Origin of the sequence: Streptodolium elevatio (assembly GCF_040649515.1) — a bacterium.
GTDB lineage: Bacteria > Actinomycetota > Actinomycetes > Streptomycetales > Streptomycetaceae > Yinghuangia > Yinghuangia elevatio.
Genome location: NZ_JBEZFP010000007.1, coordinates 55,041 through 110,812, shown reverse-complemented (window position 1 = coordinate 110,812; position 55,772 = coordinate 55,041). Strand labels below are relative to the sequence as shown.

Annotated in this window: 57 protein-coding genes and 1 pseudogene (2 of these 58 cut by a window edge); 23 read left to right on the top strand and 35 right to left on the bottom strand. The window is 72.2% G+C overall.

The genetic code is table 11. The features are described 5' to 3' along the window. Positions 1–1,186, bottom strand: partial view of an APC family permease gene (locus AB0C36_RS04645; RefSeq protein ID WP_358349161.1) — the 5' portion only. The gene continues 470 nt to the left of window position 1, outside the view; 1,186 of the gene's 1,656 nt are visible here — the first part of the coding sequence; it begins with the start codon at positions 1,184–1,186; its stop codon lies off the left edge, out of view. Between the two features lie 264 nt (positions 1,187–1,450). Between AB0C36_RS04645 and AB0C36_RS04640 the strand changes: the two genes are divergently transcribed. The 5 genes from AB0C36_RS04640 (at position 1,451) to AB0C36_RS04620 (ending at position 6,957) form a co-directional block, all read left to right on the top strand. Then, positions 1,451–2,107, top strand: coding sequence for a TetR/AcrR family transcriptional regulator (locus AB0C36_RS04640; RefSeq protein WP_358349158.1), 657 nt, complete (start codon positions 1,451–1,453; stop codon positions 2,105–2,107). 693 nt (positions 2,108–2,800) lie between these two features. Next, the gene (locus AB0C36_RS04635) at positions 2,801–3,862 is read left to right on the top strand and encodes an agmatine deiminase family protein (protein WP_358349156.1); all 1,062 of its coding nucleotides are present in this window, start codon (positions 2,801–2,803) and stop codon (positions 3,860–3,862) included. 190 nt (positions 3,863–4,052) lie between these two features. Next, positions 4,053–4,667 (top strand): TetR/AcrR family transcriptional regulator, encoded by a 615-nt coding sequence (locus AB0C36_RS04630; protein WP_358349153.1) that lies wholly within the window; start codon positions 4,053–4,055, stop codon positions 4,665–4,667. A 254-nt stretch (positions 4,668–4,921) separates the two neighbouring features. Next, positions 4,922–5,668 carry a hypothetical protein gene (locus AB0C36_RS04625; RefSeq protein ID WP_358349150.1) on the top strand — a complete coding sequence of 249 codons (747 nt, stop codon included), beginning with the start codon at positions 4,922–4,924 and terminating at the stop codon, positions 5,666–5,668. 293 nt (positions 5,669–5,961) lie between these two features. Continuing rightward, positions 5,962–6,957, top strand: a complete 996-nt coding sequence (locus AB0C36_RS04620) for a LysR family transcriptional regulator (protein ID WP_358349148.1) — start codon at positions 5,962–5,964, stop codon at positions 6,955–6,957. A gap of 91 nt (positions 6,958–7,048) precedes the next feature. On the opposite strand, the gene AB0C36_RS04615 is transcribed toward AB0C36_RS04620, so the two are convergent. Further along, on the bottom strand, positions 7,049–7,624 hold the full coding sequence (locus AB0C36_RS04615) for a TetR/AcrR family transcriptional regulator (RefSeq protein ID WP_358349145.1): 576 nt from the start codon (positions 7,622–7,624) through the stop codon (positions 7,049–7,051). 122 nt (positions 7,625–7,746) lie between these two features. Between AB0C36_RS04615 and AB0C36_RS04610 the strand changes: the two genes are divergently transcribed. The 5 genes from AB0C36_RS04610 (at position 7,747) to AB0C36_RS04590 (ending at position 12,428) form a co-directional block, all read left to right on the top strand. After that, positions 7,747–8,319, top strand: a complete 573-nt coding sequence (locus tag AB0C36_RS04610) for a dihydrofolate reductase family protein (RefSeq protein WP_358349142.1) — start codon at positions 7,747–7,749, stop codon at positions 8,317–8,319. A gap of 90 nt (positions 8,320–8,409) precedes the next feature. Next, a complete protein-coding gene (locus AB0C36_RS04605) occupies positions 8,410–9,591 on the top strand; it encodes a hypothetical protein (protein ID WP_358349139.1) in 1,182 nt (393 codons plus the stop codon). A 293-nt stretch (positions 9,592–9,884) separates the two neighbouring features. Continuing rightward, a complete protein-coding gene (locus AB0C36_RS04600) occupies positions 9,885–10,475 on the top strand; it encodes a 1,2-dihydroxy-3-keto-5-methylthiopentene dioxygenase (protein WP_358349136.1) in 591 nt (196 codons plus the stop codon). Continuing rightward, positions 10,472–11,203 (top strand): acireductone synthase, encoded by a 732-nt coding sequence (gene mtnC, locus AB0C36_RS04595; RefSeq protein ID WP_358349134.1) that lies wholly within the window; start codon positions 10,472–10,474, stop codon positions 11,201–11,203. Before AB0C36_RS04600 ends, mtnC begins: the two co-directional genes overlap by 4 nt. Positions 11,204–11,732: 529 nt before the next feature. Then, on the top strand, positions 11,733–12,428 hold the full coding sequence (locus AB0C36_RS04590) for a hypothetical protein (protein WP_358349131.1): 696 nt from the start codon (positions 11,733–11,735) through the stop codon (positions 12,426–12,428). 133 nt (positions 12,429–12,561) lie between these two features. Here AB0C36_RS04590 and AB0C36_RS04585 read toward each other — a convergent pair whose 3' ends face one another. The 12 genes from AB0C36_RS04585 to AB0C36_RS04530 all read right to left on the bottom strand — a co-directional run bounded on the left by AB0C36_RS04585 (position 12,562) and on the right by AB0C36_RS04530 (position 23,526). Further along, positions 12,562–13,149 carry a hypothetical protein gene (locus tag AB0C36_RS04585; protein ID WP_358349128.1) on the bottom strand — a complete coding sequence of 196 codons (588 nt, stop codon included), beginning with the start codon at positions 13,147–13,149 and terminating at the stop codon, positions 12,562–12,564. Further along, positions 13,146–13,469: an Ada metal-binding domain-containing protein gene (locus AB0C36_RS04580; protein WP_358349125.1), complete on the bottom strand. Its 324-nt coding sequence runs from the start codon at positions 13,467–13,469 to the stop codon at positions 13,146–13,148. The genes AB0C36_RS04585 and AB0C36_RS04580 overlap by 4 nt, the downstream gene beginning before the upstream one ends. After that, the gene (locus tag AB0C36_RS04575; protein WP_358349121.1) at positions 13,466–13,969 is read right to left on the bottom strand and encodes a methylated-DNA--[protein]-cysteine S-methyltransferase; all 504 of its coding nucleotides are present in this window, start codon (positions 13,967–13,969) and stop codon (positions 13,466–13,468) included. The genes AB0C36_RS04580 and AB0C36_RS04575 overlap by 4 nt, the downstream gene beginning before the upstream one ends. A gap of 179 nt (positions 13,970–14,148) precedes the next feature. After that, positions 14,149–14,775 carry a DJ-1/PfpI family protein gene (locus tag AB0C36_RS04570; RefSeq protein WP_358349119.1) on the bottom strand — a complete coding sequence of 209 codons (627 nt, stop codon included), beginning with the start codon at positions 14,773–14,775 and terminating at the stop codon, positions 14,149–14,151. 124 nt (positions 14,776–14,899) lie between these two features. Beyond that, positions 14,900–15,778 carry a hypothetical protein gene (locus tag AB0C36_RS04565; protein ID WP_358349116.1) on the bottom strand — a complete coding sequence of 293 codons (879 nt, stop codon included), beginning with the start codon at positions 15,776–15,778 and terminating at the stop codon, positions 14,900–14,902. A 216-nt stretch (positions 15,779–15,994) separates the two neighbouring features. Continuing rightward, entirely contained in the window at positions 15,995–16,819 is an 825-nt protein-coding gene (locus tag AB0C36_RS04560; RefSeq protein ID WP_358349113.1) for an FAD-binding oxidoreductase, read from the bottom strand. Between the two features lie 61 nt (positions 16,820–16,880). Further along, positions 16,881–17,435: a sulfite oxidase-like oxidoreductase gene (locus AB0C36_RS04555; RefSeq protein WP_358349210.1), complete on the bottom strand. Its 555-nt coding sequence runs from the start codon at positions 17,433–17,435 to the stop codon at positions 16,881–16,883. A 134-nt stretch (positions 17,436–17,569) separates the two neighbouring features. After that, complete coding sequence (locus AB0C36_RS04550; RefSeq protein ID WP_358349110.1) at positions 17,570–18,334, bottom strand: nucleoside phosphorylase; 765 nt, start codon at positions 18,332–18,334, stop codon at positions 17,570–17,572. After that, positions 18,331–19,344, bottom strand: a complete 1,014-nt coding sequence (locus AB0C36_RS04545; protein ID WP_358349107.1) for an ABC transporter permease — start codon at positions 19,342–19,344, stop codon at positions 18,331–18,333. The genes AB0C36_RS04550 and AB0C36_RS04545 overlap by 4 nt, the downstream gene beginning before the upstream one ends. A 1-nt stretch (position 19,345) precedes the next feature. After that, a complete protein-coding gene (locus tag AB0C36_RS04540) occupies positions 19,346–20,551 on the bottom strand; it encodes an ABC transporter permease (protein WP_358349105.1) in 1,206 nt (401 codons plus the stop codon). Next, the gene (locus AB0C36_RS04535; protein ID WP_358349103.1) at positions 20,544–22,289 is read right to left on the bottom strand and encodes an ABC transporter ATP-binding protein; all 1,746 of its coding nucleotides are present in this window, start codon (positions 22,287–22,289) and stop codon (positions 20,544–20,546) included. The genes AB0C36_RS04540 and AB0C36_RS04535 overlap by 8 nt, the downstream gene beginning before the upstream one ends. Positions 22,290–22,467: 178 nt before the next feature. Further along, entirely contained in the window at positions 22,468–23,526 is a 1,059-nt protein-coding gene (locus AB0C36_RS04530) for a BMP family ABC transporter substrate-binding protein (RefSeq protein ID WP_358349100.1), read from the bottom strand. A 527-nt stretch (positions 23,527–24,053) separates the two neighbouring features. On the opposite strand from AB0C36_RS04530, the gene mtnA reads away from it, so the two are divergent. Beyond that, positions 24,054–25,055 carry an S-methyl-5-thioribose-1-phosphate isomerase gene (mtnA, locus tag AB0C36_RS04525; RefSeq protein ID WP_358349097.1) on the top strand — a complete coding sequence of 334 codons (1,002 nt, stop codon included), beginning with the start codon at positions 24,054–24,056 and terminating at the stop codon, positions 25,053–25,055. Positions 25,056–25,091: 36 nt separating this feature from the next. On the opposite strand, the gene mtnB is transcribed toward mtnA, so the two are convergent. The 3 genes from mtnB to AB0C36_RS04510 all read right to left on the bottom strand — a co-directional run bounded on the left by mtnB (position 25,092) and on the right by AB0C36_RS04510 (position 28,716). Further along, on the bottom strand, positions 25,092–25,748 hold the full coding sequence (mtnB, locus tag AB0C36_RS04520; RefSeq protein WP_358349094.1) for a methylthioribulose 1-phosphate dehydratase: 657 nt from the start codon (positions 25,746–25,748) through the stop codon (positions 25,092–25,094). Between the two features lie 497 nt (positions 25,749–26,245). Further along, positions 26,246–27,457, bottom strand: a complete 1,212-nt coding sequence (locus tag AB0C36_RS04515) for a hypothetical protein (protein ID WP_358349091.1) — start codon at positions 27,455–27,457, stop codon at positions 26,246–26,248. Beyond that, on the bottom strand, positions 27,454–28,716 hold the full coding sequence (locus AB0C36_RS04510; RefSeq protein WP_358349089.1) for a sulfotransferase family protein: 1,263 nt from the start codon (positions 28,714–28,716) through the stop codon (positions 27,454–27,456). The genes AB0C36_RS04515 and AB0C36_RS04510 overlap by 4 nt, the downstream gene beginning before the upstream one ends. Before the next feature lie 160 nt (positions 28,717–28,876). Between AB0C36_RS04510 and AB0C36_RS04505 the strand changes: the two genes are divergently transcribed. Then, complete coding sequence (locus AB0C36_RS04505; RefSeq protein ID WP_358349086.1) at positions 28,877–30,484, top strand: alpha/beta hydrolase; 1,608 nt, start codon at positions 28,877–28,879, stop codon at positions 30,482–30,484. 19 nt (positions 30,485–30,503) lie between these two features. On the opposite strand, the gene AB0C36_RS04500 is transcribed toward AB0C36_RS04505, so the two are convergent. After that, a complete protein-coding gene (locus tag AB0C36_RS04500) occupies positions 30,504–32,018 on the bottom strand; it encodes an MDR family MFS transporter (protein ID WP_435838982.1) in 1,515 nt (504 codons plus the stop codon). A gap of 126 nt (positions 32,019–32,144) precedes the next feature. Between AB0C36_RS04500 and AB0C36_RS04495 the strand changes: the two genes are divergently transcribed. After that, positions 32,145–32,747: a TetR/AcrR family transcriptional regulator gene (locus tag AB0C36_RS04495; RefSeq protein WP_358349083.1), complete on the top strand. Its 603-nt coding sequence runs from the start codon at positions 32,145–32,147 to the stop codon at positions 32,745–32,747. A 33-nt stretch (positions 32,748–32,780) separates the two neighbouring features. On the opposite strand, the gene AB0C36_RS04490 is transcribed toward AB0C36_RS04495, so the two are convergent. The 3 genes from AB0C36_RS04490 to AB0C36_RS04480 form a co-directional block, all read right to left on the bottom strand. Further along, positions 32,781–33,227: a VOC family protein gene (locus tag AB0C36_RS04490; RefSeq protein WP_358349080.1), complete on the bottom strand. Its 447-nt coding sequence runs from the start codon at positions 33,225–33,227 to the stop codon at positions 32,781–32,783. Between the two features lie 137 nt (positions 33,228–33,364). Then, positions 33,365–34,171, bottom strand: coding sequence for an enoyl-CoA hydratase/isomerase family protein (locus AB0C36_RS04485; protein WP_358349078.1), 807 nt, complete (start codon positions 34,169–34,171; stop codon positions 33,365–33,367). A 103-nt stretch (positions 34,172–34,274) separates the two neighbouring features. Then, a complete protein-coding gene (locus AB0C36_RS04480) occupies positions 34,275–35,303 on the bottom strand; it encodes an LLM class flavin-dependent oxidoreductase (protein WP_435838981.1) in 1,029 nt (342 codons plus the stop codon). A gap of 190 nt (positions 35,304–35,493) precedes the next feature. On the opposite strand from AB0C36_RS04480, the gene AB0C36_RS04475 reads away from it, so the two are divergent. Continuing rightward, positions 35,494–36,276, top strand: a complete 783-nt coding sequence (locus AB0C36_RS04475) for a nuclear transport factor 2 family protein (RefSeq protein ID WP_358349073.1) — start codon at positions 35,494–35,496, stop codon at positions 36,274–36,276. Between the two features lie 4 nt (positions 36,277–36,280). Here the strand turns inward: AB0C36_RS04475 and AB0C36_RS04470 are convergent, their stop codons facing one another. After that, on the bottom strand, positions 36,281–36,751 hold the full coding sequence (locus tag AB0C36_RS04470; RefSeq protein WP_358349070.1) for a methylglyoxal synthase: 471 nt from the start codon (positions 36,749–36,751) through the stop codon (positions 36,281–36,283). Between the two features lie 110 nt (positions 36,752–36,861). Here AB0C36_RS04470 and AB0C36_RS04465 point away from each other — a divergent pair, with 110 nt between their 5' ends. Then, the gene (locus AB0C36_RS04465; protein ID WP_358349067.1) at positions 36,862–37,260 is read left to right on the top strand and encodes a DUF488 domain-containing protein; all 399 of its coding nucleotides are present in this window, start codon (positions 36,862–36,864) and stop codon (positions 37,258–37,260) included. Between the two features lie 21 nt (positions 37,261–37,281). Here the strand turns inward: AB0C36_RS04465 and AB0C36_RS04460 are convergent, their stop codons facing one another. After that, positions 37,282–37,830: a GNAT family N-acetyltransferase gene (locus AB0C36_RS04460; protein ID WP_358349064.1), complete on the bottom strand. Its 549-nt coding sequence runs from the start codon at positions 37,828–37,830 to the stop codon at positions 37,282–37,284. Between the two features lie 241 nt (positions 37,831–38,071). Between AB0C36_RS04460 and AB0C36_RS04455 the strand changes: the two genes are divergently transcribed. Both AB0C36_RS04455 and AB0C36_RS04450 read left to right on the top strand, forming a co-directional pair. Next, on the top strand, positions 38,072–39,217 hold the full coding sequence (locus tag AB0C36_RS04455; RefSeq protein ID WP_358349061.1) for a Dyp-type peroxidase: 1,146 nt from the start codon (positions 38,072–38,074) through the stop codon (positions 39,215–39,217). Beyond that, positions 39,214–40,017: a family 1 encapsulin nanocompartment shell protein gene (locus AB0C36_RS04450; RefSeq protein ID WP_358349058.1), complete on the top strand. Its 804-nt coding sequence runs from the start codon at positions 39,214–39,216 to the stop codon at positions 40,015–40,017. Before AB0C36_RS04455 ends, AB0C36_RS04450 begins: the two co-directional genes overlap by 4 nt. A gap of 162 nt (positions 40,018–40,179) precedes the next feature. Here the strand turns inward: AB0C36_RS04450 and AB0C36_RS04445 are convergent, their stop codons facing one another. The 5 genes and pseudogenes from AB0C36_RS04445 to AB0C36_RS43185 form a co-directional block, all read right to left on the bottom strand. Next, positions 40,180–41,265: a hypothetical protein gene (locus AB0C36_RS04445; protein WP_358349055.1), complete on the bottom strand. Its 1,086-nt coding sequence runs from the start codon at positions 41,263–41,265 to the stop codon at positions 40,180–40,182. Next, positions 41,262–41,840 carry an RNA polymerase sigma factor gene (locus tag AB0C36_RS04440; RefSeq protein WP_358349205.1) on the bottom strand — a complete coding sequence of 193 codons (579 nt, stop codon included), beginning with the start codon at positions 41,838–41,840 and terminating at the stop codon, positions 41,262–41,264. Before AB0C36_RS04440 ends, AB0C36_RS04445 begins: the two co-directional genes overlap by 4 nt. Before the next feature lie 106 nt (positions 41,841–41,946). Next, entirely contained in the window at positions 41,947–42,915 is a 969-nt protein-coding gene (locus AB0C36_RS04435; protein WP_358349052.1) for a LysR family transcriptional regulator, read from the bottom strand. A 106-nt stretch (positions 42,916–43,021) separates the two neighbouring features. Further along, a complete protein-coding gene (locus AB0C36_RS04430) occupies positions 43,022–43,201 on the bottom strand; it encodes a hypothetical protein (protein WP_358349049.1) in 180 nt (59 codons plus the stop codon). A gap of 9 nt (positions 43,202–43,210) precedes the next feature. After that, positions 43,211–43,396: pseudogene (locus tag AB0C36_RS43185) on the bottom strand (sugar phosphate nucleotidyltransferase); the annotation flags it as partial. 124 nt (positions 43,397–43,520) lie between these two features. Between AB0C36_RS43185 and AB0C36_RS04420 the strand changes: the two are divergent. Beyond that, entirely contained in the window at positions 43,521–43,943 is a 423-nt protein-coding gene (locus AB0C36_RS04420) for an ATP-binding protein (RefSeq protein ID WP_358349046.1), read from the top strand. 27 nt (positions 43,944–43,970) lie between these two features. On the opposite strand, the gene AB0C36_RS04415 is transcribed toward AB0C36_RS04420, so the two are convergent. The 3 genes from AB0C36_RS04415 to AB0C36_RS04405 form a co-directional block, all read right to left on the bottom strand. After that, the gene (locus AB0C36_RS04415; protein WP_358349043.1) at positions 43,971–45,803 is read right to left on the bottom strand and encodes a SpoIIE family protein phosphatase; all 1,833 of its coding nucleotides are present in this window, start codon (positions 45,801–45,803) and stop codon (positions 43,971–43,973) included. 504 nt (positions 45,804–46,307) lie between these two features. After that, on the bottom strand, positions 46,308–47,387 hold the full coding sequence (locus tag AB0C36_RS04410) for a DUF2510 domain-containing protein (RefSeq protein WP_358349040.1): 1,080 nt from the start codon (positions 47,385–47,387) through the stop codon (positions 46,308–46,310). 394 nt (positions 47,388–47,781) lie between these two features. Then, positions 47,782–48,324, bottom strand: a complete 543-nt coding sequence (locus tag AB0C36_RS04405; RefSeq protein WP_358349037.1) for a TetR/AcrR family transcriptional regulator — start codon at positions 48,322–48,324, stop codon at positions 47,782–47,784. Positions 48,325–48,528: 204 nt separating this feature from the next. Here AB0C36_RS04405 and AB0C36_RS04400 point away from each other — a divergent pair, with 204 nt between their 5' ends. Both AB0C36_RS04400 and AB0C36_RS04395 read left to right on the top strand, forming a co-directional pair. Further along, complete coding sequence (locus AB0C36_RS04400; RefSeq protein WP_358349034.1) at positions 48,529–48,993, top strand: nuclear transport factor 2 family protein; 465 nt, start codon at positions 48,529–48,531, stop codon at positions 48,991–48,993. Between the two features lie 97 nt (positions 48,994–49,090). Continuing rightward, on the top strand, positions 49,091–49,906 hold the full coding sequence (locus AB0C36_RS04395) for a TIGR03619 family F420-dependent LLM class oxidoreductase (RefSeq protein WP_358349032.1): 816 nt from the start codon (positions 49,091–49,093) through the stop codon (positions 49,904–49,906). A 7-nt stretch (positions 49,907–49,913) separates the two neighbouring features. Here the strand turns inward: AB0C36_RS04395 and AB0C36_RS04390 are convergent, their stop codons facing one another. Next, complete coding sequence (locus tag AB0C36_RS04390; RefSeq protein ID WP_358349029.1) at positions 49,914–50,354, bottom strand: hypothetical protein; 441 nt, start codon at positions 50,352–50,354, stop codon at positions 49,914–49,916. Between the two features lie 312 nt (positions 50,355–50,666). Between AB0C36_RS04390 and AB0C36_RS04385 the strand changes: the two genes are divergently transcribed. Then, the gene (locus tag AB0C36_RS04385; protein WP_358349027.1) at positions 50,667–51,524 is read left to right on the top strand and encodes a helix-turn-helix domain-containing protein; all 858 of its coding nucleotides are present in this window, start codon (positions 50,667–50,669) and stop codon (positions 51,522–51,524) included. Continuing rightward, entirely contained in the window at positions 51,521–51,706 is a 186-nt protein-coding gene (locus tag AB0C36_RS04380; RefSeq protein ID WP_358349024.1) for a DUF397 domain-containing protein, read from the top strand. Before AB0C36_RS04385 ends, AB0C36_RS04380 begins: the two co-directional genes overlap by 4 nt. A 66-nt stretch (positions 51,707–51,772) precedes the next feature. Here AB0C36_RS04380 and AB0C36_RS04375 read toward each other — a convergent pair whose 3' ends face one another. Next, on the bottom strand, positions 51,773–53,221 hold the full coding sequence (locus tag AB0C36_RS04375) for an acyl-CoA synthetase (protein ID WP_358349021.1): 1,449 nt from the start codon (positions 53,219–53,221) through the stop codon (positions 51,773–51,775). A gap of 161 nt (positions 53,222–53,382) precedes the next feature. Beyond that, positions 53,383–54,366, bottom strand: coding sequence for an Lrp/AsnC family transcriptional regulator (locus AB0C36_RS04370; protein WP_358349019.1), 984 nt, complete (start codon positions 54,364–54,366; stop codon positions 53,383–53,385). A gap of 163 nt (positions 54,367–54,529) precedes the next feature. Between AB0C36_RS04370 and AB0C36_RS04365 the strand changes: the two genes are divergently transcribed. Next, on the top strand, positions 54,530–55,537 hold the full coding sequence (locus AB0C36_RS04365) for a PfkB family carbohydrate kinase (RefSeq protein WP_358349016.1): 1,008 nt from the start codon (positions 54,530–54,532) through the stop codon (positions 55,535–55,537). 114 nt (positions 55,538–55,651) lie between these two features. Here AB0C36_RS04365 and AB0C36_RS04360 read toward each other — a convergent pair whose 3' ends face one another. Further along, positions 55,652–55,772, bottom strand: the 3' portion of a protein-coding gene (locus AB0C36_RS04360; RefSeq protein ID WP_358349013.1) for an amidase. It continues 1,325 nt past the right edge of the window; only the last 121 of its 1,446 coding nucleotides appear in the window; its start codon lies beyond the right edge, outside the window; it ends in the stop codon at positions 55,652–55,654.

Sequence of the window (55,772 nt, the reverse complement as noted above, 5' to 3'; positions counted from 1 at the left end):
CCAGACCGAGCAGCAGCGCACAGCAGCTGATCACCAGGTCGACGGCGAGCGCGCCGAGCGGCACCTGCCGCTTGTTGATGCGGCGCAGCGTCTTCGACGCCGGGAGCACACCGTCGCGGGCCATCGAGAACATCGCCCGCGCGCCGCCGCCCTGCGACGCGAGAGCGCACGCGACGAAGGCGACGATGACCACGACGATGAACGGCTTGGACGACCAGTCGCCGAACGCCGCCACGACGGCCGTCGTCACCGGGTCGAGGTCCTCGCCCAGCATGATCCTGGCCGGATCCGGGTGCGCGAGGTCGACGGCGACCGCGTTGAGGATCACGATCAGCCCGACGCTGATGAACGCCCACCACAACGCGCGGGGCACCTGCTTCGCCGCGCCGACGGTCTCCTCGGCCATCGCCACGCAGGCGTCGAAGCCGACGAACGCCCAGCCCGCGACGGCGAGTGCGGCCAGGAAGGCCATCGGCTTCGAGCCGTCCGACAGCGCCTCGGCGCCGAACGTGTCGGTCAGGATCGAGAAGCCGTGCTCGCGGAAGAGCAGCAGCAGGCCGAAGCCGACAAGCACCGAGGCCACCGCCTCGGCCGCGATCCCCAGATCGACGACGCGCTTGAGCACGTCGATGCCGTACGCGTTGATCAGCGCGCACAGCACCAGGAACAGCGCGGCCACCGCGACGACTCTGCCCGGTGTCGGGGTCCAGCCGAAGAGGGCGAAGAACCACGGCGACGCGAGGTAGGCGATGGTCGTGTGGGCGAAGATCAGCGCGCACACGGTGATCCAGCCGACGATCCAGGCGTACTTGGGGCCGATCAGGCGCCGCGTCCACTGGTAGGCGCCGCCCGAGATGGGGAAGTCGGCGGCCAGTTCGGCGTACACGCAGACCACGAGCGCCTGGAGCAGGAACACGACCGGCAGCGCCCACACCCACGCGGGGCCGGCGACCACGACGCCGAGCTGCACCACGGCGTAGAGGCCCACCACCGGGGACACCGTCGCGAAGCCCATCGCGATGTTGCCGAACACGCTCAGGCTGCGCTTGAGCTCCTGCTTGTAGCCGAGGCTCTCGAGGTGCGCGGCGTCGGCGTCGTACGCGCCGGGGGCGCCGGGCGCGCGGTCCGCCGGACCGGACGCCGGGCCGGGCAGGGGTGCCGGGCGGCGGGGAGGCTGCTGCGTCATGGGCCCTCATCAGGGGGAGGTCGACCGGCCGGGCCGTGAACGACAGTGGTCGCGTCGTCGTCCGGTCGAAAAACTTACGTTGTTAGTTTTGGAGACTGTAGGCGAGCGACCCGGTCTCCGGGAAGACCCCAATTCCGGGATACGCTCGCAACGCCGGGTGACCGGCCGGATGCCCGCCGCCGGGTGCCGGCCCGCGAATTTCGGCGCAAGGACCGGCTGGATCCGCGCACGGGTGCGGTCGGGGAGCGAATCGGGGTGCATGGGATGGGCCGGCCGACGAACCCGCTGCTGAGCCGGGACGCCATCGCGGCGACCGCGCTCGACATCTCGGCCGAGGAGGGGCCCGATGCGCTGACGATGCGGGCCATCGCGGCCCGGATGGGCGTGCGCGGCCCGTCGCTCTACAACCACGTCAGTTCCAAGGACGACCTGCTCGACGCGATGACCGCACTCATCAGCAAGGAGCTCGACAGCTCGGCGCTGGCGACGGCGGACTGGCGGGCCGGCATCACGGCGTACGCCCGCAGCTACCGCCGCGTCTTCCTGCGGCACCACGGCATCCTGCCGATCGTCGCCCGGCGGCCCGTGCAGACCGCGGAGGCCCTGGGCGGGTACGACGCCATCTCGGCCGCCCTGCTGCGGCACGGGCTCCCGCCCGCCGAGGCCGCCGAGACGGCGGCCGCGATCGACTACCTCGTGCTCGGGTCCGTCCTGGAGACCTACACGGCCGGGTTCATCCGGGCGCCGCGGGACTACCGGCCGGAGTATCCCGCTCTCGCCGAGACCCTGGAGGCGGCGGACGCGGTCCCCGCGGCGGGGCCCGCACCGGCCGGCCTGGCCGGTTTGGACGAACGCGGCTTCGAACGCGGCCTGGCCCTGCTCCTGGACGGGCTGGGCGTCCGCCTGGACCGGCTTCGCTAAGCGGCCGCGGGGAACTGGGGCACACGTCCGTGCTGCCCGGGACGCACTCTCGCGGCATTGCGGAACCTCGCGAGTACGAGACCGAGTACGAGCTTCGGTCCCGCGCCTTGCGCCAGTCGCAGGGTCAAGCGGACTCGGGGACCTGGGGTGCGCTTCCGCGTTGCCCACCGCCGGGCCACTACCGGGCCGGGACGGCGCCGCTGCCGTGCCGCCACTGTGTCGCCGTCGAGCCGCCACGGCCGTGCCTGCACGGCCGTGCCGCAGCTCGCCCCCGCCACCGAACCCCGCCCCCGCCACCTCCCGCCGCTGCGCTTCAGCTCCCGCGCTCCCGCGCTCCCGCGCTCCCGCGCTCCCGCGCTCCCGCTGTTCGGGGGTGTTGGCCGGACACTCGGGCGGAACCCTTTGACAGCCGGTTTAGAACGCTGTTCAATCCCGTATTGAACGCCGTACAAACCGGAGGCTCCGTGCGACCCACCCCCACCGAGCGCGACCGGCTGCTGATCTTCACCGCCGCCGAGTTGGCCCGGGCGCGCCGTGCCCGCGGCGAACGATCCACGCGCAAAACGTCGAGGGTTGCGCGGGCGGTCACATGCCGAACGTGATGCGCACGGTCGGCGCCGCCAACGTCATCACCTCGTCCGACGCCCAGGGCATGGACACCCCCGTCGTCACCACCCGTAAGGAACAACCGACATGACCATCACCCCGGCCGCCGACGGCTTCTCGATGCCCGCCGAATGGGTCGAACACGAGCAGACCTGGATGGCTTGGCCCACGTCCAACGAGACCTTCGGCGACGGCGAGGCCGGGGAGGACGGCGACGGCGACCTGCACGCCGCGCGCGTCGCGTGGGGCCGGGTCGCCGACACCATCGCCCGGTACGAGCCGGTCACCATGGTGGCCAACATGGGTGAGTCGCAGACCGTCGCCCGCTACGTCGAGCGCCCGCTCACCGTCGTCGAACGCCCGCTCGACGACGCCTGGATGCGCGACATCGGCCCCACCTTCCTGACCGACGGCCAGGGCGGACTGGCGGCCGCCGACTGGGTGTTCAACGGCTGGGGTGCCCAGGAGTGGGCCTCCTGGGACCGCGACCAGGACATCGCCGAGCACGTGATCGAACTGTCCGGGGCCAAGCGGTACGCCTCCCGCATGGTCAACGAGGGCGGCGGCATCCACGTCGACGGCGAGGGCACCGTCATGATCACCGAGACCGTGCAGCTCGACAAGGGCCGCAACCCCGGCTGGACCAAGGAGCAGGTCGAAGAGGAACTGCGCGCGTACCTCGGCATCGAGAAGGTCATCTGGCTGCCGCGCGGCCTCACCCGCGACTACGAGCGCTACGGGACGCGCGGCCACATCGACATCGTGGCGTCGTTCGCCCGCCCCGGCGTCGTTCTGTGCCACACGCAGCCCGACCCCGCGCACCCCGACCACGAGGTCGGCAAGGACAATGCCGCGCTGCTGCGCACTGCGACCGACGCGCGCGGCCGCCGCCTGGAGGTCGTCGAGATCCCGGCGCCGACCGTCCTCACCGAGGGGGACCACGGCTGGGTCGACTACAGCTACATCAACCACTACGTCGCCAACGGCGCCGTGGTGCTGTGCGGCTTCGACGACCCCCGCGACGAGGAGAACGCCGGGACGTTCGCGAAGCTCTTCCCCGGCCGCACGATCGAACTGGTGGACGCCCGCGAGATCTTCGCCAACGGCGGCGGCATCCACTGCATCACGCAACAGCAGCCGCGCGTCTGACCCCGCGTACGGCGGCGCGGCCCCGTGGAGGAAGTGGGGCCGCGCCGGACGAGACTGGTCTCGTACGCGACGGCCGGGCCCGATCCGTGCGTGCCGTGGCGGGACCGGACGAGCCGGATGAGCCAGACGAGCCGGACGACCCGGATGAGCCGGACGAGAGCGAACGAGACGCAACCGGAGGGGAGCGACCATGCCGGCGACCGGCCGCCGCAAGCGCCTCGAACAGCCGCGCGAGGTCGTCCTCGAGGCGGCACTCGCGGCGATCGCCGAGGGTGGCCTCGACGCGATGACCATGGCCGCGCTCGGCAAGCGCCTCGGCATCAGCGGCGGCCACATCCTCTACTACTTCGGGTCCAAGGACCGCCTCCTCGTCGAGACCCTGCGCTGGAGCGAGGAGCGCCTCGGCGAGCGCCGCCGCGAACTCCTCGCCCGCCGGGTGCCCGCCGCCGAACGCCTGGCCGACTACATCGGCATCTACCTCCCCGTGGGCCGTGCCGACCCGCGCTGGACGATCTGGGTGGCGGTGTACGGGCGCTCGCTCGGCGATCCCGAAGTCCTGCACGCCGGACACGACATCGAGCGCGTCTGGGCGGCCGAACTGTCGGAGTTGCTCATGGCAGGCGCGGCCACGGGGGAATGGGAGCCGATGGACGCCGCCGCGCGCGCCGCCTTCACGGTGTGCCTGCACGGCATGCTCGACGGCTTCGCGCTGCAAATCGTGATCGGTGCTCCTGGCGTCGAGCGCGAGGAGCGGGTCGCGCACGCGTTGGCGTACGCCCGTTCCGAACTCGGCCTGCAGACCTGACAATTACGGTCGATATCAGGGAAATACCGGAGGAAACATATCAATTACGCCTCTGTGTCCCGCCTTGCGCCACACTAATCGGCGCATGTGGTGCACGGGGCGCATAGCGCGCGCCGTACCGAGCATGCTCTGAGACAGGGACAGAACGTCGTTCGGGGTGATGCACCATCAGTCGGCTGATCAGCGCCGGGTCCGGGAAGGGCCGGTCGCGCACCGCACCGGAGTGGTGGCGCGACCCGAAACGGCGTACCGGCGTGATCGCGCTCGCCGTCGTGCTCCTGATCCTCGCCGCGCTGATCGACCGCGGGAGCTGCTCCAACGGCAACGGCGCCGCGCCGGCGGGGGCCTCCGTCCCGGCGGACGGCTCCTCGTCCGCCGCACCCGGCACCGGGCCGCCCGGGGCCGCGGGGCCGCAGGACCCGGGCCAGGCCCCGGCGCCGTCCGCGAAGACCGGGGCCAGGACCACGCCTCCGGCCGCCGCGCCCGCGCCGACCCCGACTCCGGCGCCGCCCGCGACGTCGTCGGGCGGCGTGCCCCAGGTCGTCGGACTCGACCTCCAGAAGGCGCGGGACGCGGTCTGGTACTCGGGCTACCACTTCATCAAGTCCCACGACGCGCTCGGCCGCGGGCGCATGCAGATCCTGCTGAGCAACTGGCAGGTGTGCGACCAGAATCCGGGCCCCGGCAAGATCGACAAGGACACCACCGTGCGGCTCGGCGTGGTCCGCAAGGACGAGGACTGCCCCTCCGTCCCGCTGCCCACCGCGAAGCCCTCCGCGCCCGAGGGCATCATGCCGAACGTCGTCGGCCGCAGCGTCAACGTCGTACGCGAGGCTCTGCGCGACGAGGTCAAGGTCGACGCCGACGACCTCAAGAGCGGTCGGGCGATCATCGTCGAGAACCACTGGCAGGTCTGCACCCAGGACCCGGCCCCGGGCGCGGCGTTGCCCGAGGACAAAATCAGGCTCGGCGCGGTGAAATTCGGCGAGAAGTGCCCCTGACCCAATAGCGCCCCACTCCTGATCCGGCCCTGACTCAGCCGTGCGCCGACCCTGATCCGGCCCTGACTCAGCCGTGCGCCGACCCTGATCCGGCCCTGATCTGGCTCTGATCCAGTTGTGCGCGCCGACCGCGACCCGACCCCGACCCGACCGCGACCCGGCCGCGGGTCGGCCATGATCGGCTCACTCTGGCGTCCGGCGTCCCGGCGCGCGACGATGGCGACCGACGAGCACCGGAGCGACGCCCTGACGCCCGACATGACCGCACGACCACCGCACGACGGAGTACGCGCATGGCCCAAGACGGAGGCACCACACCGCGCCTGACCGTGCATCAGCTTCGCCGCCTGGTCGCGGTCGCGGAGCACGGCTCGATCTCGGCCGCCGCCGCGGCGCTGTTCCTCGCCCAGCCCGCACTGTCCAAGTCGCTGCTGGAGCTCGAACGCAGCGTCGGTATGCGCCTGCTGGCGCGTACCAACCGGGGGACCGTGCTGTCGCCGGACGGGGAGCGGGCGGTCCGGCTGGCCCGCGCGATCCTGGCGGACGTCCGCGCGTTGGAGGGGCTGGCGCAGGCGGATCCGCCGGAGGTGTCGGGTGCGGCAGAGCCCCAACCGCTGCGCATCGCCGCGACGCCGACGCTGGCCAACGACCTCGGCACGCATCTGATCCCGACGTTCGCGACGCGCCATCCGCACCTGCGGCTCCGGCTGATCCGCTCGGCCTCGCGCGAGGCACTGTTCGACGCGCTGCGCCGCGGGGAGGCCGACGCCGGCGTTGCCGCGCTGCCTGCCCCTGACGATCTGATCGCCGATCAGTTCGCGGTACGCGAGGTCGTGTTGGTCTCACCCGCCGGCCTGGATCTGCCCGACACGCTGTCCGAGCGGCACCTGGACGGGCTCCCGCTCGTACTCCCGCCACCGGGGTCAGGACGTCGCGACGACATCGACCGCGGGTTCCGGCGGATGGGGTTCAAGCCGGTCGTGGCGATGGAGGCCGAGGAGCGGTCGGCGTGGGTGGCGTGCGTACTCGCGGGGCTCGGCTCGGTGTTCCTGTACCGCGACCTCGTGGAGCACCTGGGCTACGAGGGCACGGACGTACGCGCGTTCGACCCCCCGGTGCGCGGCGCCGTGGGGCTGATCCGCCGCCGGCGGCAGCCCGGTGACCCGGCACACCCGGGTGACCCGGGCGGCCCCGGTTGCCCCGGTGATCCCGGAGTACCGGGCGACGGTGTGGCCGCATTCCTGGCGCACGCCCGCGCGAACGGCCTGCGCCCGACCCGCGACGCCTGACCCGCGACCCTCACCCCCCGCGACGCCTGTCCGCGGCCCGGCCGCGGCCACCTGACCGCCGCGTCCGCGCACACGTACCGGGCGGCGCCGCTCACGCCTCCGGCACCACGCGGTCCACGATCCCGTCGACGAGCGCGTCCAGCGAGTCGGCCGCGATGGCGTCCGGAGTCGTCAGGTGCTCCACGATCAGGCCGAGCATCGCGAAGTACAGGACGCTGACCGTCGTCCGGTCGCCGGGCAGGCCGCTGTCGAGGTGGAAGCGGATGGCCTCCTCGTACTCGGGGCGCAGCATCGCGCTCAGCGCCGCGCGCATCTCGGGCCTGCGGGTCGCCTCCAGGCGGAGTTCGAGGAGGGCGATGTACCCGGTGCGGTCGGCGCCGACCCGGGCCATCAGTTCGTGCATGAACCGGACGACGATCGCCTTCGAGGGCGGCGCCTCCAGCGTCCGCGAGACGGCGTCCGGATCCGGCCCGAGCCGCGCGTAGATGCGCGGGGCGATCTGGTTGAGCAGGTCGTCGCGCTTGCCGAAGTAGTTCGACGCCGTCCCGGTCGGGACGCCCGCCTGTACGTCGACCGCACGAAAGGTGAGTCCGCGGGCGCCCTCGCGCGCCAGCACCTCGATCGCGGCGTCCAGCAGTGCCGCGCGTCGTTCCGGGTTCTGAGCCATCGGTCGCTTCTCCCTCTCGGGTGTTCCTGATCTTCCGGCGCGCATCCCCTTGCCAACCACTACACATGAAGTACTATAAGCGTCGTGGTCAATCGGCCGCAGCGTAGTTCCCGAGGAGACACATGCGAAAGCTCACGTACTACATCAGCCAGTCGATCGACGGCTTCATCGCCGCGCCGGACGGCGGGTTCGAGCACTTGATGCCCTTCGTGGACGTGCACAAGTGGATCGTCGCCGAATACCCGGAGACCCTGCCGGCCTTCATCCACGAGGCCATGGGCGTCGACGGCCCGCCCCGGGTCTTCGACACCGTGATCATGGGCCGCGCGACCTACGAGCCGGGGGTCGAGGCCGGGCACGTCAGCCCGTACCCGCACCTGCGGCAGTACGTCGTGACCAGCACCATCACCGAGAGCCTGTCCCCGGACGTCACCCTGGTCGCGGGCGACCCGCTGGAGACCGTCCGCGCGCTCAAGGCGGAGGACGGCGACATGGGCATCTGGCTGGCCGGCGGCGCGACCCTCGCGGGCGCGCTCTTCGACGAGATCGACGAACTGGTCCTCAAGACCTACCCGATCATCTCGCGTTCCGGGATCCCGCTCTTTTACGGCGACTTCGAACCGCGTCGGTTCACCCCGAAGGAGACCCTGCGCTTCGACGACGGAGGATCCGTGACGCGCTACGTCCGGACGTGACGCCCGGGAACCGTACGCCCCCTCGCCGCGTCGAACCGCCGCGTGCCGAAAGGCCGACGGCCGCACGACGACGGCGAAGGGGGCGTACGGATGCACGCGCAGCAGGACGGGTCCGACCAGGAAGCCGCGTCCGCGCCCGCAACGCGAGTTCGTCTCGGCCTCCGCCGCCGTCGGTATCTGGCGTCTGCCGCGGCGGCGTCGGTCCTCGCGCTGCTGGGAACCGCGCTCGCGTTCGCGGCATTCGACGACGGCCGAGCCAGCGGCGAATCCACCAGCGGGCCCACCATGCCGAGCCCGGACCCCCGCCGGGGCCCGGCCCTTGATCCCGTCTTCGACCCCGCCGTGGGCCCGATCGGGCCTCGCGTCGAACTCGACTGCCCCATAACGCTCACGGGCGATCCCGTCCCGGCGCCGCTCGACCCGCGCGCAACCGCGGGGAACGCCCACACTCTCGCGACCGGCGCGGTAGCGGCCCGGCTCTGCGAACCCCCGGAGCCGTTCCGGACGGGCGGTCCGCCCGTCGCGACCCGGGTCGGCCCCATGCCGACCACCCTCTACCACGACGTCGACCGCGTCGTCCGGAAGGTGAACAGCTACGCCGAGGCGGACCGGTACAGCCTGCCTCCACATACGTTCTGCCCGCTGGACGCCCGCGCGTGGCTCACGCTCGAACTGCTCTACCCCGGCGGCATACGCGTCTCCGTCCCGATGAACCTCGGCGGCTGCGGCGAAGCCCGCTTCTCGGACACAACCCGGCAGGGCGCGCGGGGCTTCGACACCCACATGACCGCGCTCCTGGAGGAGCAGCGCATGGCCGATCCGCCCACGCCCGCGCCGGCCGCACCCGTGTGCGAGGAGTCCCGCCCGGCCGGGCGCGTGCCGTTGCGCCGCGAGTCGCTGGGACTCCACCGCGACGTCGTCCCTTACGCCGCCGCGCATCTCGTGGCGTGCCGGTACTCCGCCGGTCCCGACGGCGACTGGACCCTGCGCGGCACCGACGATCTCGGGCCGCAGCGGGAGGAGATCCGGGCACTGGTCAACGCCGCGGTCCCCGAGCAGGACATACAACCGTGGCCCGACTCGGTTCCCTGCGACTACCCGAGAGAGGGTTTCACGCTGCTCGGATTCGCCGACGCGGCCGGCGCCCGGTACGAAGTCCTGGTCGTGGGAGGGCCGTGCGCGCACATGTACCTCGAGCTGCGCTCCGCGACGTACGGCGGCGAGCAGGGGGCACCGGTGCCGGCGGACCTGCTGCGCCGGCTCGGCCTCTGAGGGGCGGAGGTCCTGACGCTTGCGCCGCGGAGGACCGAAGGCCTCGGTGGCGGCATCGGACCGGGCCGGGCGGGCCGGACCCCCGCCCGGCCCACCTCTTTGCCCCGTACTCCACCGCCCTGTCGCATCGCTGTCCGAAATGTGAACGGATCCGTCCGCGAGCTGGGTGTCCCCGATCGCCGGAGGTAGATTTGCGGAGGGGTCCCGGCCTTTTGGGCGAGTTGTACGACGGGTGCCCCTCCACGACGGGCGCCACAGGTGTGCCGAGCTGTTGCGAGCAAGGAGTTGTCCCGATGTCCCTGCTGACCGTGTGGCCCGAGGCCGATGCCACGGCTCCACTGCTGCGTACCGCGGAACCCGCCGCGATCGCCGACGCGCTCGCCCCGATCGGGGTGCGCTACGAGCGGTGGACCGCGGACCAGGAGCTGGCGCCCGGGGCCTCGCAGGACCAGGTGATCGACGCGTACCGCACCGAGGTCGACCGCATCAGCGCCGCCGAGGGCTACATCCTCGTCGACGTGATCCGGCTCCAGCCGTCGGACGACCCCGAGTGGCCGGCCAAGGCCGCCGCGGCCCGCCAGAAGTTCCTGTCCGAGCACACCCACGCCGACGACGAGGTCCGCTTCTTCGTCGAGGGCGCCGGCATCTTCTACCTGCACGTCGACGGCCGGGTGTTCGCGGTCCTGTGCGAGGCGGGCGACCTGCTGTCCGTCCCCAAGGGCATCACGCACTGGTTCGACATGGGCGCGGAGCCCTCCGTCGCGGCAATCCGCTTCTTCCACGACGAGGACGGCTGGGTGGGCGACTTCACCGGCGACCCGATCTCGTCGCGCTTCCCCGACTTCGACGCCATCTGGGGTGGGTACACGGAGTCCGCCGCGTGAGCGACCGGCACCTTCCGCACCACGTTGTCGTCGACATCGAAGGCACCACCAGCGCCACCGGGTTCATCACCGAGCAGCTGTACCCCTACTCGCGCAAGCACTTCGCGCGCGTGCTGGACACCCGGGGCGACGACCCCGACGTCGCGCGTGCCGCAGCCGCGGTCCGCGAGCTGATCGGCGAACCGGACGCCGGGACCGAGCGCATCGTCGAGGCCCTCAACACGTGGCTGGACCGCGACGAGAAGGCCACCCCGCTCAAGACCCTCCAGGGCGTCATCTGGGCCGAGGGCTTCGAGTCCGGCGAACTGACCTCGCACTTCTACCCCGACGTGATCCCCGTCCTCCGCGCCTGGCACGCGGCCGGGCACACGCTGTACGTCTACTCCTCCGGCTCGGTGTCCGCCCAACTCGCGTGGTTCGGCCACTCCGCCGAGGGCTCGCTGCTGCCGTTGTTCTCCGGACACTTCGACACGGAGAACGCGGGGCCGAAGAAGGTCGCCCCGTCGTACCAGGCCATCGCCGCCGCGGTCGGCGAACCGGAGGCCGGGCGCTTCGTGTTCCTCTCCGACCTCGTCGACGAACTCGACGCCGCCCGCGAGGCCGGCTGGCGGACCGTCGGCGTACGCCGTCCCGGAGAGCCGTACTACGACCGGGGCGTCGACGGTCACCTGGAGACGGACTCGTTCGCCCGCGTCGACCTGAGCGGCGAACAGCCCGCCGTACGCTGACCCGACCGCACCTGCACCCCAACGCACCCGCACCGCCCGTCGGCGCCGCACGGCGACGGCGGGCGTTGTGCTGTCCGACGCGCCCGCGCTCGTGCCCGCCATCGACCCCGAGACGCCCAACTGCCGGGTAGGGCCCGGCACCTGCGGCGCGGCGGTGGTATCGGGAGTACTACCAGGGGCCGTTCGTACTCTTCCCTGAGTACGAGTAGGGGCTCTCCCGGAGGAGTAGCCGGGGTCGGATATCGACCTTGAGGGATGACGATTCGACGACTTTTCCACGGCAGACTTCTCGTGTGGAAGCGACCGGGGCGGCGGTGGGGCGGGGCACGTGGCTCGCGTCACACGCGCGGATGTCACATCCGCGACGTCGATTCAGTCATATGTGCAGGAGCGGCGATCGGAGGCGGGCAGAACCGCCGAGGGACCCGCACCCGGAAGGTTCCACCACAAGCGTGAAGAGTTGGTTGCTGCATAAGTAGAGTCGCGCACGGCGCCTCTACATATGTAGTGAACCGGGGAGGGGATACCGATGGATCGCAACGCTGTCGCCGCGTTCGTCCGCTTCGTCATCTGTGGCGGCGGTGTCGGTCTCCTCTCCAGCGCCGCGCTGATGCTCCTCACCGGCTCGATGTCGATCGCCGTCGCCAACGCGATCGTGACCGTCGTGTCGACCCTGCTCTGCAACGAACTGCACAGCCGGATCACCTTCCGCAAGGGCGCCGCGAGCATCCGCGTGCACGTGGAGTCCACCGGGACGGCGGTCATCGCCTACCTGTTCACCACCACCGCGATGGTGGTCCTGGACGCGGTCGCACCGCATGCCGGGGCGCTCACCCAGCAGGCCGTCTACCTGTCCGCCTCCGGCCTCGCCGGGCTCGGCCGCTTCGTGGTCCTGCGCCTGGTGGTCTTCGCCCGCAAGACGGACAAGACGGCGGTCGCCGACAAGGCAGCCGTCGCCGGCACGGTGGCGGTGGCGAGGAAGGCGGCTGTGGCAGTGGCCAACACGGCACGCCCGGCGAGCGCGGCGGTGGCGGGCAAGGTGGCCTCGGTGGGCAGCTTTGCCGCCGTGGGCAGCCTGGCCGTGGCGAACGCGGCCCGTCCGGCGGGCAGGCTCGCGGCCGTCAAGAAGAACGGCAAACGTCTTCCGGTCGCAGTGGGGACCCTCATGTCGGGCGGCACCCATGCGACCCTGCCGGCCCGGGAGCAGTTGGTGGTGGCGGCCTGACCCGCACCGACGCTCCACGGGCCACAAGGAAGCCGGTGGCCACCCCTGGACCGCAGGGGTGGCCACCGGCTTCGTTGCGTCGAGGGGCGCGTCCGCGGCCGCGGAGGTGCCGGGGTGGCGGACTGACGCGACGTCAGAGGACCTGGCCGGTCAGCCAGTTGCCGTCTACGGACCAGGTGGTGCCGTCGGCCGCCGCGCCGCGTAGGCCGTTGAGGGTGCCTTGGCCGGCGTACGCGATGGTGCGCGGGTCGGCGAGGGAGGCGAAGCCGTAGGTGCGGTCCGGGGCCCATTCCGTGTCCCGCCGCAGCCGACGGCTCAGTTCCGCCCAACCCCGGCCGGCCGCGGCGACGACCCAGGCGTCGGGCGGGCCCGCGGCGAAGCGCCGGGCGGGCCGCAGCCAGGAGGCCGCCTGCTCGGGCCAGTCCACGACGGTGCGCACGGTCTTGCGGTCGAGGCCTTCCCAGGCGCGGATCAGCGCATCGGCGGCGTTCCGTGAGGCGGGGTCGCGGCTGTGCCCGACGGCGATGATCTCGATGCGGGCCTGAGGGCGTGTCAGCAACCGTAGGAGGGCGTCGAGTTCGGCGGGGGTGTGGGGCCGCGGGGCGGCGGGCTCGCCGTATGCGGACCATTCGGCGGCGGAGGTGAGAGGGGACGGGCGGTCCGGCGGTGTTCGGCCGACGGGAGGCCAGGCCGACCGGGCGGGGCGGTTCAAGCCGGTCATGACGGGGCCGGTCCTTCCGGGTGGCTCTTCCAGCGCGCGTACTCGTCCGGCAGGCAGACCGCGCACGGGCGGTATCCGGCGGCGCGGGCGGTCGCCGCGTCGGCGAAGAACACGCGCTGACGGACGTATCCGCCGCGGGCGATGGCCCGGAGCGCCGAGGGGCAGTCGAGCCGCCCGTACAGCCGCCCGCGCCGGTGCCCGCCGAGGGCACCGGGTTCCGCGCTGCGGTACGCGGCTCCGTCGGTGCCGACCAGCGTGTACGTGCGCGCGGGGGCTGCCCGTCCTATCGTCGGGTCGGGCGCAGTACGCGGGGCCGTCACAGCAGCGTGGGCTGGAGCGCGCCTTCGTGGACCAGCAGTTGGTGCTTGCGCTCCACGCCGCCCGCGTAGCCGCGCATCGACCCGTCCGTGCCGATGACGCGGTGGCACGGGCGCACGATCAGCAGCGGGTTCGCGCCGATCGCGGTGCCGAGGGCCTGGATCCGCTCGCGCGGCAGGCCGAGTTCGGCGGCGAGCGCGCCGTACGTCGTCGTGGTGCCGTACGGAATCGTGTCCAGCTTGCGCCACACGCGGTGCTGGAAGTCGGTGCCCCGCGGGGCGAACTCCAAGTCGAAGGAGATTGCTTCGCCTGCGAAGTAGGCACCGAACCGGTCGGCCGCGGCCGTGAAGGCGGCCGGGTCGTGCCGCCAGTCGCCGTGCGGCACCGGGGCGTTCTTGGCGCCGGGCGTCGACACCGATGTCAGCGCCACGCCGGCGGAGGCGCGTTCGCCGACCAGCAGCAGTTCGCCGACCGGGCTGGGGATCGTGGTGTAGACGGTCATGCCGCCACCTCTTCCTTGCACCTTCCGTGCAGTCACGTAGCTTCTGCTTCGTTCCCCCTGCCTACGATCATGCGCGCCCGGAAACGGAGATGCTGGCGGAAATCGGACGGCGCGTCGGACCCGACTGATCCGACGCGCCGGAATGCCGCGGTCGCTTCGGCCTCGCGACTGGCTACTGCCTACGTGCCGATGAGGGCGAGTGCCGCGGCGTGCAGGTCGGCGGGCACCTTGTGCGGCGATCCCGCGTCGAACGGCGGCTCCGGATCGTACTCGATGGCCAATTGCACGGTCTGGGCGGTGCGTTCGCCCGTCTCGCGAGCAACCAGGGCGATCGCCATGTCGATTCCCGACGAGACACCTGCGGCGGTGACGTACTTGCCGTCGAACACCACGCGCTCCGAGACCGGTTCGGCGCCGAAGCCCGCCAGCTGTTCCACCCAGCCCCAATGGGAGGTGGCCTTGCGTCCGGTCAGGAGTCCGGCGGCGGCGAGCAGGAACGAGCCGGAGCAGACGGAGGTCGTCCACTTCGTGTGCGCGTCGGCGGCCATCAGCCAGTCGAGCAGGGCGCGGTCGCCCAGCGCCGCGGTCGTCCCGGGCCCGCCGGGCACGACGACGATGTCCGGGGCTGGCAGGTCGGCGTACGACGTGGTGGCCACCAGGGTCGGCTTGCCCTGGTCGTCGGTGACCGGGCCCGTCCCCCCGGCCACGAACGAGACCTCGCAGCCGGGGGTCAACGCCAGGACGGTGTACGGCCCCACCGCGTCCAGCGCGGTGAACCCCGGGTAGAGCGGAATGGCGACGTGCACGGGCTTACCTCCGGAGGAAACGGCGGGGGAGCGGTTTCATGCTGCCCCGCACGCCTCATGGCGTCCACGCCGCAGACCGCACACATCGCGCCATCCGCTTCCCGGACCCGCACAACACCGCGGGCTAGAGGAGCAGTTCGTGGACCCCGCGCCATTCCATGTAGAGCAGGAACCGGATGTGGTTGTACGCGGCGTGCAGGTCTTCGCTCCTGTTGGGGGACAGCGCGATGAGCTTGCCCTTCGTGGCCATGAACGTCTTGCCGCTCATGCCCTCCAGGTCGATGAGCCCGAGGTTCTGCAGTTGGGTGAGCCCGTTGTCGGCCTTGAACATGTCGGCCGCGACGATGCGGTTCATCTCCTGGTTCTGCGGGTTCTTCGAGGGCGGCCCGCTGATCATCGGCGTCGGCGGCACGGCCTTGAGCGCCTTGACGACCGCGTCACGGCCGCCGGCCAGCACGTTGTTCCAATTGAGCCGGTATGTCGCCGACTTCTCCGTCTTCTCGCGGCCCAGGTCGGTCGTCACGGTCACCTCGGGCACGTTCAGCTTGTTCATCTGGCGGCGGCGTGCCTCGATCGTGGAGCGCATCGCCAGCAGGTGGAGCGCCAGGTGGCACACCTCGCCGAGCGGGCCGTTGTTGGGCTTGACGGTGAAGGTCTGATGCACGCTCTTGTCGGGACACCACTCCCAGCCGGGCGCCAGGTCGACCACCAGGCCGATGATCGGGTCCAGCGGGCACTCGTTCTTGGTGAGCGCCGGCACCACGACCGTCGAGATGTTGGTCCGGAACGCGGTCAGGCCCGCGGTCTTGAACACCGTCGCGGCGGCGAGGCTGTTGGTCCACTGTCCGTCGAGCTTGTAGTCGGCGGTCGTGCCGGGCGCGGCCGGATAGGCATAGCTGACGTGGTGCACCGCGCCGTGCAGGAATTCGCTGCCCGGGAGCTTTCCGGTCTCGCCCGGGGCGACGTTCCAGGTCCCGGTGGCAACCGGAAGTGGCAGAGCCATTTCGTTCCCCCTCCCCGGCGGGCAGCACCGCCCGCCCAGCCGAATGGTCCGGCACGGGCTGTTCCGGGGCAAGGGGTACACACCAGTAACCGTGGCGAACTTCCTTGCATGACAAGGTATTTCGAGATATCGACCCGTCAGGCGACCATTGACGGCGGCATTCGACCGGCATTTGTCATGTCCTGCCACCCGTGGCAGCGGCGTGGGTTCACCGGTTCACCGATCCGTCGGGACCGCGTCGCCGAAGCGCTCCAGGCGTATGCGGGCCGGGGGGACGCCGGCACGCGTGAGCATGCGGCCGACCGCCTCGGCGAAGCCGGTAGACCCGCAGACGTACACCTCGCGGTCCTCGGCGACGGCGCGGGCGGCGTACGGCGCCACCATCTCGGGGGTGAGCCGTCCCACCGGCAGCCCGGGAGGAGCCACCCGACTGTGCACGACGGTGACCTGATCACCCGTCAATTCCTCGCGGTAGGGCAGGTCTTCCGGCGTACGCACGCACGCCAGCAACTCCACGCCGACGTCCGCGGCGGCAGAACCCGGCACGGCCGCGCGGTGGTGGCGCAGCATGGCGACCAGCGGGACGAGCCCGGAGCCGCCACCGATCAGCAGCGCCGGGCGGTCGCCCGCCCAGGCGAAGAACCCGCCCAGGGGGCCCCGTACTTCGATGCGGTCGCCGACACGCGCCGCGCCGTGGAAGTAGCCCGACACCTCGCCGCCGTCCACCCGGTCGACGGTCAGCTCGATGTGCCCGGTATCTCCCGGCGCCGACGCGACCGAATAGTGGCGCTGCGCGGTGTACCCGTCGGCCGCGGTGAGCCGCACCATGTAGTGCTGGCCGGCGACGTGCGCGTTCCACACCGGCAACGCCAGCCGCACGGTGAGCATGCGCGGTGTCTCCGCCCGGAGTTCGACGATCTCGCCGTCCTGCCAGTCGACCTTGCCGCGCAGGCTTGGCGCGACCCGGCCCGGCGCCGCGAACTCGGGGATCTCCGGCAGCACCGACCCCGCCCCGGTCGCAGCCGGTGCGTCGGTCGGCACGTCGGACGGAGTGCCAGGCGCAGTGCCAGGTGGCGCGCCGATCGGAGTGTCTGTCGGTGTGTCAGTCGCCCGCATAGCGTTCCTCCGCCCACGGATCGCCCCGGTGGTGGTAGCCGTTCCGTTCCCAGAACCCGGGTTCGTCGCGGTCCACCAGCCGCAGTCCGGCGATCCACTTCGCGCTCTTCCAGAAGTACAGGTGCGGCACGAGCAGCCGGGCCGGACCGCCGTGCGCGGCGGTGAGCGGTTCGCCCTCGTAGTCGAACGCGATCCACGCCTTGCCGTCCACCAGATCGTCGAGCGCGAGATTGGTGGTGTATCCCGTGTGCGCATACGCCACCACATGCGTCGCCGCGGGCAGCGGCCCCACCGCGCGGAGGAAGTCGTCGACCGACACCCCGGTGAACCGGGTCGACAGCTTCGACCACGATGTGACGCAGTGGATGGGCCCCTCGTAGGTGCTCGCGGGCAGTGCGTGCGCGTCGTCCCATGTCCAGGCGCGCGGCGAGGCCACGAGCCCGTCGATGCGGAACGTCCAGTCCGCGGCGGCGAGTTCGGGGGTGACCTCGGCCGACAGCACCGGGAAGGAGTTGTGGGCGTCGTACTGGCCGGGAGGCAGGCGCGGGTCGCGGGCGTCGGCCGACGTACGCCCGACGAACCCGCGCGTCGCGGACGCGGGCGCCGCCTCGGAACGGGGTGTCGAAGGGGATGCCGAAGGCGCTGTCGGCGGCCTCCCCGAAGAAGTCCCCGCCGTCACGCGTCGTCCTGGGCCAGCCGCCACACTGCGTCCAGCGCGACGAGCGCGGCCTTCTCCACACCCTCGGCGACGACCTTGCGGTGCGGGTCGTAGTTGCTGTTGCCGTCGTCGTCCACCAGGTCGTCGGCGGCGATGCCGTCGATCACCAGCGCGCCGCCCGCCCGCAGGCCGTTGAGCGCCGCGAACACCAGCAGCGCCGACAACTCCATCTCGATCGCGAGCACGCCGGCCCGCTGATACGGCTTCATCGGCAGTTCCAGCACACCCGGCAGGAACGCGGCCCGCGTCCACACCGTGCCGCGGTGGTACGCCGCCTCGTGCTCGCGTGCCGCACCTTGCAGCGCGAGCACGACCTCGGGGGTCGCCGCCGCCGGGAACTCGGCCGGCACGAGCTGCTGCGTCACGCCGTCGTCGCGCACCGCCGCCTCGGCCACGATCAGGTCGCCGTCGCCGATCCCGCGGGCGATCGCCCCGGCCGTGCCGAGCCGGACGATGGTCGTCACGCCTGCCTCGGCGAGTTCGCCGAACAGGCAAACCGCGCCCGGGCCGCCGACCCCGTGCGACGACACGACGACGGGGACGCCGCGCCAGGTGCCGGCGTACGTGACGTACTCGCGGTTCGCGCCTAGCTGCTCGGCACCGTCGAGGAGCTTCGCCACCAGCCCGGCGCGCGCCGGGTCGCCGACGACGACCGCGTACGCGGGCAGACCCGAGCTGGGGATCTTGGTGATCGGGAGGACGGTGGGACGGGCGGAGGTCATGACTTCGGCTCCAAGCTGGGGACGGGGGACACCGGGGCGGACGTGTCGCGGTCGCCTCCGCCGCCGCCCCGGGCGGCGTCGGCTCCGTCGGTCGGCGCGCCCCGCGGTCTGCGGCGCACCATGCCGCCGCGGAACCTCGGCCTCGTCGCGAGGAACAGCGCGACCAGCGTCATCACGTACGGCGCGGCGTCGGCGGCCTGCTGCGGCATGCCCTCGCCCTGGAGCCGGAAGCCGATCGCCTCGACGAGCCCGAACAGCAGGCCGGCGAGCAGGACGCCGACCGGCAGCGCGCGGCCGAGCATGACCGCGACGACCGCGATCCAGCCGCGTCCCGCCGTCATGTTCTCGGAGAACAGCGTCACGTTGCCGAGCGCCAGCTGCGCGCCGGCCAGGCCGCACAGCGCGCCGGAGGTGAGGACGGCGGCGTACCGGTACTTGGCGACGCTGACCCCGAGGCTCTGCGCGGCCTCGGGCGCCTCGCCGACGCCGCGCAGCCGCACACCCCACGGGTGGCGCGACAGCATGACGGCGATGACCGCGACCGCGACCCACGACAGGTAGACCAGCGGCGAGTGCCCGGAGACGGCGTCGCCGAGGAAGGGGACGGACTCCACCCCGGGGATGTCGACCGGTTCGAGGCCCTTGAGGTCGGGGTCGCTGAACGTGCCCTGCGTGCCGAACACGGTCCGCAGCAGGAAGCCGGTCAGGCCGACCGCGAGCAGGTTGAGCGCGATGCCCACCACGACGGCGTCCGCGCCCAGGCTGACCGCGCCGATCGCGAGGATCGCCGAGAACGCCATGCCCGCGAGCATCGCGGCGAGCACGCCGCCCCACGCGCTGCCGGTGTACCAGCTGCCGGTGACGGCCGCGAAGCAGCCGGTGAGCATGGTCCCTTCGAGGGACACGTTGAAGACGCCCGCGCGCTCGCACAGGGCGCCGCCGAGGGCCGCGAACAGCACGGGCGTCAGCGCGCGCAGCGCGGAGAAGATCAGTTCGGCATCGAAGGACATGTCACCGGCCTCCGGTCTCGGCGGGCACGGGAGACTCGGTGCTCGGCGGCTCGATGTGCGGTGGTCCGGCGACGGAGGGTTCCGCGCCCGGCGGTATTCGTCCCGGGCGGCGGCCGCGCAGCCACGCGCCCTTCGCGAACACCCCGGTGCGCACCGCCAGGAACAGGATGATGACCGCCTGGAGCACCGAGGTCAGCTGCTGCGGCACGGCCGTCTCCTGCTCCATGCCGAAGCCGCCCACGGTCAGCGCCGCGAAGAAGAAGCCGGCGACGATGGTGCCGATCGGGGACGCGGCCGCGAGCAGTGCCGCGAGCAGTCCGGTCCAGGTGTACGCGGGAGTGGTCAGCGCGCCGTCCGTCAGCCGGTACGGGAACCCGAGCACCATGATCGCCCCGACCAGCCCGGCGAGGCCACCGGACGCGAACATCAGACGGATCGTCAGGCGCGGTCGGTCGACACCGGCATACGCCGAGAACCGCGCGCCGCGGCCCGTCATGCGCAGCTCGAACCCGGCGGACGTGCGGGACTCGACGAACGCGAACACCAGCGCGGCGGCCAGGACCAGGAAGATGCCGATGCTGATGCCGGTGCCCAGCCCGCCGTCGGTGGCGAACTCGGGCAGCCGTACGCCGTCCGGCAGCCGCTCGGACTGCGGGATGCCCGAGCCCTTCTCCAGCAGGTGGAAGCGGATCAGGTAGGACACCAGCGAGATCGCCGGGTAGCTCATCAGCAGGCTGCTGACCAGCAGCGGCACGCCGCACGTGATTTCCAGCAGTGCGGCAAGCGAGGCCCACAGGCCGCCGGCCAGGATCCCGGCCAGCAGCGCGAGCACGACGGTGACCGGCGCCGGGAACGGCGAGTAAAGGCCCACCACGGCCGCGGCCAGCGCGCCGAGGACCAACTGCCCGTCGCCGCCCAGGTTCACGAGCCCCGCGCGCAGCGGAATCGCGAGCGCGACCGCCATGCCGACGATCGGGATCGACTTGGTGGCGGTGTCGCTGATGCCCTCGCCGCCGAGCGAGGTCTCGAAGATCGCCTGGTAGGCGGCGAACGGATCGGCACCCGTCGACGCCAGGATGATCGCCCCGACCACGAACGCGGCCACGATCGCGGCGGTGACGGGGGAGAACACGGCGCGGCGCGCGAACCCGAGGACGACTCCGGCGCCTTGGGACGCACCGGGGGAGGGACGCTTGTGGTCAGTCATGGTCGGCATCGCGCTCTGTCGGGCGGCGGGTCTCGGCGTCGGAGGAGGCCGAGACGGGGAAGTCGGGGGACGCGGGCGAGTCGGGGGAGTCGGGGAACACCCCGGCGGCTGCGGAGTTGTCGGAGGCATCGGACGCGTCGGGGGCATCGGACGCGTCGGGGGTACCCGGGGTGCCGCCGGCCATCGCGAGGCCGACGGTGGCCAAGTCGGCCTCGGCGCGCGGCAGGTCGGCGACGACGCGGCCCTCGTACATCACGAGGACGCGGTCCGAGAGCGTGAGGATCTCGCTCAGCTCGGCCGACACCAGCAGGATGCCGTGGCCGGCGTCGCGGTACTCGACCAGCCGGGCGTGGATGTTCTCGATCGAGCCGATGTCCACGCCGCGCGTGGGCTGTTCGACGATCAGCAGTGGCGCGTCGTGGGTGATCTCGCGGCCCAAAATCGCCTTCTGCTGGTTGCCGCCGGACAACGTGCCGATCGGCACCGCCCCGGACGCGGCCTTCACGCCGAAGCGTTCGACGACCCGGGCGGCGTGCGCGCGGATCGCGGCGCGCCGCAGCAGCCCGCCGCGTCCGGCTATCGGGGCGCGGCGGTGGAAGCCCATCGCGAGGTTGTCGGCGAGCGGCGCGGTACGGGCGGCGCCGACCTCGCCGCGGTCCTCGGGGACGTACGCGAGCCCCGCGGCCCGGCGGCGCGCGACACTCACGCCCTTGCCGCCGGACGCGACCTCCGTGCCGGCGACCACCACGCGTCCCTCGCGGGCCGGGCGCAACCCGGCCAGCGCCTCGACGAGTTCGCTCTGCCCGTTGCCGGCCACCCCCGCGATGCCGACGATCTCCCCCGCGCGCACCCGCAGCGACACCCCGTCGACGAGCGGCTGCGCGTCGCGCTGCGCGGCGGCGACGGTCAGGTCCTCGACGGCGAGCACCTCGTCGGCGGGACGGCCCGCCGGATGCCGCTTGTCGAGGTCGATCTCGCGCCCGGTCATCGCCGCGGCGATCGCGGCCGGGTCGGTGTCGGCGGTGGTCAGGCGGGCCGTGACGCGGCCGTCGCGCAGCACCGTGACGTGGTCGCTGACCGCCATGACCTCGTGGAGCTTGTGGGTGACCAGGAGCACGGTGCGGTCGGCGGCGGCGAGGCCGCGTACGACGTCGAGCAGCCGGTCGGCCTCGGCCGGGGTCAGGACCGCGGTGGGCTCGTCGAGGATCAGGACGCGGGCGTCGCGGTAGAGCAGCTTGAGGATCTCGACGCGCTGCTGCACACCCACCGGAAGGTCGCCGACGCGGGCGTCCGGCGGCACCTGGAGCCCGTGGCGCTCGACGAGTTCGGCGACGCGCGCCCGGGCGGCCGCGCGGTCCACGAAGCCGCGGCGCAGCGGCTCCGAGCCGTAGACGACGTTCTCGGTGACGGACAGCGACGGGAACAGCTTGAAGCCCTGGTGGACCATGCCGAGTCCGGCGTCGATGGCCTGGAGCGGCGAGGTGAAGCGGTGTGCGGTGCCGCGCAGGAGGACCTGTCCGTCGTCCGGGCGCTGGAGGCCGTACAGCACGGACATCAGGGTGGACTTGCCGGCGCCGTTCTCCCCCATGAGCGCGTGCACCTCGCCGGTCGCGACGGCGAGGTCGACGCGGTCGCAGGCCAGCACCCCGGGGAACCGCTTGACGATGCCGCGCAGTTCCACCTCGGGCACCGCGGAGGCGTCCGAGGACGCGCCGGGACGAGTGGACGTATCGGTCATCTGTCGACTTCCGTTCGGAACCTGGGTACCGCGCCGCGATGCGCCGCCGGTGCCGCGGCCGGAGGGGGACGCCTCCGGCCGCGGCACCGGGTCGGCACCGCTTGCACCGCCTGTACTGCTGAAACCGCGTGAACTGCCTGTACTGCCTGTACTGCTTGTGCTGCCGGAACCGCCGGGGCTACTTCGCCGCGACCGGGTCGGCGACGGTGAGCTTGCCCGAGACGATCTGGTCGCGCAGGTCGGTGACGGCCTTGATGACGTCCGGGTGCTCGGCGATGGTGCACTGCGACGACGCGACGTTCGGCTCCAGGCTGGTCAGCGTGATGCCGCCCTCCTGCACGCCGTACGAGGAGATGCCGCCCGGCTTGCCGCCGTCGATCTGCTCGACGGCCTTCTCGATCGCGACGTCCGTGTGCTTGATCACGTTGTCGACGACCGTGCCGACGGCCTTGCCGCACTGGTTGACGTCGACGCCGAACGCCTGCTGGCCGTTGGCCTTCGCGGCGTCGAAGACCCCGAGGTTGCCCGCGGCGGACGCGGCGCCCATGACGATGTCGACGTCCTTCGTCTTGAGCGAGGTGGTCTGCTCCTTGGCGCGCGCCGGGTCGTTGAACGGGTTCTGGCCGCCCACGAAGACCTGGGTGAACTCGGAGGTCGCCTTGGTGTGCTTGGCGCCCGCGCCGAACGGGTCGGAGAAGCGGCGGATCTGCGGCGAGTCGACCGCGACGACCGCGCCGACCTTGCCCGTCTTGGTCAGCAGGCCCGCCTCGGCGCCGGCCAGGAAGGCGCCCTCGTGCTCGCGGAACACCGCGCAGGTCACGTTCGGGTAGGACTTCTTGGTGCAGGAGTCGACCAGCAGGAACTGCTGCTGCGGGTTGGCCTCGGCCTGCTGCGCGATGACGTCGTCGAACTCGAAGCCGACCGCGACGACGACGGCGGGCTTCTTGCGTACCGCGCTCTCCACGTTCTGCTGGATCGCCGTCGGGTCCTTGCTCTCCAGGGTGGAGGCCGAGCCGCCGAGCTTCTTGGCGGCCGACTCGGTGCCCTGCTTCGCGAGCTTGAGGAAGTCGTTGAGGCCGACGGGCTCGGGCGTCACCAGGACGAGCGACTTGTCACCGGACCCGCCGGTGCCGGAGGCCTTGTCGTCGTCGCTCGAGGCGTTGCACGCGGTCGCGGCCAGGGCGGTGGTGACGGCGACGGCGGTGAACGCCAGGCGGCGGGAGGTCTTGCTGTACATGGGGGTCCTCAGCTGTTCGGGAACGTTGCGCGCGGGAGCGGGCCGCGCCATGGAGGTACTTGACTTCGGGGGATCCGCTGATGACGACCGGCTCTGCGTTGGCGCGCGCACGATGCTTCAGCGGCAGGAACAGCGGCGGCGGGGCGACGCGGCGGCGACGGAGCGGCCGGGGGCGAGGGGCGGGAGTACGCACGCCATCGGGCAGCCGTGGGAATGCATGAGTGCGTCGCTGACGTCGTATACGACGTACGCGTTTCCGACCTGCGCGTTCGCGCGGATGCGGGGCGACTCGGCCACGGCTGACCCCCTCTCTGAGGACGACGGGACGCCGATGTGATGATCACATCAGGCGGATTTCCGGGAACCTATCACCCCGTCTCGCCAGGTGGTCAATATGTCCAGCATGCGGGCAGCGTGACGGCGAATACGGTTACGTCCCGTTAACAACCTGGTCATACGATCGATGTAATGCCGGACCCCACCCCGCCGGCCGACCGCCGCCCGACCGCACCGCAGGGGAATCGCCCGTGGCCATCGAAGTACGCTCGCTTGCCTGGCACGGCAAGGGACTTCACCTCATCGACCAGACCGCGCTGCCGCGCGAGATCGTGCGCCTGGACGTCACCGACGTCGACACGCTGATCGACGCGATCCGGCGGCTCGCGGTACGCGGCGCCCCCGCGCTCGGCGCCTCGGGTGCGTTCGGTGTGGCGATCGCCATGCTCCAGGCCGAGCGCGAAGGGTGGAGCGAGGACACTTTGCGCGACGCCGTTTCGCGCATTCGGGATGCCCGGCCGACCGCGGTCAACCTGGCCGGCGGAGTCGACCGCGTGCTGCCGCTGGTACCGCAGGGCGTCGCGGCCGTCGTCGCGGAGGCCGAGGCGGTCGTACGCGAGGACGTCGCGGCCAACAAGGCGATCGGTGCCAACGGCGCCGACTGGATCCTGGCGCACGTCGAGCGCCGACCGCTGCGGGTCCTGACGCACTGCAACACCGGGTCGCTCGCGACCGCCGGGTGGGGCACCGCCCTGGGCATCATCCGCGAACTGCACGAGCGCGGGGTCCTGGAAGTCGTCTACGCCGACGAGACCCGCCCGCTCCTGCAAGGGTCGCGGCTGACGGCCTGGGAGCTGGACCAGGAGGGCATCCCGCACTTCGTCCAGCCGGACGGCGCCGCGGCCAGTACGATCCTGCGCGGCCTCGTCGACGTCGCCGTCATAGGCGCGGACCGAATAGCGGCCAACGGCGACACCGCGAACAAGATCGGCTCGGTCGGCGTCGCGCTGGCCTGCGCCGACGCGGGCATCCCCTTCGTCGTGGCCGCGCCGCAGACCACCTTCGACCCCGCGACGCCGCACGGCGACGCGATCGAGATCGAGGAGCGCCCGGAGAGCGAGGTCCTGGAGTGGGGCGGCGTCCGCGTGGCCCCCGAGGGCTCGCGCGCCTTCAACCCCGCCTTCGACGTCACGCCGGCCCGGCTCATCAGTGCCATCGTCAGCGAGCGGGGAGTCACCGAGCCGCGCACCTGACGAGCAGGTCGGCCGTGGTTCGTTGTTCGGGGCAGGTCAGCCCGTGGCGACCTTGTACTCCAGGAGCCACTGCACGATCTCGACGTGGTGCCGCGCCTGCATGGGGTCCTTGCCCCAGACGTACATGCCGTGCGACGCGACGATCACCGCCGGGACACCCTCGACCATCGCGGCCTCCAGGCGGTCGCCTAGCACCGCCATGTCCTGGCTGTTGGCGATGACCGGGATCACGACCTTCTCGTCGTGCGCGGAGCGTCCGATGCCCTTCAGCATCTCCAAGTCGGACAACTCGACGCCGCCCGGCCAGCGCGCGCCCGCCTGCACGCCCTGCAGCGTGTGCACGTGGAAGACCGCCCGGGCGTCCGTGAGGGCCACGACGCGCGCGTGCAGGGCCGCCTCCGCGGACGGCTTGCGCGGCGTGCCGGGCCCCTGGTCGGCGGCGACCGGGACGCCGGCGCCGTCCACCACGACCAGGTCGTCCGGGCCGAGTTCGCCCTTGTCGAGGCCGCTCGCGGTGACCGCGAGGCGCACCGGGTCGTGCGATATGACGACGGACAGGTTGCCCGACGTACCGCGCATCCACCCGAGTCCGGCGAACCGTGCGGCCTCGCGCGCGAGCACCGTGCCGGCGGCGGCACGATCGGCGGCGGTGACGGCGGGGGATCCGGCGGGCGCGGGGGTGGGGGAGGTCATGGTGGGGGTCCTTCGCAGACGACGTACGCAATACCGGGCAGCGGGGGCACCGGTCGGCCATCATCGCATCCCGGTGAGGCCGCACGGCCCCTCCGGGTACCGCCGCGCGGACTTCCCGCCCGCCCGCGCTCGGGTACGCCGAACACATTCCACACCGCATCCCCCTCTGCTATGCCGTGTCGTCAAAATCCCGCCGGGCCTGCGAACCGTGGCACGCTTGGGCCTTGCGCGGCCTCCCGAGCCGACGCGTCACGGCCGTGCCGCCCGCAGCACGGCCCGCGGGCTCCCCGACAGGACGTCGAGACACTTCTGGCGGTGCCACCCGGGGGGTGTCTCCCACGGGGCGGCGCGTTCGCTCGATCGCCACGTCGGTGACCGCCCGGTCCTGATCGCCGTCCTCGCGGCCATCGCGCGTCGTGGTGGTGGGGGTCCGGCGGCCGCGGTTGGAGCGGGAGCAGAGCCCGGCCGGACCCCTGTACCGGCCGGGCTCCGCTGTTTCAGGCGCGGAAGCGCCACGCGACGTGTTCGGCGCGCCGACGGATCTCCGTGGTGCGCTCCGCCGGGGAGATACCGGGAGTTCCGGCCGGAAGGCGGTCGAACACCCGGTCAAGGCCGACCAGTTCGGCGGTCAGGTGCGGCTGTTCGCGCGGGCCGGTCCAACGCTGTGTGCAGAAGACCCGCTCGCGCCCTTCGGTGTCGAGCCAGTTGGGGGTTCCCGGATCGCGGCCGGCGACCACGAGGGTGGCGGTGCCGTCCGGGTTGCGGTGTGCCTGGTGCTGGTTGACCGACGTGGGGCGGTGTGCGAAGTCCAGCGACTCGAACCAGCCGATGGACTGCAACTGGGCGTTCCACTGGTCGGATTGGTCGGGGGCGACGGTGACGAGCAGTGCTTCGTCGGGGCCGAGGCGGACGTCGGAGAAGGCGTACACGATGTCCTGGACGCCGCCCTCCACAAAGGCGGGGACGGAGAAGGTGTTGGGCGGCTGCGCGGTGGCGGTGCGTTCCACCCAGTCGTTCCAGTAGGTGATCGAGTTCTCGACCATGGACGCCGCGCCGTCCAGGAGTCGGGCGATGTCCGCGCCGGTCGGCGGGGTGCGCGGCCGGTCGGCGGTGTCGAGGCGTTCGAGGGCGAACATCGCCGGTTGCGCGGGCTGCCAGTCGTAGTAGTAGTCGCGTACGTGCAGGAGCGTTGCGGCCGGGGTCAGTTCGATCCACGGGCCGTCGTGTCCGGTGGGGCGTTCCGCGGAGAGCACGATCTCGGCCGTGTCGCCGGGACCGAGGCCGAGGGCGGCGGAGTCGACCTCGGCGAGGACGCCGCGTACGCCCATGTGCATGTTGCCGGGCTTGACCTGCACGATGAACTTCTCGCAGGAGTTCATCACGACGGACAGCCGGTACACGCCGTCCGCGGCGACCGGCGCACGGCGCGCGTTCTGGTCGACGTTGGGGCCGCCCCAGCGGTACACGAGGTTGTTGTGCGTGAACAGCGCCGGGTGGCGTGCGTCGGTCGAACCGAGCTGGTACGTCAGCCAGCACGCGACCTGGTTCGCCAGGTGCCGGAACCCCTCGGCCCGTTCGGTCTCCGAGCCGGGGAACTCCGGGGCCAGCATGCGTTCCCCGACCTCCGCCATGCGGCCGCAGAAGTCGCGCCATGCCGCCGCCGCCTCGCCGCCGCCTTCCGGTGCCGCGTTCGCGTCCCGTGTGCTCATGCCCGACCGCCCTCCTCCGGCACCGCGAAGTACTCCTGGTAGTCCGCGAATCGCGCCCGCACCGCGGCGGCGTCGAGGCCGAAGTCCGCGAGCGAGTACGAGTGCGCGCCGTGCTTTCCGCGCGGCCGGTCGGCGAGGTAGCCGGCCATCGCCGAGCGCGCGCCGTCGTCCAGGGTGCGGCCGAAGTGCGCGTACAGGGCCTCGACCGTGCCGAGCGGGTCCGTCAGGAAGTCCGCGTAGTGCGAGTCGTGGAAGACCGTGTCGTCGATCTTGCCGGCCCGCCGCAGCGCCGTGTACCGGGCCAGCACGTCGGCGTAGAAGTCCACCTGGGTACCCGCCAGTTCGGCGGCGTCCACGTCGTCGCTGTGGGTGGCGTGGATGGTGGCCAGCAGGCTGCCGAGCGAGCCGAGGACTTTGACCGGGTCGCGGTGCGTGACCGCGACGCGTGCGTCCGGGTAGGCGGCGAGCAGGGCGTCCAGCGTGCCCAGGTGCGGCGGCGCCTTGAGCACCCACTGCGGAGGCGCGCCGGTGCGGCGCTGGAGCACTTGCAGCACCACGCGGTGTGCGCGGTACGCCGGGCCCATGTCGCACGACGCGAGCCAGGCCGCGTACGACGGGACCCGGAACTTCCCCGGGAAGTCCTCCGAGCGGAACGCGATCGCCTGTGCCGAGATGCATTCCTTGGGCATGCGCGCCCCGCGCTCGTGCATCGCGTCGAAGCCGGGGGCGATCATCGCGGTGAGCCGCAGTTCGCGGTCGACCAGCGCGATGCGGGGGTCGGTGTCCCGGGTCGCCGGGTCCGGCGGCGGCACCGGGCGCAGGAACTCCCAGCTCTCTGGCACCCGGTTGGCGGGGTCGCGCGACAGCAGGGCGTGCAGGATGGAGGTGCCGGTACGCGGCGCTCCGGTGACGAACAGGGGCGCGGTGACCGGCTCGTCCAACACCCCGGGGTCGTCGCGGAGTTGGCGGGCGAGCTGGAGCCGGACCTCTAGAAGGCGCAGGATCTGCTGCCGCACCTCGTAGCGGCCGAGCAGGTTCAGGCGGCCCTCTGTCTCCAGCGCGTGCACCAGCAGCCGCAGCGGCTCCTCGAAGCCGCCGCCGTCGAAGTCGCCGAAGTCGTCGAGTCCGGTACGGGCCCGGGCCTCGCCGAGCAGTTCGTCGGCGTCCAGCGGGTGGCCGTACTCGGCGGACAGCAAGGGGACCGCGCCCCGGTTCACGTCGCGGACCCAAGGGTCGGCGGGGGCGGGCTGCCACGTCATCGTGTTCTCCTCCCAAGCTGCCGGACGGAGCCTCGGCCTCCGGCTGACGGGGTGTCGGTTCCGAGACAAGTATCTTCATATGAAGTTACTTTTCAAGAAGATGTTCCCTTATGGGTGACGCCTGCGGGACTTCGGGCCGGTGCTGTGATGGCATCAGGGCGTGATCGCCGCCGCCCTCGCCGCCCTCGCGCTGCTCGCCTCGCCCGTCACCGCGGTCGACCCCGCGGCGCCGCCCGAGACGCCCCGCCCGCCCGCGCTGACCTGGACGGGATGCGAGGCGCCCCAGGACCCCGGAACCCCCTACGAATGCGCCACCGCGCGCGTGCCGCTCGACTACCGCGACCCCGGTGGCGCCACGCTCGACCTCCCGCTCGTACGCGTGCGGGCCGCGGACCCCGCCCGCCGCATCGGCACCCTGGTCCTCCAGCCGGGCGGCCCCGGCAACTCCGGCGTCGACTTCGTCCGCGGGAACTACGCCGACCTCCCCGCCGAACTGCGCGACCGCTTCGACGTCCTCGGCTTCGACGCCCGCGGCATCGGCCGCGCGGCCCAGCTGCGCTGCTGGGACGACGCCCAGTACTCCCAGGCGGTGACGCGGGCCCTCGGGCAGCCGGGCGCCGACGGGCTGGAGCGGGCCGTCGCCGAGGCCGAGGACTTCAACGCGGCCTGCCTGCGCAACTCCGCCGACCGCGTTTCCTACGTCGGCACCGGATATGTCGCCCGCGACCTCGACCTCGTCCGCGAGGCTCTCGGCGAACGGCAACTCTCGTTCTACGGGCGCTCGTTCGGTTCCTTCGTCGGCACGGTGTACGCCGACGCGTTCCCGACGCGCGTCCGGGCGATGGCGCTGGACGGCGCCTACGACCCGATCGCGCACACCGAACGCCCGTACAGCTCCGACCGCGCGCAGTTCCTCGCGCTCGACGCGGCGGCCGGGCGCCTGCTCGACTGGTGCGGCGCGACCCCGGACGCCTGCGCGTTCGGCGGCGGTGATCCGCGCGGGGCCTTCGACCGGCTCGTACGCTCGCTCGACGCGAACCCCGTGCCGATCCCCGGCAAGGGCACGGCGAACGGGTACACCCTCGTCTACCGCCTGATGTTCAACATCAACGGCGGCCGCGTCGACTGGCCCGACCTGGCGGCCGCGCTGGCCCGCGCGGAGGCGCGCGACCCCGCGTCGTTCCTCCTCGCGCCGCCGTCGCCGGGCTCGTTCGCGTTCCTGACCCCGAACGTCGTCGTCGAGTGCAACGACCGCATCTACCCCGAAGGGGACTTCCGCCTCGCCGCGCAACTGGGCCTGGCGTCACGCCGGGCGCCGCTGCTCGGTCCGGCGATGGCGTACGGCCCGCCGACCTATGACCACAACCACGCACCTGCGTGCACCCGTTGGCCCGCCGAGCGGGCGAGCCGGCACGAAGGCCCGTACACCGCACAGGGTTCGGCACCGCTGCTGGTCCTCGGGACGACCGGTGACCCGGACACCCCCTACCAGGACGCCGTCGCGCTGGCCGGACTGCTCGACAACGCCCGCCTGTTGACGTTCCAGGCCGAGGGCCACACCGCGTTCGGCCGCAGCAACTGCGCACGGGACGCGGTCGTCCGCTACCTCGCGGACGGCGTGCTGCCGCCCGAGGGGACGGTGTGCGCGGACGAGAAGCCCCCGGCCACCGAGCCCGAAACGGCCCGTTCCGACGAGCGCGCCACCGAGGGCACCGCGGGCACGGTCGGCGTGGACGAAAGGGTCGAACTCATCGGCGTACCGGACTAGTCCGGTACGCGGTGGGCCGTCAGCTCCGTCCGGCCGACTCGGATTTCGTGGGGGAGTCGGGGACCGGCCGGGCCGCGCCCGGTGCGCCGCCCGCCGGCGTGCGGCCGGGCAGCAGCAGGCACAGCGGGACGGCCGACGCGGTGAAGGCGACGGCCCACCAGAAGGCGTGGTCGAAGCCGTCGGCCAGTTCGGCGGGCGTCTTCGCACCGTCGGCGGTGTGCTGCAGCACGACGGCCAGGACGGCGGTGCCGACCGAGCCGCCGACCTGCTGCGCGACCCGGGTGACGACGCTGGCGTCCGGGATCTGCTCGCGGGACAGCCCCGAGTAGGCGGCGCCGGCAAGCGGGATCACCGCCGCGCCGAGCCCCATCCCGCGCACGAAGAGCGCGGCCAGGAGCAGCACGTTGGAGGTGTCGTCGGTCGCGAACGCGAACGGCACGGTACCGACGCAGCAGACGGTGAACCCGACCACGGCGACGACGCGGGGGCCGTACTGGTCCATGGCACGGCCCGCGAAGCCGCGGGACACCAGGGTGCCGACGCCCTGCGGGATGAGGAGTAGTCCCGCGCCGAGGGCGTCCTCGCCGCGCACCTGCTGCCAGTAAAGGGGCATGAGCAGCATCGCGCCGTACAGCGCGGCTCCGGTCAGGAACCCGAGCGCGGACGCCGACGCCGTCGGGCCGTTCCGGAACAGCCGCAGGTCGATCAGGGCGCCGCCGGGCCGACGCAGGGCCCACACGGTGAAGGCCGCGACGAGCGCGAGGCCGCCGAGCAGCGGCCGGAGTACGTCCGCGCTCACGAACCCGGCGTCGCCCTCGGTCCGGGAGAGCCCGTAGATGACCGCCGCGACACCGGGCGACACCAGCAGAAACCCGACGACGTCGAACGGCGCGCGGCCGCGCGGCGGGTCGGCCGGGAGGTTGCGCAGCGCGAGCCAGGCGCCCACCGTGCAGAAGGGCACGTTCACGAGGAACAGCCAGCGCCAGTCGGCGACATGCAGGATCACGCCGCCCAGCACCGGCCCGAGGATCGGGCCGAGTGCGGCGGGCAGCGAGATGGCCGCGATGACCTTGCCGATGTTGCGGCCTTGGGTGGCCTGCATGACCAGGGTCATCATCAGCGGCATCATGACGCCGCCGCCGATGCCCTGGAGGACGCGGAAGGCGATCAGGCTCGGGGCGTCCCACGCCACCGCGCACAGGAGGGAGCCGAGCAGGAAGACCCCCAGCGCCGCGATCCACAGCCGCTTGCCGCCGAACCTCGACTGCGCCCAGCCGGCGACCGGGATGGTCACGAACATGGCGAGCAGGTAGCCGGTGCTGACCCACTGGATCGTGCTGAGCGGGGCGTCCAGTTCGGTGCCCAGGTCGTTGAGCGCGACGCTGACGATCGTGGTGTCGAAGACGACCGCGAGCGCCCCCACGATCACGGTGAAGGCGGTGCGCCACACGGCGGGGTCGACCTGGTCGGCGTCTGTCCCGGTGTCGGCCGCACCGGGCGGGGGTACGGACGCGGGCCGGCGTACACGTTTCACGGATCCACCTAAGATACACGGCTGTTTCTTAGCGCTGTGATGGTACGCACGGTCCGTTAAGATGCGCAAGTGTTTCTTACACGCGATGCCTGACAGTGCGCGTGTCGGCGTGGGAGGTGCGGACACATGGCGGAACGCCGCCGCGGCCGTGAGCTGGAGGATGCGCTGCTCGACGCCGCGTGGGACGAACTCGTCGAGCGGGGCTACGCGGGGTTCACCATGGACGCGGTCGCACGGCGCGCGGGCACCAGCCGTCCCGTCCTCTACCGCCGCTGGCCGGACCGCAACCACCTGGTGCGCGCCGCGGTCATCCACGCGTCCGAGCGCAACCCGGTCGAAGCGCCCGACACCGGTTCGCTGCGCGGCGACATGATCGGGCTGCTCCGGCGGATCAACGCCACGCGCGTGCACCTCGCCACGATCATGAGCATCCAGATGGCGGCCTACTACCAGGAGACCGGCACCAGTCCGGCCGACCTGCGCGAATTCGCGAAGGCGGGGCGGCGCAACCTCCTCGACGACATCTTCGAACGGGCCTTCGCGCGCGGCGAGATCGACCCGGCGCACGTGACCGAGCGCATGAAGTCGCTGCCGTTCGACCTCCTGAAGCAGGAGTTCTTCATGACCTTCCGCCCCGTGGCGGACGCGGTGATCGAGGAGATCGTCGACACGCTGTTCCTGCCCCTGGTCACCGAGGGCCGCAAGAGCCCCGAGGCGACCAGGGGTTGATCGACTCCCGATCAGGAGTCGATCAGGAGCCGATCAGGGGTCGAGGCCGTCGGCCGGTACGTCGCCGGCCGGGATGCCGGTCGGTGTACGCGGAGCCAGCGGGCCCAGGGTCGTCAGCTCCACGTAGTTGCCCGCGGGGTCGGCCACGAACGCGGCCCAGACCTCGCCGTTGTGGAACGGTTCGATGAGGAAAGGGACTTCGGCGGTACGCAGATCCGCGATCAGCCCGTCGAAGTCCGCCTCGTCCACGTGCAGGGCGATGTGCGGAAGGCCTCCGCCGGGGGTGGGCATGTCGTCCGTCCCTACGAAGTGCAGCTGGAGGTCTCCGACGCGCAGCCACATGCCCGGACCGAGGTCGGGGCGCGGAAGTTCCTCGAAGCCGAGCAGGCCGATGTAGAACGCACGGGCGGCGTCGAGGTCGTCGACCCCGATTCCGATGTGGCTGTAGCCGCGTACGCGGCTCGCTGAGGGCGTCGGCATGGCGGCATTGTGACACGCGGCCGTATTGTCGAACAGGCCCTTCGACTAATCGAAGAGAGTGAGGTGTGCGGGGTGCGGATCGCCCGAACGATCCCCTCCGCGGGGATCCACGTCCCGCGGGCGATCCGCTCGCCGCGCTACATGTCCTGCCAGACGGGCGCGCGGCGTTCGCGGAACGCGACGGCGGCCTCGGTCATGTTGCCGGTGAACGTGCCGAGAACCTGCGTGCGGTTCTCCAGTTCCAACTGCTGCCGCAGGCTGTTGGCCTCGACGCCCGCCCACAGGCCCTTCTTCGTCATCCACACGCCGTACTCGGAGTTCTGCGCGATCTGACCCGCGAGCTCCAGCGCCGCGTCCACGTGCCCGCCCGCCGGCGTGAGCGCGTTCAGCATGCCGAAGCGGTCGGCCTCGTCGGCGGTGAAGTGGCGGCCGGTCAGCATCAGTTCGGCGGCGCGCGTGGGCCCGACCAGGCGCGGCAGCAGGTACGACGTGCCCACGTCGGCGGACGACAGGCCCACCTTGATGAACACCGAGCCGAACTTGGCCGTGGTGTCGGCGACGCGCAGGTCGGAGGCCAGGGCGAGGGCGAGACCGCCGCCCACGGCGGCCCCGTGCACCGCGGCGATGACCGGCTTCTCGCACTCGTGCACGGCGAGGATCATGTCGACCAGGTGCTCCTGCGACCGGTAGACGAGGCCGACCTTGCCGCGCCCCTCGGCGTCCGGCGCGTGGTCCGGGTCGCCGCTCAGGTCGGCGCCCGAGCAGAACCCGCGGCCGGCCCCGGTCAGGACGATCGCCCGGATGCCGCGCTCCCGGTTCAGCGTGCGGAAGGCGGTGTAGACGTCCGACACCAGGGTCGCGCTGAGCGCGTTGAGCCGGTCGGGGCGGTTGAGCCGGACCAGGGCGACCCCGTCGGCGGGGCGTTCGATCTCGGCGTACTTCATGGTCGGCTCTCCTCGCGGGTGCTGCGGTGCGCGGTGCGGCGGCCGAGTCAGGAAAACAGGTTTTCTTGACGAGGGCAAGAGGAGTGCGCACAAGAGGACCGCGTCAGGCCGCCGCGGCGGTCGCGCCGGACAGGCGCATCACCCGGGCGAGCCGCGCGTACGCCGCCAACTGCGCGGCGCGGTCGAACGTGCTCGTCGTCACCAGGAATTCGTCCGCCCCGCTCACCGCGACGAGACGGGTCAGCTCGTCGGCGACCTGCTCGTCGGTGCCGCGGATGTGGCCGCGCAGCGACTCCTCCAGGTACGCCCGCTCGCGCGACGTCATCGCCGTTGCGCGGATCTCGCCCACCGACACCAGCGGCGGGAACACCCCATGAGTCCGCGAGTACGCCGCCGACCATGCTTCCGGCAGCAGCAGTTCCTCGGCCTCGCGCTCGCTGTCGGCCACCGCGACGCTGCCCGACACCACGACGTACGGCTCCCGCGCCCACACCGACGGCCGGAAGGCCACGCGGTACGCGTCGATCGACCGCAGCATGCGCTCCTCGCCGCCGAACGTCGCGATCACCAGCGGCAGCCCGGCGTCCGCGGCGAACCCCGCGCCCTCGCCCGTCGCCAGCACGAACGGCGCCGGCCGCAGCCCCTCGGCAGGCCGCGCGTGCACATCGGGGTACGTGCTCTGGTCGCCCGTGAAGTAGCCCAGCAGCTCGGCCAGTTGCTCCGGGAACTCGGCGGCCGCCGACTTGTCCCGGCCCAGTGCGCGGCGGATGCCGTCGGTGAAGCCCAGCGAGCGGCCCAGGCCCATGTCGATACGGCCGGGGAACAGCGACTCCAGCACGCCGAACTGCTCGGCGACCACGATGGGCCGGTGGTTCGGCAGCATGACGCCGCCGGTGCCCACCCGGATCCGCCGCGTCGCGGCGGCCACCGCGGAGGCCAGGACGGTCGGCGCGGACCCGGCGACGCCGGGCACCGCGTGGTGCTCGGACACCCAGAATCGGTGGTAGCCCAGGTCCTCGGCCTGCCGCGCGAACTCGACGGTCGCCCGCAGCGCCTCGGGGTACGCCTCGCCCCGCCGCGTGCGCGACCGATCCAGCACCGAGAGGCGCGTACCGCGCGAAAACGAAGTCACACCACCCACAACACAACCCCAACCCCCACATTCCCGAGCCCCGCGACCCCGATTCCGCGCGGCCCCGCGAACCTGCACGACCCCCGCGGTCCCTTTCTCGGGATGACGGTGGCGTGACCTTGCGCCACGATGAGTCGCACACAGTGATCACCCGCTGTCGGGGGCGGGCAGAGCGTGAGGAGCGGTGCCGATGATGCCCCAGGGACCCAAGGACGTGGTCACCCAAGCCGTTGACGAAATGTTCGGCAAGCGCGACCCGGACGCCGTCGCGCGCCTGGTCACACCCGGTTTCCGGCAGCACAGCGCGCTGCTCGGCGACGGGCCGGAAGCGCTGCGCGCGCATGTGGCGGCGCTGCCGGAGACCTTCTCGTACACCTGCGCCCGCCTGCTCTCCGACGGGGACCTGGTGCTCATGCACGGCACCTACCACGGGCTCGGCCCGCGGCCCCTGGTGGCGTTCGACCTCTTCCGCGTCGCGGACGGCCGGATCGCCGAGCACTGGGACGCCCTGACCCCCGAGGCCGGGGCCACGGTGAGCGGCCGCTCGCAGACCGACGGGCCCACGCTCGTCACCCGTCCGGGTCAACGGGCCACCAGCCGTCAGGTTGGCGAAACGTTCCTGCGCACCGTGCTGATCGACCGCGAGTACGACCGGATAGCCGAGTTCGTCCACGCCGACGACTTCGCCCAGCACAACCCCGGCACCGGCGACGGCATCGCCGGCCTGGGTGCGGCGTCCGCCGCGATGCGCGCGCAGGGCCTCGTGCCGCGTTACGACCGGGTGCACCGCGTGGTGGCCGAGGGCGAGTTCGTCTACACCCTGTCGTCCGGCAGTCTCGGCGGCAGCCCGTACGCGTTCCACGACCTCTTCCGCGTCGACGGCAGCGGCGCGGGCGGCGGGTTCATCGTCGAGCACTGGGACGTCCTGACCCCCGTGCCGCCCAGGCTGCCGCACGACAACGGCATGTTCTGACGCCTCAGGACGCGACGCGGCCCGCCAGCCGGCTGTCCACGTGCACGCGGTGGTCGCCGCCCAACTGCGGCGATGTGATCACCAGGTCGGCCGTCGCCCGGTTGCAGGCGACGGGCACGTTGGCCAGCACCGCCAGGCGCAGGAGCGCCCGTACGTCGGGCTCGTGCGGCTGCGCGGTCAGCGCGTCCCAGAAGAACACCAGCAGGTCGACGTCACCTTCGGCGATACGGGCGCCGACCTGCTGGTCGCCGCCGAGCGGTCCGCTGCGGAAGCGCACCACCGGCAGGCCGGTCGCCTCCGCGACCAGGCCGCCGGTGGTCCCGGTCGCGTAGAGCCGGTGGCGTCCCAGGATCTCGCGGTGCTCGCCCGCCCACGCGACCATCTCGGCCTTGCAGCCGTCGTGTGCGACCAGGGCTATGCCCATCTCGTCGCGCACGACGCCGGTGGTTTCGGCGTCCTTCTGGTCCAAGGTCATTCGGCTCTCTTTCGTGCTGGTCGGGGGCACGGCCGACGCCATGCCCCCGCATTATCGATCAGTGCTGTGTCGCCGGGGTGTCGCGGGGCCGTCCGACCGATACTCGGGGTATGACCAAACGTCTCGCCGAGGTCCCCGACCTCCCGACCGGCTACCGCGTCGCACGGGTGTACGACGCTCCCGGCCCCGACGACGGCCTCCGCGTCCTCGTCGACCGGCTGTGGCCGCGTGGCATCAGCAAGGAGAAGGCCGCCGTCGACGTGTGGGCCAAGGAGGTCGCCCCCTCGACCGAGCTCCGCAAGTGGTTCCACGCCGATCCCGAGGGGCGCGCCGCCGAGTTCGCCGTCCGGTACACCGACGAACTCGACGGCTACACCGAGCGCGAGGGTCTGGAGCGGCTGCGCGCGGCGGTCGCCAAGGGCAACGTCACGCTGCTCACCGCGGTCAAGGACCCGGCCGGGAGCTACTTGTCCATCCTGCTCGCCCGCCTGCGGGAAAGCGAGGGCTGAGTCCGCCGCCGCGGCGGTCGGTCACCCCGCTCGGAGCACGAACTGCCAGTCGTTGCACCGGATCGGATTGCCCGGCGGGTACTCGAAATCGGCCGGGCCGAGCAGCGTGAACCCGGCCTTGCGGCACACCCCGTTCGACGCGGGGTGGTCCACCTTCGGGTACGCGTGCAGCAGCCGGTGCCGCCCGTCCGCCCGCGCGTGGTCCAGCAGCGCGACGACGGCCGCGACGGCGAGGCCGCAGCCCTGGAACGCGGGCAGCACCGCCCAGCCTGCCTCCCACACCGTCGTGCCGAGCCATTCGCGTTCCCAGTAGCCGACCGAGCCGGCGAGCGCCGGACTCCCGCCGCCCTCGGCCCCACTCGCGGCCCCGCCCGGGCCGTCGGCCTGGTCCGCGCGGATGCCGAACATGCGGCCCGCCTCGGTGTCGGCGAGGTCCGCGTACCGGAGGTGCCGCTCGCGCAGCTTGGCCTCGGGCTCGGGGCCGCCCAGGAAGCGCGTCATCTCCGGGGTGTTGCCCGCAACCAGCAGGTCGAAGTACTCCCCGGTGTGCCGCCACTCCTCGAGATGCATGATCATCATCCTGACGTATCGGTCCGACACGGGCAGGCATCGTGGCGAAGGTCGCGCCGAACCGGGACCAAAGTCCGGTATGTGTTGACGACGTGGCGCGCAGTTTCGATCAGTCCGCCATGATCGACCCCGGACCTGCCCTGGACCGATGCGGACCTGTCCGGATCGAGATCCCGGACCGACCCGCACACGGCCTCCCGGCCCGCGCGGGTCCGACCCCTGAGCGAGAGGAGCCCGCCGGATGACGCAGCCGTCGCCGGAGCCGCTGCCGGAGCAGCCGCAGCCGGTGCTGCAGGCGGTGCTGGCACCGCTGACCAACGCCGCGGTCTTCCTGGTCCTGACGGTGGACGAGGGCGGCGAGGAGCAGGTCCGCGACCTCGTCCCGGACATCTCCGGGCTCGTGCGGGCGGTCGGCTTCCGCGCCCCGCAGGACGCGCTCACCTGCATCACCGGCATCGGCTCCGACGCGTGGGACCGCCTGTTCACGGGCCCGCGCCCGGCCGAGCTGCACCCGCTGGAGGAGCGCGTGGGCGCCACGCACCGCGCCCCCTCCACCCCGGGCGACCTCCTCTTCCACATCCGCGCGCAGCGCATGGACCTGTGCTTCGAGCTCGCGACGCACCTGATGAACCGGCTCGCGGGCGCGGTCACCGTACAGGACGAGGTGCACGGCTTCCGCTACTTCGACGACCGCGACCTGCTCGGCTTCGTCGACGGTACGGAGAACCCGGCCGGCTCCCCGGCCCATCGCGCGGCCATCGCCACCCGCACCGCCGAACCGGACTTCGCGGGCGGGAGCTACGTGATCGTGCAGAAGTACCTGCACGACATGGAGTCGTGGAACGCGCTTCCGGTCGAGGCACAGGAGCGCGCGGTCGGCCGGGCCAAGCTGTCCGACATCGAGATGTCCGACGACGTGAAGCCGCCGAACGCGCACATCGCGCTGACCGACATCGACGACGAGGACGGCAACAAGCTGGAGATCGTCCGGTTGAACATGCCGTTCGGGACGCTCGGGCGCGGCGAGTTCGGGACCTACTTCATCGGCTACTGCGCCACCCCGGCGGTCACCGAGCGCATGCTCGACAACATGTTCCTGGGCGACCCGCCCGGGCTGCACGACCGGCTGCTCGACTTCTCGACGGCGGTCACCGGGTCGCTGTACTTCGTGCCGGCGCAGGACTTCCTCGACGACCCGCCGCCCGCACCCGACGGTCGGGAGGCCGGCGCGCACGCCGGCGCGAGCGCCGACCCGGCCCCAGACCCGGCCGCCGACCCGAGCGCCAGGCCGGCCGGCGAACCGAGCACCGACCAGAGCACCGCCTCAGCCGAGACGTCCGACGGTTCACTCCGCATCGGCAGCCTGAAAAGGAGCACGACCCGATGAACAACCTGCACCGCGAACTCGCCCCGATCTCCGACGCCGCATGGGCGGAGATCGAGGACGAGGCCCGCCGCACCTTCACCCTGCACCTGGCCGGACGCCGCGTCGTCGACCTGGCGGGACCGTCCGGGACCGGGCTGGCGGCGGTCGGCACGGGGCATCTGAAGCCGCTCGGTTCGCCCGGCGACGGCGTGCAGGCGTTCAGCCGGGAGGCACGGCACGTCGTCGAGCTCCGGGTGCCGTTCACGCTGGACCGCCAGGCGGTCGACGACGTCCTGCGCGGCTCCGCGGACTCCGACTGGCAGCCGGTCAAGGACGCGGCCCGCACGATGGCCATCGCCGAGGACCGCGCGGTGTTCGAGGGCTGGGCGGACGCGGGCATCACGGGCATCCGTACCGGCGCCGACACTCCCTCGGTGGCTCTGCCGCCGCGTGTCGAGGACTACCCGGACGCGGTGTCGCGCGCCCTCACGGCGCTCCGCCTCGCGGGCGTCGGCGGGCCGTACGCGCTGCTGCTCGGCGCCGACGCGTACACCGCGGTCAACGAGACCTCCAACCACGGCTACCCGGTGCGCGAGCATGTGGCGCGGGTGCTGGCCGGCGGCGAGATCGTGTGGGCGCCGGCGCTGAAGGGCGCCGTACTGCTGTCCACGCGCGGCGGCGACTTCACGCTGCACCTCGGCCAGGACCTGTCGATCGGCTACGAGTCGCACGACGCCGGGTCGGTACGCCTGTACCTCACCGAGTCGCTGACGTTCTCGCTCTACTCGCCGGAGGCGGCCGTCGCCCTGACCGGGGACTGACCGGGAACCGACGGCCCGGGACCGACGGCCGGGGACGAACGTGGGCGGCGTCAGCGCGCGCGAGTTGCGCCACACGGCCGGCGCGCGGCGCCGCACAACACACCGAAGCCCGTCCGCCTGCGAGGGCGAACGGGCTTTCGGCAAAAGGCAATTGACAGGCTGTCAGGGCGCCGTCGGGACGGCGTTCACCGGCCCGCCCCTGCCCCCTTGGACCAGCACCGTTCCCTGTGCGTCGTACGCGCGGATCTCGGTACGCCGACCCTCGGCGACCGCGTAGGCGAACGGTCCGTTGACCGCCCACACACCGTTCCGTACCTCCGCCTCGACGGTCGGACCGCCCGCCGAAGTCACCTCCACACGCGCGATCTCCGGGTCGGCGTAGCCCCAGAAAGTGACCGAGGTCACCGAAGACGGGTCGGTGGGGTCCACCGCCCCCGGCTTCACGGACGGGAACTCGTTCTCCCCGATGCCCGGGTAGGTGTCCGCCGCGCCGCGCTCGTCCAAGTAGAGGTGCACCGGATAGGACCGCTCCGCCTCGCCCGCACACGCCACCGTTCCCGGGCCGTGTGCCTTGCCGATCACGAACGGTGTGAGGCCGCCCGCACCGTCGTCGATCCACGTGGTCAGGATCGGCCGGTACGCCGACGCCTTCTCCGGCGGCCGTCCGACGTGCGGTGGCGGCAGGCTGCCGTCGGTGACCGTTGGGGAGTCCGGCGGGGGCGGCATCAGCGGCGCGGTGGAGGACCCTGAAGGCTTCCCTTCGGGGCTGGAGTTCGCCGGCGGGGCCGACAACGGAGGCGTGGTCGTCCCAGGCGCCGGCTTCGGCTGCGTCGGCAGGCCGCTCGGCGGCGCGGTTCGGATCGGCGACTGCTCGCCGCCCACCGGACCGGGGGCGGGCGTGTTCTTGCCTTGGGCGGCCGCGTTCCTCATGCACGCGGCCAGCGCGTCGCCGGCGACATCGGCGGGCACCGGGTCGCCGACCCGTGCGGACTCGCGCGGTATGCCGGTCTCACCGGGCACGCGATAGCCGGCCGGTCCCGTGCCGTCGGCGCCGTCGGCCCACGGCTCGGCCGCGAGCACGCCGACACCGGAGGCCACGATGACCGCGGCGCCGGCCACGAGCGGCACGAGGACGTGCCGGGACATCCGGGCGTTCTCCGCCTGCGCCTGTTCCGCGCCGAGCACGGCCATGAGCTGGCGGCGGCGGTGGTCGTGGCCGGGGAGGCGGTCGTCGCCGTACGGGCTCATCGCTCCTTCTCCAATTCCTCCGGCACCAGCGTGCCGAGCCGGTTGCGCGCCCGGTGCATCCGGGCCTTGACGGTGCCGATCGGAATTCCCAGCGCGACTGCGGCGGCCTGCTGGTCGAGCCCGCCCCACACGCACAGTTCGACCACGTCCCGCTCGTGGCGCGGAAGCCGCCCGACGGAACGCCGCAGGGCCGCGGCGCGTCGCTCGGCGTCCAGGCGCGTCGCGACGTCCTCGGCGTGGTCGGGTATGTCGGGTGGCGGCGGCACACGTTCCACCAGGGCGCGGTAGCGCTTGAGCGCCCGGCGGCGGTTGGCGAGCGTGTGGTTGGCGGTGCCGAGCAGCCACGGCAGCACGCTCTCGCGGTCGAGGCGGACCTCGCCCCGGCGCCGCCACGCGGCGAGGAAGACGGCGGACGTCAGGTCCTCCGCCTCGCCGTGGTCGCCCATGCGGCGCAGCAGATGCCCGTAGACGGCACCCGCGTGCCGGTCGAAGATCTCCGCGAACGCCAAGCGGTCCCCGGCGGCGACGCCGCGCCACAGGTCCCGGTCCGTGAGGTCTTGCTCCTGATGCGTCATCACATCCCAGGAGTGTCCGGGTCGGCGGATGGGGTTGCCGATTGCCCGGAGGGGATTTCCCGGCCTGCGCGGCGCCCGGCCCGCCCGCCTGTTCGGCGGCCCTCCGTCAGCCCGATGCGGGCACGGCCTCGGCGGCGTTGCCCGCACCGGCCGCGGGACGGTCCGGGTGCAGCGCGGCGTCCACCGAGTCGGCGGCGTCGCGGGCCGCCTCCGCGAAGGCCCGGATCCGGTGGTTCTCGTCGCTCTTGCGCCAGACCAGGGCCCAGGTCACCTGCGGGTCCTCGGCGATGGGCACGTACGCGACGTTCGGTGTCGGGTAGAAGCGCGCGCCGTGCCCGGACGCGTACGAGATCGCCTGTCCGGTGGCGACCGTCGACAGCAGTTCGTGGAACGTCGACACCGACGGCCCGGTCGGGATCGGCCGCCCGGACGGCGTGCGGCGCGGCGCGTGCGCCTCCACCCAGTACTCCGGCATCGCGTTGCCGACCGGCAGCCCCACCACGCGCTCGTCGCCGAGTTCTTCCAGGCCCACGCTCTCGCGCCGGGCGAAGCGGTGCCGCGAGGAGACCGCGAGGATGATCGACTCGCTGCCCACCGACGGCCCGACCGCGAGGTCCGGCTCGTTCACCGGCAGCCACGGCACCGCGATGTCCACTTCGCCGCCGCGCAGCGCGCCGAACGGGTCGCTGAAGTGGATCTCGCGGATCTGCACCTCGCAGTCCGGGTGCCGGGCGCTGAAGGTGTCGAAGATGTCGATCATGAGCTGGCCGTACGAGCCCATCACGCCGAGCCGCAGCACGCCGGCCACGCCGCGGGCCGAGGCCACCGCCCGCGCGAAGCCGTCGTTGATGGCCTGGTGGTGGTCGGCGATGTCGGTGCGGAGCTGGCGGCCCAGCGGGGTCAGCTGCACTCGGCGGCTGGTCCGCTCGAAGAGCGGGGCCCCGACGCGCCGCTCCAGCTTCTGGATGGTCTGGCTGACCCGGGCCCGGGACACCAGGAGCCGGTCGGCGGCCCGTCCGAAGTGCAGTTCATCGGCGACCGCGAGGAAGCTCTCTATCTCGTGCCGCTCCAGCACCCGTGTGCTCCCATCCTCGACGAAGGCCCATGATTGTCGCATCCCGGGCCCGCACACAGCACCGGGGTGACGGGCGGTCGACGCGGCGGCACGCTCTGTGCGGTGCTCACCGTCCGGCGGGTGCCGACGCGGCCGCGATCCGCAGGAGATACCGGTCGTACGCGGACGCCTCGCCCAACCCCGCCCCGAGCGCGCGCAGTCGTGCGGCGTCGATGAAGCCCATGCGGTACGCCACTTCCTCCGGGCAGCTCACGCGCACGCCCCGCTGCTTCTCCAGCAACTGCACGAACCGCGCCGCGTCCAGCAGGCTGTCGTCCGTCCCGGTGTCGAACCATGCCGAGCCGGGGCCGAGGTCGACGAGCCGGGCGCGGCCTTGACGGACGTACCGCAGGTTGAGCTCGGTGATCTCCAGTTCGCCGCGCGCCGACGGGGCGTCACTGGGTTGGCGATGTCGGACTCCCGCACTGGGCCTTTCGAGCAGACTGGCATCAGCCCGGTCCCGGCGCGCGCGGAGCGTAGACCTACGTCAAGGCTTTTGTCTGGCTTGTCGGCATGTTGCGGCTTTCCTGGCGATCGCCTGCCGCTCAGTGGCTATCGTCGTGCCCGTGATCCGCCCCGCGCCGGTGCCGCTGAGCGCCCAACTGGTCCTGTGCACGCATGCCGCGGTCGGCCGCACGGTACGCCGGTTCGCCGCCGCGATCCTCGCCGCGTGGGAGCGCCCGGAACTCATCGACGACACCGAGCTGATCGTCTCCGAACTGGTCGGCAACGTCCTGCGCCATACGGATTCCAGCCATCTCGCGGTGTCGTTGCAGGTGGTGCCGGAGGGCCTGGACGGGGGCACGCTGGTCGGCGCGGTCGCGGACTGCTCGCCGTCGCTGCCCGGCCTGCGCGAGGCCGGCGGGGGAGACGAGGACGGCCGTGGCCTGGCGATCGTCAACCAGGTGGCGAAGGAGTGGGGCACGCGCGCGACGGGCTACGGCAAAGAGGTCTGGTTCAGCCTGGTGGCCGGTCCCATGGCGATGTGATCCCGGTGGCCTGATCCGGTCATCCGGTCATCCGGTCATCCGTGCGACCAGCACCGCGACGTCGTCCTCCGGGTCCGACGGCAGCACCCGCAGCGCGGCGTCGCGCAGCCCCTCCGCGGACGCGCCCTCGGCCACGGCGGCGTCGAGCGTGGCGGCCAGGTCCCGGATCCCGCTGTCGATGTCGTGGCCCCGGCGCTCCACGAGGCCGTCGCTGTAGAGCACCACCGCACCGTCGCATGGCATCTCGCACGACGTCTGCTCGAACCGGATGCCGCCGATCCCCAGCAGCGCGTTCGGCGGACCGTCCAGGATCCGGCCGGGCCGCCCCGGCGCCAGCAGCAGCGGGGGCGGGTGCCCGGCCCGCGACCACGTCAGCGTCCGGCGCGTCCGGTCGAGCACCGCGTAGACGCAGCTGGCCAGTTCGCCGTCCACCGCGAAGTCGTCCATCAGCGAGTCCACATGCGCCAGGAGCGCGGCGGGCGGGATGCCGAGGCGCGCGACCGCCCGTACGGCGACCCGCAGTTGGCCCATCAGCGCGGCCGCCTGGAGGCCATGGCCGGTCACGTCGCCGACCACCAGCGCGACCCGGTCGTCCGCGAGCGGAACCACGTCGTACCAGTCCCCGCCGGCCAGTCGGTCGGAGCGGGCCGGCTGGTACGCGTGCGCGAGCGACAACCCCGCCACCGCCGGGAGATCGCGGGGCAGCAGATGGCGCTGGAGCGTGCGGACCGCGTGGCGCTGCCGCGCGTGCGCCTGCGCGTTGTCGATGGACGCCGCGGCCCGCAGGCCGAGTTCCTCCGCGGTCCGCACGTCGTCCGGCTCGAACGCCGGGCTCCCGTCGACCCGGGAGAACATCGCCGCCCCCAGGGCCCGCCCGCGCGCGATCAGCGGCGCCACGATGCGCGAGTGCATGCCCGCGTCGACCAGGTACGTGCGCAGCGGCGGCGCGTCCGGCGTCACCGGCCCGATGTCGGTGTTGCCGAGCGCCGGTTCGCCCAGGTCGCCCTTGCTGCCGGTGCCGCTCAGCTCGGCGCGCTGGCGGCGCAGTGCCGCGCGTACCTCCGCGGGCACCGGGAACGGCCGCCCGTAGTCCTTCGGCCGCAGGACCGGCAGGCCCGGCCGCAGGGCGGCCGCGACGGTCCGCAGCATGGTCCCGGGCGGGGGATCGAAGCCGTGCTCGGGCAGCACGTTGAGGGGAATCGGGGTGTCGAACAGGCCGACGGCCGCGGCGTCCGCGAACGAGGGCACCGTGACGAGCGGCAACTGCTCGGCGCAGCCGACCACGTCCTGGCTGAAGCCCATCCGCAGCTCGGCCTCGTTGACCAGGGCCAGGCGGGCGCGCACCTGTTCGAGCCGGGTCAGCGCGGCCTGGTCCTCGCTGACGTCGGTCACCGTCGCGCCGATCCCGAGCAGTCCGTCGGGGCCGCGCATCGGCCACATCCCGAATGTGCACATGAACGACGTGTCGGTGGCGCGTACCGTGCCCCGGACGACGCGGTCGGTCTGCGGCTCACCGGCCTCGACCACGTTCAGCAGCGCGGCCAGGAGGTCGGGGTGGCCGAGGGGGCCGTCCAGCGAGTCGGCCGCGCGTCCGCGGAGCTCGTCGACGGGCAGGCCGTGGATCGCGGCGAGGGTGGCGTTGGCGGCCAGTACGCGGCCGGCCGGGTCGAGGATGGCCAGGCCGAAAGGGCACTCGGTGAACATCGGGTCCGCGGCGGCGGTCCGCCACCACACGGACGCGCCGGATGCGTCGGACGTGCCGGCTGTCCCGGCTGTCCCGGCTGTCCCGGCTGTGTCGGGTGAGCCGGACACGCCGGGGGAGCCCCCACCGGGCGCGGCGGCGGCCTCGTCACCGGGCACGGCACCGGTCCCGTCGCCGTGTGGGCCCCGGTCGAGGGGCCGGCATTGCATCCACTCGTGTCCTCAAGGTCGCCATGATCACCGACAAGCCCGCCTCCAGGATCACCCACGTGGCGCGACTCGGCAGGGCGTGCACCGGCGACGCGCACGCGCGGCGGGGCGGCGGCCGCCATTCGGGTGGGCGGCGTACGCCATAAGTGTGGGACCGAAGCCGAGCCACGGGACTTCCCCGCCCGACATCCTGCTCATCCGGGGCCGGGCCGAGCCGGCCTACGACGACGGCATCCCGGCCGACCTGGGCGAAGCTGATCGACTTCGAGGCGACGCCACCGACCGCGGTCGAGGAGCTGGCCCGGGAGCGCGAGGAGCGCCGACGCGGTTCGAGCGCCTGAGCGCCGGAGGGGATGAACGGCAGACCGGTTGTGCGGCGCCCCGGTCGGGCGGCCCTGGTTACGCGGCGGCCCGGTCGGCGCCGGTGGGCGCTCGACCGGGCCGGACGCCTGGTCAGCTCGCGGTCGCGCTCGGCCTCGGCGTACCGATCTTGACTCCCTTGCGGACCGTTTCGATGACCTCCATCGGCGGTGACTTCGGGTCGCCGTCGATGGACGTGTACACGACCGGGTACATCAGTTTGCCGTCGTCGTCGTACGGGTTGTCGATGAAGATGAACTGCAGCGTCGCGGTCCGCAGGTTGCCGCTCGCGTCCGCTTCCTTCTCCTCGACCTCGACGACCAGTACGTGCGCGTCCTTGCCGTCGATCGTGGCGCGTTCGTCCGTGATCGTCTTGGTGGTCGTGTAGTCGTCGCTGTCCTTGACCTGTCCCGTCAGGCGGGTGGTGAGCTCGTCGAAGTCCGTGCCGCGGAACGAGCCCACGTCGATCTCACCGAGGTAGCAGCCGGTCGTGTCGCCCGGGTCCGGCGACGAGGTGTCCCCGGTGCACGGGATCTCGTCCTTGTACTGGTGCGCCTCGGAGCCCGTGTCGGAAAGCTCCTCCCAGCCCTTCATCTTCGGCACGGTGATGCCGGTGGCCGTGTCGCTCAGCGTGCCGTCCGTGGCGGGACCCGGCGGCGGCTGCGGCTTGTCCGTCTGCTGCGAGGTGGCCGTGGTGTTCGTCGGGTCGGCGATCGGGTCCTTCTTGTCGTCGTCGCCGCCGAGCAGGAGCACGAGCGCCGCGACGAGACCGCCCACCACGAGCAGCGCGACGACGCTGATCAGGATCGTGCGGTTGCGGTTGCCGGGATTGCCGCCGGGCGCGCCCATCTGGTGCGGGCCGGGCGGGTACCCGTGGCCTCCCATGCCGCCGGGCCCGGCCGGACCGGGGGCGGGACCGCCGCCGTACGGGCTGTACGGACCGCCCTGCGGTGCGCCGGCGGACATCGTCGGTGCCTGGGCCATGCCGGGGGCCGGGCCGGGCGGGACGGGCGGCGGCGCCACGGGGGCGGGCGACGGCTCCGGGGCGGAGGGGGGCGCGCCGGGGTCGGACGCGGGGCGCGTGGACTCGGTCCACTGCGCGCCGTCCCACCAGCGCTCGTTCCCGGGGCCTGCCGGGTCGTCGTACCAACCTGGAGGTATCGATGAGCTCACGCGGGAAACGTACCCCTCCGACGATGCGCGCACGAGGCTTGATTGCCACGGCTGGTCTGCTATGCGGTGGTTTGTCGAAATAGGTCGGGTAATCGCGGGGAAGTCCCTCGGCGGAACCTGTGGCCGCATATTGGCCATACCGGGCCGGGGCCGTGTCCGCCGCCGCCGGTCAGGCCGGCAACGAGCCCCAACTCCGCGGCGCATGCCACCAGTTCGGACACCAGTTCGGAATCGGGTGCGGCCAACGCGGCCAAGGAGATCGACGCGGTGACCGCGCGATGGGGCCCGACAACCCGCACGGCAACGGCTTCCGGGCGCGGCAGGCCCTGATGATCTGCCCCTGACGCGGCGTCAGGGGAGCGGGCGGCGGCGTGACTGCGTGCCCCGGTGCTCCTCAGGCGCCTGCCAGCGTGAACAGGTCGTCGACGAGCGCCCGCGCGTCGTGGGCCGGGCCGTCGGTTCCGGTGGCCTGCACCGAGGCGTACACGCCTTCCATGACCAGGGCGAGCCGGGCCGCGAACTCTGCGGGGCGAGGTACGCCGGCCTCGTCGGCGAGGTCGGCGAACCGTTGGCGTACCCACGCCTTCGTCGCCCGGGCCGCGCGGTTGGCGGGGTGGTTCGGGTCGGGGGTCTCGGCCAATGCGATGAGGAACGGACAGCCCCGGCACCGGCTCGGGTGCACCTGGTCGACCAGCGCGTCGAACAGCGACAGGACCCGGGTGCGCGCGTCGCGGTCCGCGGGATCGCCGAGCGCGTCCTCGAACCACTGCTGGTAGAACTCTCCGCCGCGCACGACGTACGCGGTGATGAGGTCGTCCTTGGAGGCGAACAGCCGGTAGAGGGTGGTCGGGGCGACGCCGGCCTCCGCCGCGATGCGGTCGACGCCCACCGCGCGGATCCCGTGCCAGTAGAACAACTCGTGCGCGATCTCAAGCACATGTTCGCGTGTCTCGGAAGAACTGCGCCGCACGGATGGACCCCTTGGCTTCGTCGGATTGACCCGACTAGAGTTTAAGCGATTGATAGGGATCGTTCCCTATCGCCTACCCCGGACTGCTCCGCGACGTGACTGCCGTCGGTGAATACCGGAGCAGCATGGCGTTGTCGATGCGAACACGGAACGCAGAGAACGGAGCACACGATGACCGCCGCCCTGGAAGACCGCCTGGCCGTGATCGAGACCTGCACCCGCATGGCGTGGCACGCGGACCATCGCGAGTGGGACCGCCTCAGGGACGTCTTCGCCGACAAGGTGCGGCTGGACTACACGAGCCTCAACGGCGGTGAGGCCGTCGAGCTGGCGGCCGAGGACATCGTGGCCGGCTGGTCCCAGGCGCTCGGCGGGTTCGACGCGACCCAGCACCTGATCACCAATCACCTGGTGGACGTGACGGGCGACTCGGCGGTGTGCACGGCAGCCTTCCAGGCAACCCACCGGCTGGCGAACCCGTTCGGTGCGCCGCTGTGGACCCTGGGCGGCGACTACCGCTTCGACCTCGCGCGTTCCGGCGACGGCTGGCGCATCACCGGCGTCGTCATGACCGCGACGTGGGCGGACGGCAACAAGGATCTCGCCACCCTCGCCGCCGAGGCCGGCTCGCGATGAGCCGGCGAACCGGCGAACCGATCAGCTCTTGAGTTGTCGAGCTGTTGAGCCTCGGACGATTTCGCGACCGCTGAACGACCACCTCGAAGGACAGCCTGTGGAACTGCACGTCGTCCTGCCGAACGAATCCGCCGACCTCGACCCGTCGCTGCTGACCGAACTGGCCGTGCTGGCCGAGGAGTCGGGGTACGGCGGCGTCTGGCTGCCGGACCATCTGCTCCCGCCTGCCGAGTACGGCGGTGCGTACGGGGGCGTCTTCGAGCCGTTGATGACGCTCTCGTACATCGCCGCCGCGACCAGCCGCATCCGGCTCGGCACTTCCGTCCTGCTGCTGGCGCTGCGCAACCCGTTCGTCGTCGCCAAGCAGGTCGCCACGTTGGACCGCCTGTCCGGCGGCCGGTTCACGCTCGGCGTCGGGCTCGGCTGGGACCGCGACGAATTCGCCGCCGTGGGAGCTGAGTTCGCGGACCGGGCGGGGCGTACGGACGAGTCCCTGCGGTTGCTCAGGCACCTGTTCGAGCAGGGCCAAGGGCCTTTCGAGGGAGAGCGCTTCGGGTTCGGGACCGGGGTGTTCGCGCCACGCCCTGGACCGGGTCTGAAGATCATGGTCGGCGGTACCTCGCCGGCCGCGCTCCGCCGCGCGGTCCGGTCGGCGGACGTGTGGCAGAGCCCGCCGGACAAGCCCGCGGCATTCGCCGAACGGGCGTCCGCGCTGCGTGCGGAGGCGGAACGTCCGCTCGAACTGGGCGCCCGAGCCGAGTGGCCCGACGCCACCCGCCCCGTCGAGGACGTCGCCGCCGAGGTACGCGAGTGGGATGCGGCGGGGGCCGACCACCTCGCGATCTGGTTCGGCCCGGCGGACGGCTTCGCCGACCGCATGACGGCGCTGATCCGCGCCACCGAAGCCGGCTGACCTCCGATCAGGCGGCGACGAGATCGGCGAGCCGCCGCGACAGGCGCTCGGCGTGCCGGAACCTCTCGTCGCCGCCGTACAGGTCGTGGTCGATGACGTGCACCCACGGGTCGTCCGGGCGTTCGTCGTCCAAGTCGATGACCCAGTAGTACTGCGTCGACTCGTTGTAGGCGATGACGAAGAACGCGCGGTCGTCCGCGATGGGGTCCCCGTCGACGAGTTGGGGAAACGTCACCTCGTAATCGTCCTCGTCGGTCAGCAGGACGTGGTGCTCCGGCCATGCGACCGACAGGACCGCCTGGACCGCCGAAGGGATGCGGCGCGGTCCCACCGGCGTGTCGACGTTGCGGTCGTCCGGCGCGAACTGCCGGTCGACAACGCCGCCCAGACGTTCGATCTCGCGGAGCACATCCGCATGCGGTGTCTCGAGAACCGAGGTATCCGACATCGACAGTCCCATCCCGTCCGCTCGAACAAGCCGCCGAACAACCTAACTTGGCGATGCGCTCAGTGGACGCCCGGCTACGTTCCGTGGATAGCCGCTCCGCCCGGCTCCTATTGGCGGTGGCCGAAACGCGGTGGGTGGAAGTGCTCAGGGCTCAAGGTCGCGGTGATCGGGCCAGACAAGACAGACGCCGCGCTGCGTACGCTGAGTCAGCGTACGGGCACACTCGGTGGACGATCGGCACGTTGGTTGGGCAGGCTTGACGAGTTGGCGCGAGGGGGCGATCACGCGGGGGCGTGCAGGGGAGGAATCGCCATGACCATCCAAATCGAGCCGGACGACGAGAGCAGGGAATGGGGACGAGAGCCCGATCCGTCGGACAGCTTGCGCACGTTCGGCGCGGTAGTCCAGGCGCTGCGCGAGCATGCGGGGCTCAGCCGCGTGGAGTTCGGGGAGGCCGTGCGGTACTCCAAGCACACGGTCGAGTCGGTGGAACTGGGCCGCCGGATGCCGGACGAGGCGTTCGTCGAGCGGGCGGAGGTGGCGACCGGCAACACCGGAGCGCTGCGGAAGTCGGCCAAGCACATCACCCGGGGCAAGCCGGGACTCGCCGCCTGGTTCCGCCGCTGGGCCAACCTGGAACGCCGCGCGGTGAGCCTGTGCACCTACGAATGCAGGCTGGTTCCGGGGTTGTTGCAGTCGGAGGCGTACGTGAGGGCGGTGTTCGACAACAGCATCCCGTTGCTCACGGACGAACAACTGGAGGCTCAGGCGAAGGCTCGTCTGGATCGCCAAAGGATGCTGTACGAACGCCCGAACGTACCGTTCAGCTTCATCGTCGAGGAAGCGGTGGTGCGGAGCAGGCTCGGCGGTGTGGAGGTGATGCGGGAACAACTGGACCACATCCTGAGCCTCTCGGCGCGGCGCAACGTGACCTTCCAAGTCGTCTCTTTGACTGCCGAAGTACATGCGTGCCTGGACGGTTCGGTGCGGCTCCTTGAGACCCCCGAAGGGCGTCGTCTCGCATACTCCGAAGGGCAGCAGAACGGACGGCTGATCTCTGACCCGAAAGAGGTGCACCTGCTTCACCAGCGCTATGACACACTGCGCTCGCAGGCCCTGAACCCCATCGAATCGCGGGGTCTGCTGGAGCGACTGCGAGGAGAGCTATGAGCACGGCGGATCTCGCTTGGTTCAAGTCCAGCTACAGCGGTACTCAGGGCGATGACTGTGTGGAAATCGCTGTCACCGAACAGGCGGTCCACGTACGGGACTCCAAGGCGGCGACCGGACCGCGGCTTGTTGTCGGGCCGGGCGACTGGGCGGAATTCGTCAGGGTCACCGCTCGCGGTTGACGTGTGGGGCGTCCGGCTCCGTCGGGCCGGTGTGGAGTCGGACGCCCCTGCCGCTGACGTCCCCCGTCACCCCAGCAGCGTCTTCTGGACCTTCCCCATCGCGTTGCGCGGCAGTTCGGTCATGAGCACGACGCGGCGCGGGCGTTTGTGCACCGACAGGGTGCCGGCCACGAAGTCGGTGAGCTCCGCTGCCTCGACGCCTGCGTCCGCGACCACGTACGCCACGACCTCTTGGCCGAGGTCCGCGTGTGGGGCCCCGATCACCGCCGCCTCGCGTACGCCCGGGTGGGCCAGCAGCGCGCCTTCCACCTCGCCCGCACCGATGCGGTAGCCGCCGCTCTTGATGAGGTCGGTGGATGCCCGGCCGACGATGCGGTGGGTGCCGTCCGGGGCGATCGTCGCGACGTCGCCGGTGCGGAACCAGCCGTCCGCCGTGAACGACGCGGAGTCGGCGTCCGGCCGGTTCAGGTAGCCGTCGCTCAACGTCCGGCCGCTGACCTGGAGTTCACCGACGCTCGTGCCGTCGTGCGGGACGGGCCGACCGTGGTCGTCGACCAGCCGGGTTGCAACGCCGGCGACCGGGACCCCTACCGTCCCCGGGACCCGCTCGCCGTCCGCGCGGGTGCTGACCGTGATCAGCGTCTCTGTCATCCCGTACCGCTCGACTGGACGGTGCCCGGTCAGTTCGGCGAGCCGTTCGAACACCGGAACCGGGAGCGGTGCGCTGCCGGACACCAGGAGGCGTGCCCCGGCCAACGCCCGTGCGGAATCCGGGTCTTCGGCGATGCGCCCCCAGACGGTGGGGACCCCGAAGAACAGGGTCCCCCCGGCCTCGGCGGCGGCTTGCGCGTACCGGGTGGGAGTCGGCCGCCCGGTGTGGACGAGCCGCGAACCGGTACGCAGCGCACCGAGCACGCCGAGGACGAGACCGTGCACGTGGAACAGCGGCAGCCCGTGCACGAGTACGTCCTCGGACGTCCACGCCCACGCGTCCGCGAGTGCGTCGACGTCCGCCGCGATGGCCGTGTGCGGGACGAGGACTCCCTTGGGGGCGCCGGTGGTTCCGCTCGTGTAGAGAATGAGGGCGATGGCGTCCGGGGGCGGCACCGCGAACCTCGCGGAGGAGCGCGCGTCGACGTCGATCCGTACGATCTCCGCCGCGACGCCGTTCCACCGCGCCGCGCCGTGCTCCGGGTCGGGGTCCGGGTCGGGGTCGAGCAGCAGCGTGGCGCCGGAGTCGCCGAGGATGTGGTCGCGCTCGCGCGGCCCCGCGTCCGGCGGCAGCGGTACGACCGGCACGCCGGCGACCAGCCCCGCGAGCACCGCGACCACCGTCTCCAGGGACGCGGTCGCCCGTACCGCGACGGCCGGTGCGCCCGCGATGCGTTCCGCGAGTGCCGCCGCCGCGGCGTCGAGGTCGGCACGGCTCAGCGAGCGTCCGTCGATCTCGATCGCCCCGGCGTGGTCCCCGGGGTTGTCGGACGAGCGGTCGGGCGGATCGGCAACGGGGCGCACACGAGTCTCCGGGGGTGCGGGGCCGGAAACAGGTGCGGCCCGTGGAGCGGTGGACAAGCGCCGCTGGGCGCCGCGCCCACAATGCCCGCAGCGGTGTCTTCGGACAACGGGTGCCGAGGATTTGACGAAAGTCGCCAGGGTGATGGCGAGATCGGGCAGTCCTACTCTTCGGGCAGGGCCTCACTGAGCACGCCGCTGCGCTTGAGCGTCCGGATCACCATCGACGTCTCGATCGACTCGGTGTGCCGCACCCACGGGGACCGCGTGACGAACTCGTACAGCGCGGTCCGGTCCGGCACCGTCACGTCGGCCACTATCTGGTGCTCGCCCATCACCGCCGCGACGTACCGGACGAGCGGCGACGAGAGCAGCGCCTCGCCGACCGCCTCGACCTTCGTCGGGCTGGCCTTGACCCACAGGATCGCCTGCACCGGCAGGCCCAGCACCCCAGGGTCGACCACCGCACGGATGTGCAGGGCTCCGGTACGCCGCATCCAGTCCACCCGACGGCGCGCGGTCGGTTCGGACACTCCCGCGATGCGGGCGATCTCCTCGTGCGTACGCCGCCCGTCGGACGCCAGCGCCCGCAGCATCGTGCGCTCCTCTCGGGCCAGTCCGGCCACTCGGTCGTCCGTCGGCAGCGGTGTCATCATCGGGTACTCGCGGACCGCGTCGGCCTCCGCGTCCGTCAGGATCCCCGGTTGCCAGTCGTGCACGGTACGGAAGTAGCGCAGCACCGGCAGGGTCGTGCTCTGCACCAGGCCCGGGATGCCGGGGAGTTCGTCGAGGGTCAGGGTCGCGAGGCGGCCGGTCGGGCACATCACCTCGGCGAGGCAGTCGGCCGTACCCGTGAGCATGTACGCGAACGTCGTGTCGGGGTGCCGGGCAAGAGCGCCCGCCGCGACCCGGGCCGCGGCCTGGAGGCACTGCCCGCGCACCAGCACCGCTCCGCCGCGTACGCCCAACCCCGTGACCACGACGACGCGTTGGTCCAGCAGCCGGGCGCCGTGCCGGGCGACCGTGCGCTCGGGCTCGTCCAGCGCGGCGGCGATCCGCCGCCACGACGCGCGTCCGTCGACTTGGAGCGCTCCGATGATCCGGCGGTCGAGAGCGTCGATGGATCTGTGAAGCGGTTGATTGGACACAGGCCCAGCATGAGACTATTTCCGTCAGCCGTCCAGGTTTCGCTGTCCTAAATCAAAACATCTTGTGCATACCTGCCATCCACCCCAGCATCCCCGATGCTTCTCGGCCGCCTGGCACCCGCTGCGTCCCGTCTCATTTAACCGACCACCTGGAGGATGTTCCGTGCGCTTGGACGTGACGGCAGTGGGCGCTCTCAACGTCGATGTCGTGGTGGACGCCGCCGTCGGCGGAATTGCGCCGACGCCCGACGACCCCACCGCACGGGACTCGGAGGAGTCCGTCGACGCGGCCGGCATGGCCCGCCTGCTGCGGTCCGTGGAAAGCCTCCCGCGCAGCGTGCGGCTCGGCGGCTCGGCCTACAACGCGCTCGTACGCCTGGCCCACACGCGGCCCGACCTCGCGCTCGGGTTCACCGGCGTCGCGGGCGCGCCGCCGTTCGGGGCACGGTCGCACAGCCACGAACTCCGGGCGCTCGGTGTGGACACCGCCGGTATCGCAGCGGTCCCCGAACAGGCCGGGGTTTGCCTCGCGATCGAGGACGGCGACGCGCGCCGACTCCATGTGCACCCGGGCGCGAACCTGCGCATGGCGGCCCACCTGCGCGACAGTTTCGACGCGATCGTGGGCCGGCTCGCGCGGTCGCGCTTCGTGCACGTGACGTCCTTCCTGGACGACACGACACCCACCGAACTGCACCGCGTGCTGCGCGAGGTACGCCGACGCTCCCCGGCGACGGTGATCTGCCTCGATCCCGGGGACGAGTGGTGCGCCCGACCGTCGGCCGATGTGGCCGCCCTGGTCGGGGTCGCGGACTATGTCCTGGTCAACGAGCGGGAGTTCGGGGGGATCGCCGACCTCGCCCGCGGCCCGGTTGTCGTCAAGTGCCCCGACGGCGCGGACATCTGGCTCAGGGGCACTCGTCGCGCGCGCATCGCGCACGCGCGCTTGGCGGCAGGAGACATCCGCAACCCCACCGGGGCCGGCGATGCCTTTGCCGCGGGCCTGCTTGCCGGGTTCTTGACGCCGCCTCAGGACACGTCGCCCTCGGAAGCCTTCGCCAGGGCCGTCGACGGCGGCCGCGACGAGGCTGCCCTTGGGCGCGGCGCACGCCTGGGGCTGCAATTCGCGCGCGAGCACCTGCTTGGGGCGGAGTCCCGACCGGGGAGCTGACAAGGGCCGCGTCGCGCGGGAGCGGCGGAGCGGAACCGTGTCCCGCCCCAGCCGCCCCCGCCAACCCGCGCCGCCCCCGCCGCCGTCCTCTTGCTCCGGCAGGCTTGCGCGGGGTCAGAGTTCCGGCCTGCGGTCCCCGTACAAGGTCGCCTGCTCGAAGGCGTAGCCGGCCTGGAGGACGGTGAAGTCCGCGCGGTGCGCGCCCACGATCTGGACCCCGACCGGCAGGCCGTCC

Bases quoted from the DNA above. Each gene is read 5' to 3' on its own strand.
- AB0C36_RS04510 (WP_358349089.1), bottom strand. From the start codon at position 28,716: ATGACGTGGCAGCCCGCCCCCGCCGACCCTTGGGTCCGCGACGTGAAC.
- AB0C36_RS04640 (WP_358349158.1), top strand. From the start codon at position 1,451: ATGGGCCGGCCGACGAACCCGCTGCTGAGCCGGGACGCCATCGCGGCG.
- AB0C36_RS04590 (WP_358349131.1), top strand. From the start codon at position 11,733: ATGGATCGCAACGCTGTCGCCGCGTTCGTCCGCTTCGTCATCTGTGGC.
- AB0C36_RS04575 (WP_358349121.1), bottom strand. From the start codon at position 13,969: ATGACCGTCTACACCACGATCCCCAGCCCGGTCGGCGAACTGCTGCTG.
- AB0C36_RS04635 (WP_358349156.1), top strand. From the start codon at position 2,801: ATGACCATCACCCCGGCCGCCGACGGCTTCTCGATGCCCGCCGAATGG.
- AB0C36_RS04470 (WP_358349070.1), bottom strand. From the start codon at position 36,751: ATGACCTTGGACCAGAAGGACGCCGAAACCACCGGCGTCGTGCGCGAC.
- AB0C36_RS04565 (WP_358349116.1), bottom strand. From the start codon at position 15,778: ATGGCTCTGCCACTTCCGGTTGCCACCGGGACCTGGAACGTCGCCCCG.
- AB0C36_RS04475 (WP_358349073.1), top strand. From the start codon at position 35,494: ATGATGCCCCAGGGACCCAAGGACGTGGTCACCCAAGCCGTTGACGAA.
- AB0C36_RS04600 (WP_358349136.1), top strand. From the start codon at position 9,885: ATGTCCCTGCTGACCGTGTGGCCCGAGGCCGATGCCACGGCTCCACTG.
- AB0C36_RS04490 (WP_358349080.1), bottom strand. From the start codon at position 33,227: ATGCCGACGCCCTCAGCGAGCCGCGTACGCGGCTACAGCCACATCGGA.
- AB0C36_RS04465 (WP_358349067.1), top strand. From the start codon at position 36,862: ATGACCAAACGTCTCGCCGAGGTCCCCGACCTCCCGACCGGCTACCGC.
- AB0C36_RS04440 (WP_358349205.1), bottom strand. From the start codon at position 41,840: ATGACGCATCAGGAGCAAGACCTCACGGACCGGGACCTGTGGCGCGGC.
- AB0C36_RS04605 (WP_358349139.1), top strand. From the start codon at position 8,410: ATGCACGCGCAGCAGGACGGGTCCGACCAGGAAGCCGCGTCCGCGCCC.
- AB0C36_RS04530 (WP_358349100.1), bottom strand. From the start codon at position 23,526: ATGTACAGCAAGACCTCCCGCCGCCTGGCGTTCACCGCCGTCGCCGTC.
- AB0C36_RS04535 (WP_358349103.1), bottom strand. From the start codon at position 22,289: ATGACCGATACGTCCACTCGTCCCGGCGCGTCCTCGGACGCCTCCGCG.
- AB0C36_RS04390 (WP_358349029.1), bottom strand. From the start codon at position 50,354: ATGTCGGATACCTCGGTTCTCGAGACACCGCATGCGGATGTGCTCCGC.
- AB0C36_RS04585 (WP_358349128.1), bottom strand. From the start codon at position 13,149: ATGACCGGCTTGAACCGCCCCGCCCGGTCGGCCTGGCCTCCCGTCGGC.
- AB0C36_RS04515 (WP_358349091.1), bottom strand. From the start codon at position 27,457: ATGAGCACACGGGACGCGAACGCGGCACCGGAAGGCGGCGGCGAGGCG.
- AB0C36_RS04400 (WP_358349034.1), top strand. From the start codon at position 48,529: ATGACCGCCGCCCTGGAAGACCGCCTGGCCGTGATCGAGACCTGCACC.
- AB0C36_RS04485 (WP_358349078.1), bottom strand. From the start codon at position 34,171: ATGAAGTACGCCGAGATCGAACGCCCCGCCGACGGGGTCGCCCTGGTC.
- AB0C36_RS04380 (WP_358349024.1), top strand. From the start codon at position 51,521: ATGAGCACGGCGGATCTCGCTTGGTTCAAGTCCAGCTACAGCGGTACT.
- AB0C36_RS04615 (WP_358349145.1), bottom strand. From the start codon at position 7,624: ATGGCTCAGAACCCGGAACGACGCGCGGCACTGCTGGACGCCGCGATC.
- AB0C36_RS04630 (WP_358349153.1), top strand. From the start codon at position 4,053: ATGCCGGCGACCGGCCGCCGCAAGCGCCTCGAACAGCCGCGCGAGGTC.
- mtnB (WP_358349094.1), bottom strand. From the start codon at position 25,748: ATGACCTCCCCCACCCCCGCGCCCGCCGGATCCCCCGCCGTCACCGCC.
- AB0C36_RS04495 (WP_358349083.1), top strand. From the start codon at position 32,145: ATGGCGGAACGCCGCCGCGGCCGTGAGCTGGAGGATGCGCTGCTCGAC.
- AB0C36_RS04610 (WP_358349142.1), top strand. From the start codon at position 7,747: ATGCGAAAGCTCACGTACTACATCAGCCAGTCGATCGACGGCTTCATC.
- AB0C36_RS04385 (WP_358349027.1), top strand. From the start codon at position 50,667: ATGACCATCCAAATCGAGCCGGACGACGAGAGCAGGGAATGGGGACGA.
- AB0C36_RS04460 (WP_358349064.1), bottom strand. From the start codon at position 37,830: ATGCATCTCGAGGAGTGGCGGCACACCGGGGAGTACTTCGACCTGCTG.
- AB0C36_RS04620 (WP_358349148.1), top strand. From the start codon at position 5,962: ATGGCCCAAGACGGAGGCACCACACCGCGCCTGACCGTGCATCAGCTT.
- AB0C36_RS04455 (WP_358349061.1), top strand. From the start codon at position 38,072: ATGACGCAGCCGTCGCCGGAGCCGCTGCCGGAGCAGCCGCAGCCGGTG.
- AB0C36_RS04550 (WP_358349110.1), bottom strand. From the start codon at position 18,334: ATGACCTCCGCCCGTCCCACCGTCCTCCCGATCACCAAGATCCCCAGC.
- AB0C36_RS04450 (WP_358349058.1), top strand. From the start codon at position 39,214: ATGAACAACCTGCACCGCGAACTCGCCCCGATCTCCGACGCCGCATGG.
- AB0C36_RS04540 (WP_358349105.1), bottom strand. From the start codon at position 20,551: ATGACTGACCACAAGCGTCCCTCCCCCGGTGCGTCCCAAGGCGCCGGA.
- AB0C36_RS04445 (WP_358349055.1), bottom strand. From the start codon at position 41,265: ATGAGCCCGTACGGCGACGACCGCCTCCCCGGCCACGACCACCGCCGC.
- AB0C36_RS04545 (WP_358349107.1), bottom strand. From the start codon at position 19,344: ATGTCCTTCGATGCCGAACTGATCTTCTCCGCGCTGCGCGCGCTGACG.